This is a genomic window from Roseomonas rosulenta, assembly GCF_016106005.1.
Lineage (GTDB): Bacteria > Pseudomonadota > Alphaproteobacteria > Acetobacterales > Acetobacteraceae > Neoroseomonas > Neoroseomonas rosulenta.
This window is the reverse complement of record NZ_JACADR010000008.1, coordinates 1-45682: the sequence shown is the minus strand read 5'-3', so window position 1 is coordinate 45682 and position 45682 is coordinate 1. Positions and strand designations below refer to the sequence as shown.

The 45682-nt window shown below is 69.4% G+C and carries 52 protein-coding genes and 2 pseudogenes; 36 read left to right on the top strand and 18 right to left on the bottom strand.

The window, feature by feature from the left end:
* From HW578_RS02785 to HW578_RS02765, 5 genes and pseudogenes are all read left to right on the top strand, one after another.
* Positions 1-283 (top strand): annotated as a pseudogene (locus tag HW578_RS02785) (GTP-binding protein); the annotation flags it as partial.
* Positions 284-1051 (top strand): nucleotide-binding protein, encoded by a 768-nt coding sequence (locus tag HW578_RS02780; RefSeq protein WP_198368998.1) that lies wholly within the window; start codon positions 284-286, stop codon positions 1049-1051.
* 93 nt (positions 1052-1144) lie between these two features.
* Positions 1145-2269 carry an OpgC family protein gene (locus HW578_RS02775; RefSeq protein ID WP_198368997.1) on the top strand — a complete coding sequence of 375 codons (1125 nt, stop codon included), beginning with the start codon at positions 1145-1147 and terminating at the stop codon, positions 2267-2269.
* A gap of 2 nt (positions 2270-2271) precedes the next feature.
* Positions 2272-3006 (top strand): SGNH/GDSL hydrolase family protein, encoded by a 735-nt coding sequence (locus tag HW578_RS02770; protein ID WP_198368996.1) that lies wholly within the window; start codon positions 2272-2274, stop codon positions 3004-3006.
* A 90-nt stretch (positions 3007-3096) separates the two neighbouring features.
* Positions 3097-3510 carry a hypothetical protein gene (locus tag HW578_RS02765; protein WP_198368995.1) on the top strand — a complete coding sequence of 138 codons (414 nt, stop codon included), beginning with the start codon at positions 3097-3099 and terminating at the stop codon, positions 3508-3510.
* A 42-nt stretch (positions 3511-3552) separates the two neighbouring features.
* On the opposite strand, the gene HW578_RS02760 is transcribed toward HW578_RS02765, so the two are convergent.
* Positions 3553-5223: a formate--tetrahydrofolate ligase gene (locus tag HW578_RS02760; RefSeq protein ID WP_198368994.1), complete on the bottom strand. Its 1671-nt coding sequence runs from the start codon at positions 5221-5223 to the stop codon at positions 3553-3555.
* A 120-nt stretch (positions 5224-5343) separates the two neighbouring features.
* Between HW578_RS02760 and HW578_RS02755 the strand changes: the two genes are divergently transcribed.
* The gene (locus HW578_RS02755; RefSeq protein ID WP_198368993.1) at positions 5344-6156 is read left to right on the top strand and encodes a MipA/OmpV family protein; all 813 of its coding nucleotides are present in this window, start codon (positions 5344-5346) and stop codon (positions 6154-6156) included.
* A 453-nt stretch (positions 6157-6609) separates the two neighbouring features.
* Here the strand turns inward: HW578_RS02755 and HW578_RS02750 are convergent, their stop codons facing one another.
* Entirely contained in the window at positions 6610-6873 is a 264-nt protein-coding gene (locus HW578_RS02750; RefSeq protein WP_232478520.1) for a hypothetical protein, read from the bottom strand.
* Between the two features lie 463 nt (positions 6874-7336).
* Here HW578_RS02750 and HW578_RS02745 point away from each other — a divergent pair, with 463 nt between their 5' ends.
* Both HW578_RS02745 and HW578_RS02740 read left to right on the top strand, forming a co-directional pair.
* A complete protein-coding gene (locus tag HW578_RS02745; protein ID WP_198369004.1) occupies positions 7337-7741 on the top strand; it encodes a DUF302 domain-containing protein in 405 nt (134 codons plus the stop codon).
* Positions 7742-7985: 244 nt separating this feature from the next.
* Positions 7986-8384 carry a Spy/CpxP family protein refolding chaperone gene (locus HW578_RS02740; RefSeq protein ID WP_198368991.1) on the top strand — a complete coding sequence of 133 codons (399 nt, stop codon included), beginning with the start codon at positions 7986-7988 and terminating at the stop codon, positions 8382-8384.
* A 299-nt stretch (positions 8385-8683) separates the two neighbouring features.
* Here HW578_RS02740 and HW578_RS02735 read toward each other — a convergent pair whose 3' ends face one another.
* Complete coding sequence (locus HW578_RS02735) at positions 8684-9307, bottom strand: glutathione S-transferase family protein (RefSeq protein WP_198368990.1); 624 nt, start codon at positions 9305-9307, stop codon at positions 8684-8686.
* A gap of 130 nt (positions 9308-9437) precedes the next feature.
* Between HW578_RS02735 and HW578_RS02730 the strand changes: the two genes are divergently transcribed.
* Both HW578_RS02730 and HW578_RS02725 read left to right on the top strand, forming a co-directional pair.
* Positions 9438-9878: a VOC family protein gene (locus tag HW578_RS02730; RefSeq protein WP_198368989.1), complete on the top strand. Its 441-nt coding sequence runs from the start codon at positions 9438-9440 to the stop codon at positions 9876-9878.
* Between the two features lie 33 nt (positions 9879-9911).
* Positions 9912-10763 carry a PhzF family phenazine biosynthesis protein gene (locus HW578_RS02725; protein WP_198368988.1) on the top strand — a complete coding sequence of 284 codons (852 nt, stop codon included), beginning with the start codon at positions 9912-9914 and terminating at the stop codon, positions 10761-10763.
* Here HW578_RS02725 and HW578_RS02720 read toward each other — a convergent pair.
* Positions 10760-11500: a TetR/AcrR family transcriptional regulator gene (locus HW578_RS02720; protein ID WP_198368987.1), complete on the bottom strand. Its 741-nt coding sequence runs from the start codon at positions 11498-11500 to the stop codon at positions 10760-10762. The two genes, HW578_RS02725 and HW578_RS02720, sit on opposite strands and share 4 nt — an antisense overlap.
* A 20-nt stretch (positions 11501-11520) precedes the next feature.
* On the opposite strand from HW578_RS02720, the gene HW578_RS02715 reads away from it, so the two are divergent.
* Positions 11521-12789, top strand: coding sequence for an acyltransferase family protein (locus HW578_RS02715; RefSeq protein WP_198368986.1), 1269 nt, complete (start codon positions 11521-11523; stop codon positions 12787-12789).
* Between the two features lie 68 nt (positions 12790-12857).
* Positions 12858-13538: a CPBP family glutamic-type intramembrane protease gene (locus tag HW578_RS02710; RefSeq protein ID WP_198368985.1), complete on the top strand. Its 681-nt coding sequence runs from the start codon at positions 12858-12860 to the stop codon at positions 13536-13538.
* Between the two features lie 28 nt (positions 13539-13566).
* On the opposite strand, the gene HW578_RS02705 is transcribed toward HW578_RS02710, so the two are convergent.
* Complete coding sequence (locus tag HW578_RS02705) at positions 13567-14388, bottom strand: alpha/beta fold hydrolase (protein WP_198368984.1); 822 nt, start codon at positions 14386-14388, stop codon at positions 13567-13569.
* A gap of 101 nt (positions 14389-14489) precedes the next feature.
* Positions 14490-15440, bottom strand: a complete 951-nt coding sequence (locus HW578_RS02700) for a LysR family transcriptional regulator (RefSeq protein ID WP_198368983.1) — start codon at positions 15438-15440, stop codon at positions 14490-14492.
* A 96-nt stretch (positions 15441-15536) separates the two neighbouring features.
* Here HW578_RS02700 and HW578_RS02695 point away from each other — a divergent pair, with 96 nt between their 5' ends.
* Complete coding sequence (locus tag HW578_RS02695) at positions 15537-16400, top strand: class D beta-lactamase (RefSeq protein ID WP_198368982.1); 864 nt, start codon at positions 15537-15539, stop codon at positions 16398-16400.
* Between the two features lie 488 nt (positions 16401-16888).
* On the opposite strand, the gene HW578_RS02690 is transcribed toward HW578_RS02695, so the two are convergent.
* Positions 16889-17914 carry an amino acid ABC transporter substrate-binding protein gene (locus tag HW578_RS02690; RefSeq protein WP_232478519.1) on the bottom strand — a complete coding sequence of 342 codons (1026 nt, stop codon included), beginning with the start codon at positions 17912-17914 and terminating at the stop codon, positions 16889-16891.
* Positions 17915-18013: 99 nt separating this feature from the next.
* Between HW578_RS02690 and HW578_RS02685 the strand changes: the two genes are divergently transcribed.
* Positions 18014-18286: a hypothetical protein gene (locus tag HW578_RS02685; RefSeq protein ID WP_198368981.1), complete on the top strand. Its 273-nt coding sequence runs from the start codon at positions 18014-18016 to the stop codon at positions 18284-18286.
* Between the two features lie 77 nt (positions 18287-18363).
* Positions 18364-18807 (top strand): CBS domain-containing protein, encoded by a 444-nt coding sequence (locus HW578_RS02680; protein ID WP_198368980.1) that lies wholly within the window; start codon positions 18364-18366, stop codon positions 18805-18807.
* A 123-nt stretch (positions 18808-18930) separates the two neighbouring features.
* Here HW578_RS02680 and HW578_RS27675 read toward each other — a convergent pair whose 3' ends face one another.
* Positions 18931-19263, bottom strand: a complete 333-nt coding sequence (locus HW578_RS27675; RefSeq protein WP_232478518.1) for a hypothetical protein — start codon at positions 19261-19263, stop codon at positions 18931-18933.
* A gap of 84 nt (positions 19264-19347) precedes the next feature.
* Here HW578_RS27675 and HW578_RS02675 point away from each other — a divergent pair, with 84 nt between their 5' ends.
* Positions 19348-19941 (top strand): hypothetical protein, encoded by a 594-nt coding sequence (locus tag HW578_RS02675; protein WP_369407801.1) that lies wholly within the window; start codon positions 19348-19350, stop codon positions 19939-19941.
* Between the two features lie 49 nt (positions 19942-19990).
* On the opposite strand, the gene HW578_RS02670 is transcribed toward HW578_RS02675, so the two are convergent.
* The 3 genes from HW578_RS02670 to HW578_RS02660 all read right to left on the bottom strand — a co-directional run bounded on the left by HW578_RS02670 (position 19991) and on the right by HW578_RS02660 (position 21546).
* Positions 19991-20671 carry an RES family NAD+ phosphorylase gene (locus HW578_RS02670; protein ID WP_198368979.1) on the bottom strand — a complete coding sequence of 227 codons (681 nt, stop codon included), beginning with the start codon at positions 20669-20671 and terminating at the stop codon, positions 19991-19993.
* Entirely contained in the window at positions 20668-21087 is a 420-nt protein-coding gene (locus HW578_RS02665; protein ID WP_232478517.1) for an MbcA/ParS/Xre antitoxin family protein, read from the bottom strand. The genes HW578_RS02670 and HW578_RS02665 overlap by 4 nt, the downstream gene beginning before the upstream one ends.
* Before the next feature lie 273 nt (positions 21088-21360).
* Positions 21361-21546, bottom strand: coding sequence for a hypothetical protein (locus tag HW578_RS02660; RefSeq protein ID WP_198369005.1), 186 nt, complete (start codon positions 21544-21546; stop codon positions 21361-21363).
* On the opposite strand from HW578_RS02660, the gene tnpA reads away from it, so the two are divergent.
* The 3 genes and pseudogenes from tnpA to tnpC all read left to right on the top strand — a co-directional run bounded on the left by tnpA (position 21506) and on the right by tnpC (position 23981).
* On the top strand, positions 21506-21967 hold the full coding sequence (tnpA, locus tag HW578_RS02655; protein ID WP_198368977.1) for an IS66-like element accessory protein TnpA: 462 nt from the start codon (positions 21506-21508) through the stop codon (positions 21965-21967). The genes HW578_RS02660 and tnpA overlap by 41 nt on opposite strands.
* 74 nt (positions 21968-22041) lie before the next feature.
* Entirely contained in the window at positions 22042-22269 is a 228-nt protein-coding gene (gene tnpB, locus HW578_RS02650; RefSeq protein WP_369407800.1) for an IS66 family insertion sequence element accessory protein TnpB, read from the top strand.
* 70 nt (positions 22270-22339) lie between these two features.
* A pseudogene (tnpC, locus tag HW578_RS02645) lies at positions 22340-23981 on the top strand (IS66 family transposase).
* A 487-nt stretch (positions 23982-24468) separates the two neighbouring features.
* Here the strand turns inward: tnpC and HW578_RS02640 are convergent.
* Complete coding sequence (locus HW578_RS02640) at positions 24469-26988, bottom strand: cation-translocating P-type ATPase (protein WP_232478516.1); 2520 nt, start codon at positions 26986-26988, stop codon at positions 24469-24471.
* 393 nt (positions 26989-27381) lie between these two features.
* On the opposite strand from HW578_RS02640, the gene HW578_RS02635 reads away from it, so the two are divergent.
* The 9 genes from HW578_RS02635 to HW578_RS02595 all read left to right on the top strand — a co-directional run bounded on the left by HW578_RS02635 (position 27382) and on the right by HW578_RS02595 (position 35159).
* Positions 27382-27675 carry a hypothetical protein gene (locus HW578_RS02635; protein WP_198368976.1) on the top strand — a complete coding sequence of 98 codons (294 nt, stop codon included), beginning with the start codon at positions 27382-27384 and terminating at the stop codon, positions 27673-27675.
* Positions 27676-27727: 52 nt separating this feature from the next.
* A complete protein-coding gene (locus tag HW578_RS02630; protein WP_198368975.1) occupies positions 27728-28282 on the top strand; it encodes a ferredoxin reductase domain-containing protein in 555 nt (184 codons plus the stop codon).
* Between the two features lie 42 nt (positions 28283-28324).
* A complete protein-coding gene (locus HW578_RS28390; RefSeq protein WP_198368974.1) occupies positions 28325-28621 on the top strand; it encodes a 2Fe-2S iron-sulfur cluster-binding protein in 297 nt (98 codons plus the stop codon).
* 82 nt (positions 28622-28703) lie between these two features.
* A complete protein-coding gene (locus tag HW578_RS02620) occupies positions 28704-29183 on the top strand; it encodes a hypothetical protein (protein WP_198368973.1) in 480 nt (159 codons plus the stop codon).
* 14 nt (positions 29184-29197) lie between these two features.
* A complete protein-coding gene (locus tag HW578_RS02615; protein WP_198368972.1) occupies positions 29198-29860 on the top strand; it encodes a hypothetical protein in 663 nt (220 codons plus the stop codon).
* Between the two features lie 82 nt (positions 29861-29942).
* Complete coding sequence (locus HW578_RS02610) at positions 29943-30644, top strand: VIT1/CCC1 transporter family protein (protein WP_198369000.1); 702 nt, start codon at positions 29943-29945, stop codon at positions 30642-30644.
* A gap of 190 nt (positions 30645-30834) precedes the next feature.
* Positions 30835-31605 (top strand): ABC transporter ATP-binding protein, encoded by a 771-nt coding sequence (locus tag HW578_RS02605; protein ID WP_232478515.1) that lies wholly within the window; start codon positions 30835-30837, stop codon positions 31603-31605.
* A complete protein-coding gene (locus HW578_RS02600) occupies positions 31602-33962 on the top strand; it encodes an ABC transporter permease (RefSeq protein WP_198368971.1) in 2361 nt (786 codons plus the stop codon). The genes HW578_RS02605 and HW578_RS02600 overlap by 4 nt, the downstream gene beginning before the upstream one ends.
* Before the next feature lie 114 nt (positions 33963-34076).
* Positions 34077-35159 carry an efflux RND transporter periplasmic adaptor subunit gene (locus HW578_RS02595; RefSeq protein ID WP_198368970.1) on the top strand — a complete coding sequence of 361 codons (1083 nt, stop codon included), beginning with the start codon at positions 34077-34079 and terminating at the stop codon, positions 35157-35159.
* Positions 35160-35304: 145 nt separating this feature from the next.
* On the opposite strand, the gene HW578_RS02590 is transcribed toward HW578_RS02595, so the two are convergent.
* From HW578_RS02590 to HW578_RS02580, 3 genes are read right to left on the bottom strand one after another with little or no spacing between them, the layout of a single operon-like run.
* On the bottom strand, positions 35305-35973 hold the full coding sequence (locus tag HW578_RS02590) for a GntR family transcriptional regulator (RefSeq protein ID WP_198368969.1): 669 nt from the start codon (positions 35971-35973) through the stop codon (positions 35305-35307).
* The gene (locus HW578_RS02585) at positions 35957-37408 is read right to left on the bottom strand and encodes a dihydroorotase (protein WP_232478514.1); all 1452 of its coding nucleotides are present in this window, start codon (positions 37406-37408) and stop codon (positions 35957-35959) included. Before HW578_RS02585 ends, HW578_RS02590 begins: the two co-directional genes overlap by 17 nt.
* Positions 37369-38055: an isochorismatase family protein gene (locus HW578_RS02580; protein ID WP_198368967.1), complete on the bottom strand. Its 687-nt coding sequence runs from the start codon at positions 38053-38055 to the stop codon at positions 37369-37371. The genes HW578_RS02585 and HW578_RS02580 overlap by 40 nt, the downstream gene beginning before the upstream one ends.
* A gap of 311 nt (positions 38056-38366) precedes the next feature.
* On the opposite strand from HW578_RS02580, the gene HW578_RS02575 reads away from it, so the two are divergent.
* On the top strand, positions 38367-39308 hold the full coding sequence (locus tag HW578_RS02575) for a Bug family tripartite tricarboxylate transporter substrate binding protein (RefSeq protein ID WP_198368966.1): 942 nt from the start codon (positions 38367-38369) through the stop codon (positions 39306-39308).
* Between the two features lie 203 nt (positions 39309-39511).
* Here HW578_RS02575 and HW578_RS02570 read toward each other — a convergent pair whose 3' ends face one another.
* The 3 genes from HW578_RS02570 to HW578_RS02560 are packed head-to-tail and all read right to left on the bottom strand — an operon-like array spanning position 39512 to position 41154.
* Positions 39512-40300 carry a sulfite exporter TauE/SafE family protein gene (locus HW578_RS02570; protein ID WP_198368965.1) on the bottom strand — a complete coding sequence of 263 codons (789 nt, stop codon included), beginning with the start codon at positions 40298-40300 and terminating at the stop codon, positions 39512-39514.
* 18 nt (positions 40301-40318) lie between these two features.
* Entirely contained in the window at positions 40319-40861 is a 543-nt protein-coding gene (locus HW578_RS02565) for a rhodanese family protein (protein ID WP_198368964.1), read from the bottom strand.
* Positions 40858-41154, bottom strand: coding sequence for an ArsR/SmtB family transcription factor (locus HW578_RS02560; protein ID WP_369407799.1), 297 nt, complete (start codon positions 41152-41154; stop codon positions 40858-40860). The genes HW578_RS02565 and HW578_RS02560 overlap by 4 nt, the downstream gene beginning before the upstream one ends.
* 151 nt (positions 41155-41305) lie before the next feature.
* On the opposite strand from HW578_RS02560, the gene HW578_RS02555 reads away from it, so the two are divergent.
* The 7 genes from HW578_RS02555 to HW578_RS02535 form a co-directional block, all read left to right on the top strand.
* On the top strand, positions 41306-42202 hold the full coding sequence (locus HW578_RS02555) for an MBL fold metallo-hydrolase (protein ID WP_198368962.1): 897 nt from the start codon (positions 41306-41308) through the stop codon (positions 42200-42202).
* Positions 42203-42405: 203 nt separating this feature from the next.
* Entirely contained in the window at positions 42406-43353 is a 948-nt protein-coding gene (locus tag HW578_RS28385; RefSeq protein ID WP_198368961.1) for a c-type cytochrome, read from the top strand.
* A 15-nt stretch (positions 43354-43368) separates the two neighbouring features.
* Positions 43369-43539 (top strand): hypothetical protein, encoded by a 171-nt coding sequence (locus HW578_RS28380; RefSeq protein ID WP_369407798.1) that lies wholly within the window; start codon positions 43369-43371, stop codon positions 43537-43539.
* Positions 43540-43548: 9 nt separating this feature from the next.
* The gene (locus HW578_RS02545; RefSeq protein ID WP_198368960.1) at positions 43549-43740 is read left to right on the top strand and encodes a YgaP family membrane protein; all 192 of its coding nucleotides are present in this window, start codon (positions 43549-43551) and stop codon (positions 43738-43740) included.
* A gap of 207 nt (positions 43741-43947) precedes the next feature.
* Positions 43948-44187, top strand: coding sequence for a hypothetical protein (locus tag HW578_RS28615; protein WP_456308261.1), 240 nt, complete (start codon positions 43948-43950; stop codon positions 44185-44187).
* 27 nt (positions 44188-44214) lie between these two features.
* Positions 44215-45255: an MFS transporter gene (locus HW578_RS02540; RefSeq protein ID WP_456308260.1), complete on the top strand. Its 1041-nt coding sequence runs from the start codon at positions 44215-44217 to the stop codon at positions 45253-45255.
* 47 nt (positions 45256-45302) lie between these two features.
* Positions 45303-45682, top strand: a 380-nt coding sequence (locus HW578_RS02535; protein ID WP_232478513.1) for a helix-turn-helix domain-containing protein, incomplete at its 3' end; no start/stop codon positions are given.

Genomic DNA, 45682 nt, shown 5'->3' with positions numbered 1-45682 from the left:
GCTCGTGCTGGTGCTGCCGGCCGGCCTCGATGCCGCGGAGGCCGCCGACCTCGCGCGCGCCTTCGCCGCGCTGGGCGCGCGGCACCTGGTCGCGACACGGCTCGATTCCGCGCGGCGCCTCGGCGCCGTGCTCGCCGCGGCGGAGGCCGGACCGCTGCTGCTGACCGAGGCCGGAATCGGCCCGGACGTGGCGGACGGGCTTGAACCGCTCTCGCCATCGCGCCTCGCCGCGCGCCTGGCCGCACCGCGCCGTGCCGCCGCACCACCGCAGGAGGCCGCCTGAATGCGCCACGCCGCCGCCACCCCGCTTGCCGCGCGCGGGCGCGTCATCGCCATCGCGTCCGGCAAGGGGGGCGTGGGCAAGACCTGGTTCGCCATCACGCTGGCGCAGGCCTTCGCGCGCGGCGGCGCGCGGGTGCTGCTGGTCGACGCCGATCTCGGCCTCGCCAACGTCGATGTGCAACTCGGCTTCCAGCCGCAGCACGACCTCTCGGCCGTGGTCGCCGGACGCCTGCCGACGGAGGAGGCCGCGTCACGCCACACCGCCGCGGGCATCGACATCCTGGCCGGTCGGTCCGGCTCGGGCGCGCTGGCGGCACTCGAGGGTGGGGCGCTTGAGGCTGTGCTGGACGCCATCGCGGGGGCCGCCACGCGCTGGGACCGGGTGGTGGTGGATCTCGGCGCCGGGCTCGAGGCGCCGCAGCGGCGCATCGCCGCCGCCGCCGACACGCTGCTGGTGCTGGCCACCGAGGAACCCACCAGCCTGACCGACGCCTATGCCGTGCTGAAGCTCCATGCGCGCGACCGCCCCGGGGGCGATGCCCGCATCGTTGTGAACCTCGCCGCCGACGCCGCCGGCGGGCAGCGCACGCATGCGGCGCTGGCCCGCGCCGCCGCCACCTTCCTGAAGCGGGAGATCCCGCTGGCCGGCGTGGTCCGCCGCGATTCGCGCGTGCGCGACGCCATCCGCCACCAGGCGCCGCTGCTCACGCGCCATCCCGGCTGCGCGGCGGCGCAGGACGTCGAGGCCATCGCCCGCGGCCTCGGCTGACGCGGCGTTACACGCGCGGGCTTGCGGGGCGCGCGCCCGGGGTGTTCATCAGGGGGAATGCTTGCCCTCATTCGCCAGGATCGCGACCTCAGGGTGGACATCGTCCGCGGCTTCGCGCTGTGGGCGATCTTCGTGAACCACACGCCGGGCAACTGGCTCGGCTATGTCACGCCGCGCAACTACACGCTCGCCGACGCGACCGAGGCCTTCGTGCTGCTCGCGGGCTATGCGGCGGGGCTCGCCTACGGGCTCGTGCTCGACCGGCAAGGCTGGTTCTTCGCGGCCTCGCGCGTCATGGGCCGCGTCTTCACGCTGTATGTCGCGCACATCTTCCTGCTGGTGCTGTTCACCGCGCAGGTCGGCCTGTCGGCCGAGCGGCTGGATGCGGCGGCCTACCTGGACGAACTGCATCTCGACCCCTTCGCGGCCGAGCCCTACCGCGCGCTGCTGGAGGCGCTGCTGCTGCGCTACCAGCCCTCCTTCCTCAACATCCTGCCGCTCTACATCGTGGTGCTGGCGATGTTCGCGCTGGCCATGCCGCTGGTGCGCAGGCCGTGGCTCATGCTGGGGCTTTCGGCCGCGCTGTGGGCCTGCGCGCGCGTCTTCGACCTCAGCCTGCCCTCCTGGCGCGGGGAGGACTGGTTCTTCAACCCTCTGGCCTGGCAGCTGCTGTTCTTCATCGGCTGCGCCCTCGGCTACCGGCCGCCGGGCGGGGCGCCGCTGTCGGTGCCCTGGCGGCCCTGGGCGGGCGCGCTGTGCTGGGTCCTGCTGGCGGCAGGTGCTGCCATGACGGTGCTAATCTATTTCACTTGGGACTTCGCCGAGGCGCGCCTGCCCGCCTTCGCACCCTACCTCGCCGCGATCGACAAAGCCTCGCTCCACCCGGCGCGGCTGCTGACCATGCTGGCGCTGACCTACCTGATCGCCCATGGCGTGACGCGCGACGCGCCCTGGCTTCGACGCCGCCCGGCGCTGGTGCTGGCCCTGCTCGGCCAGCAGGCGCTGCCGGTCTTCTGCGCCGGGATCGCGCTGTCCTTCGCCGGGCGCCTGGCGCTCGAGGCCGATGATCGCTGGGCGATGCAGGTGATGGTGAATCTGGCCGGGGCGGCCCTTCTGGTCGGCCTTGCCGTGGTGACCGCCTGGTACGGCGCGGAGAAGCGCAGCCCGCGGCGCGCCACGCCACCCTTGCCTACCCCGGCGGCGGGCGATACTCGTTGAGGATGCGCCACGTCCTGGCCCTGCTGGTCGGGTTGAGCCTTGCCTGGCCGGTCGCGGCCGAGCAGGGCCCGGGCTGCGGCGCGCCTGCCGAATGGCTCGCCTCCCCGCCGTTGCGCGCCACTGCCACCGGCATCTCCACCGGCCGTCTGCGCATCCTCGCGGTCGGGTCGGCCTCGGTCTCGGGGCCGGGCGTCACGTCGCCGGCTGCGGCCTGGCCCGTGCGGCTCGAGGCCCTGCTGCGTGAACGCCGGCCCGATCTCGAACTGAGCGTCGAGGTCCGCGGCGCGCGGGGTACGACCGCGGCCGACCAGTGGCGCCAGATCGAGGAGGCGCTGCGCGCCGGCCCGATCGACCTGGTGATCTGGCAGGCCGGCATGACCGAGGTGGTCCGTGGCCTGCCGATCGACGACATGGCCGCCATCATGGGCCAGGGCCTGCAGCGTCTGCACGCACGCGGCGTCGACGCCATCGTAATGGGCATCCAGTACAGCCGCTTCCTGCGCGCCAATGCCGAGGTGGACCCCTACCGCGATGCGCTGCGGGTGCTGGCAGCCGCGGGGCATGCGGGGTTCTTCTCCCGCTACGATATCATGCGCGCCTGGACCGAGGCGGGCACGGTCGACATGGAACGCGCGCAGCGCGACCGCCGTGCCGCCGAGATCGACAAGCTCAACGACTGCCTGGCGCGCGCGCTCGGCGCCTTCATCCGCGTGGGGGTGCAGGAAGCACGACGCTGACGGCGCATTCGCGGGCGCACCCCGGCCGCTCGTGCGATATGCTTGCAGGATCGCGCGGTCATCGCGCACCCACGCTCAGGGAGAGACTCGGTGGCAGGTTGGATCAATGGCGCGCCGGACTGGTCGCTCGGCATCTACGACTATGGCCTGCTCCACAACGAGAGCACGGGCTGGCTGCTGCCCATGCAGTGCCACATCACCGTCTGCGCACCGCATGCGCGAGACGGCGAGAACGTCCACATCTCCTTCTACGTGACCAACGGCGCCGAGATCAGCGTCTACATCCCCGGCAATGCCTGGGCGAAGCTGTTCTTCAAGCCCGACGGCGCGGGCGAGCTCTACGACAATGGCGGGCCGCGCTGCCGGGCCATCCGCGCCATGCCCGTCTTCGGCCTGATCAAGGCGCAGGCCGAGAGGTGCTTCTACGAGAAGTATCCCGGCATGCGGCGCCAGGTCCTGCCCGACACCGCCGACTCCAACGCCTGGCCGGCGCTCGGCCGCTGAGCCATCGCGCCGCGACGCCCGGCCGGGCGTCGCGGCCGCGGATCAGAACAGCCCCTCGATCCGCCCCAGCCCGTCCAGCATGATGCTCTCTGCCGCCGGATGCCGCGGCAGGCCGGGCATGGTCATGATGTCCCCGCAGACCGCGACGACGAAGCCCGCGCCGGCGGACAGCCGCACCTCGCGCACCGGCAGGACGTGACCTTCCGGCGCGCCAAGCTTGGTGGGGTCCGCGCTGAAGGAATACTGCGTCTTGGCGATGCAGACCGGCAGGTCGCGAAAGCCCTCCCGCTCGAAGCGCTCGAGCTTCTGCGCGACGGCGGAGGGAATGGAGACCGAGGCGGCGCGATAGATCTCGCGCGCGATCGTCTCGATCTTGCCGGCCAGAGAGACGTGGTCGGTATAGAGCGGCGCGAAGGATGCGCGCCTGCTTTCGATCATGCCCTGCACCGCGCGCGCGAGGTCGAGTGCACCTTGCGCCCCGTCGCCCCAATGCGTGCACAGGATCGCCTCGGTCCCCTGCGCGCGCATCGCCTCCTGCACCGCGGCAATCTCGGCCTCGGTGTCGGAGGTGAAGCGGTTGAGCCCGACCACCACCGGCACGCCGAACTTGCCCACGTTCTCGACATGGCGCGCGAGATTCACCACGCCGCGCTTCACCGCCGCCACGTCCTCGCGCCCCAGATCGGCCTTGGCCACGCCGCCATGCATCTTGAGCGCGCGCACCGTCGCCACCACCACGCAGGCGGCGGGAGCGAGGCCCGCCTGGCGGCACTTGATGTCCATGAACTTCTCGGCGCCAAGGTCGGCGCCGAAGCCCGCTTCCGTCACCACCACGTCGGCCAGCTTCAGCCCGAGCCGCGTGGCCATCACCGAATTGCAGCCATGCGCGATATTGGCGAAGGGCCCGCCATGCACCAGCGCGGGCGATCCCGCGATGGTCTGCACCAGGTTGGGCGCGAAGGCGTCGCGCAGCAGCACCGCCATGGCGCCATCGGCCTTGATGTCGGCCGCCGTCACCGACTTTCCGTCGCGCGTCTGCCCCACGATCATGCGGCCGAGCCGCGCCTGTAGATCCGGCAGGTCGCGCGCCAGGCAGAAAACCGCCATCACCTCGGAGGCGACGGTGATGTCGAAGCCGTCCTCGCGCGGGAAGCCGTTCGCGACACCGCCCAGCGAGGACACCACCGAGCGCAGCGCGCGGTCGTTCATGTCGAGCGAGCGGCGCCAGGAGATGCGCCGGGCATCGAGCCCCGTGCCGTTCCCCCAGTACAGGTGGTTGTCCACCATCGCCGCCAGCAGGTTGTTGGCGCTGGTGATGGCGTGGAAGTCGCCGGTGAAATGGAGGTTGATGTCCTCCATCGGCAGCACCTGCGCATGGCCGCCACCCGTCGCGCCCCCCTTCACGCCGAAGCAGGGGCCGAGCGAGGGCTCACGCAGCGCGATCATCGTCTTCACGCCGAGCGCGTTGAGCGCATCGCCGAGCCCGACCGTCGTGGTGGTCTTGCCCTCGCCCGCCGGGGTAGGGCTGATGCCCGTGACGAGCACCAGCGCGCCATCCGGGCGGTCCTGCTGGGCGGCGATGAAGTCGAGCCCGACCTTCGCCTTGTACTTGCCGTAGGGTTCGAGCGCGTCCTCCGGGATGCCGGCCTTGGCCGCGATCTCGCGGATCGGCTTCAGCGTCGCGGCCCGCGCGATCTCGAGATCGACCGACATGACTAGGCGTCCCCCTGCTTGGCGTCTTGCGCCGGGCCGCTTATCTGGCGCCGCATGAATGGTAAAGGGCCGACCGTGCCGGGCATGAACCCGGCGGCGCGCCTCCGGGAGACTTCATCGATGCACCGCTTCCTGCCGATCCTGGCACTCGTGGTCGGCTGCCTTGCGGCCGGCCGCGCCACGGCGCAGACCGGCCTGGCCCCCCAGGCAGCACCCGCGCTCGGCGCGCCGGCCTTCGACCAGTGGCGGATCGGGATCGGCTTCGGCGTGCTGGTGACACCCGACTATCTCGGCTCGAACGACATCACGGCGCGGCCGCTGGCCGCACCGGAGATCCGCGCACCCTTCGACACCGTCTTCCTGTCCTTCCGCGACGGGTTCGGTGCGACCGTGCTGCGCGAAGGCCCCTTCTCCGCCGGCCTGGTGCTGCGCCCGCGCTTCGGCCGTGACCAGGACGACAACAGCGCGCTGCGCGGCATGGGGGATATCCGCCTGTCGGGCGAGGGCGGCGGCTTCGTCTCCTATTCCGATGGCACCTGGCTGCTGCGCGGCGAGGTGCGCTACGGCTTCGGCGGTTATTCTGGCCTGGTCGCCGATGCGCGCGCCGACCGCGTCTGGCGCGTGCATCCGCAGGTGATCCTCTCCGCCGGCCCGCGCCTGTCCTGGGGGGGCAGCGGCTTCGCCGAGACCTTCTTCGGGGTCGACGAGACGCAGTCGCAGCGCAGCGGCTACGCGGTGTTCCGCCCGAACGACTACTGGTACGGCGCGATCGCCGGCGGCGCGACCTGGGTGATCGACCAGCGCTGGAGCATGATCGTCTTCGGCGAGGTCGGGCGCATCCTCGGCCAGTCAGCCGACAGCCCGCTGGTGGACCGCGGCAGCGCGACACAGGGCGTGGTCGGCGTGACCATGGCTTACAGGTTCCTGCCCTGAGAGGTCGGCACGCGCGCGGCGCGGGGGAGGGCCTTGCCCTCCCCCGGCCCTGACCCGCCAAGGGCCTAAGGGCCCCTGGACCCTTCGACTTGAGGGGGGACGCCCAGCCGACGATCCCAATCCCTGACGGTCCCGGTCTGAGCGCCGATCAATCGAGGTCCGCGCTGGCCAGCCTCGGGGTCGAAGGTCGGAATCCTCACCGCTGCAGGGAACGGAACCGGAGAACGAAATTCTCTGGGGTAGGAATGCGGGAGCGTTAGCCGATTGCGTCCCTACCAACCGCATTCCGAAAAGCACATAGTTCTCTCCCTGAGGCATTAAAACAGAGCGATCGCGCCGTCCTTCGCGCAGCCAACATTGAGATCCGGGCGCGGGAGCCAATGGAACCAAGGCGTGCTCGGCGCTTGATTCGACCAGACGATCACGCCGTGCTCGATCTTGCAGCGGCGAGCATCAGGAAGGCGGGACTGCAATGTGCGTGCCGGTGCCTGCGCCAGCATCGATTAGGCGACGCTCGCGTCGGTTCAGCATTCGACGTGCCACGAGCCAGGCAATCGGAACCGATATTGCGATGCTCAGTGCCGCCGATCCGTAGATCAGCCAGGCCCCTTCGGAGAAGTCGGTCGTCGCCGAGGGAAAACTCAGGATCACGATCACCAGAATCCCGAAGATCACGGCGCTGGTGGGCATGAATGCGAGGGCTGTGAGCTTGAACATGGGATGCCTTCTGCGGCCATGCGCCGCAGGCAGATAACGCCTTTCAGGGGGCATGAGTTGCTTGCGGCGCCGGCGATCGAAGGGTCTGCATCTGCCCTCAGTTCCCAATCGACTGGAGCAGTCTCGATGGTGCCGTAGCGGAGCAGTTCAGCAACCTGCCGGATCGCCCCCGTCTCGCCGCCGATCCAGCGCCGTGCAACCTGCCGGACTGCGGCGCGTTGTCACATCGTGATCCAGCCTCGGCGTCGCGGCAGATTCGGGCGCATCTCAGGCCGGTTCAGTGGCAGTGCCATGTACCATTGTGCGGTTCACGATGCTGCATGGCCTGTCAGTTCGGCCGCGGCGCGGATCTCGGGTCCCGCCTTGGCGGTGGTGCGCCGAAGACCGCGCCTGAAGGTGAGCGCCGACGAAGCGTCGTCTGACGCCTTCGCATCCGGCCGGACCCGTGAAAGGACTTGCCTCCATGTCATACCACTTCACGAGCAGCATCGAAGGCCCGATGGAACGGGCTGTCGCGGCGACGACCGAGGCCTTGCAGCGCCATGGATTCGGAGTGCTGACGGATATCGATGTGCAGGCGACGCTGAAGAAGAAGCTCGACGTGGCATTCCGTCCGTACCGCATCCTTGGGGCCTGCAATCCGGAGATGGCCTACCGGGCCCTCCAGGCCGAGGACAAGGTGGGCACGATGCTTCCCTGCAATGTCGTCCTGCAGGCAATGGCGGATGGCCATGTGCAGGTCTCGGCGGTCGACCCGGTCGCGTCGATGCGCGCGATCGACAACCCGGCGCTGGCTGAGACGGCAGCGCAGGTGCGCGAGAAGCTGCGCCAGGTGGTGGCGGAACTCGCCGCTGCGGGGACGGCCTGACCCGCGGCAGCCCGGCCGCCACCAGCCGGCCGTGCACGCTCCAGGGCCAATTGTAAACCATCGGAGGAATGTCATGCAGTTTTCGAGAAAGTCTGCGCTCGGCGCCGCGGCGATACTTGTCGGCCTGGGTGGCGCCGCATGGGCGCAGACCGCACCGCCGGCTGCACCTGCCCCGCCCGCAGCGCAGGGTTCGGCACCCGTCGGCGCGGGTCGCATGATGCCGGGACCAGGCATGGGCCCCGGCATGACGATGCCCATGATGCGCGGCGGCATGCCGATGGGAGCGGGCATGATGGGCCATGGCATGATGGGCGAGCATGTCGAGGGACGCATCGCATTCCTCAAGGCGGAGATCGGCATCACTGAGGCGCAGACGGCGCAGTGGAACGCCTTCGCTGAGGCGCTTCGGGCCAATGGCCGGGCCATGACTGAACTGCGCGCGCAAATGCCGCAGGCAGCGCAGCAGCCGACGGCGACCACGCCAGCCCTCACGCTGCCCCAGCGCCTCGAGCAGCGTGAGCGGATGGCGACCGTGCACATCGAGGCGCTGCATCGGCTCAGGGCAGCCCTTACGCCACTCTACACGGTGCTGACCGAGCAACAGCGGCAGGCGGCTGATAGCCTTGTGATGGGAATGATGTAGCCGAGACGCGCGGACCCGGCGCGGAGAAGAACCTAGGAGGGCCAGCCGACGCCGGGCCCCGCAACCAGCCTCCAGCGCCATGGCTTCTGCCGTTCGTCGTCCCGACTGTGCTTCGGCGTGGTGAAGTGCGGCGTGCAGACCCGCGATGAGCACGCTTCGGCCAATCGACGTAGTGCCGCCCTCGCCGGAGGGCGTGCGCCCGGGTTCCAACCGTCGCCACTGGCGGACTTTGTGAGAGGCGAGTCCGCGGCTTCCGATCAGGAGGGCTGCCCCGATCCATGGCGGTCCGGCCGCAGCCGCTAGGGGATGCCGTTGTCGCCGTGCTCGAGGTAGCCGGGCCGCTCGCGGAGGCGGTTCAGCCACGCCTCGACCGCCGGCAGGTGAGGCCGCTCCATCGGCGTCATCCTCCAGCGATTGGCCGAGAGGCCGAGCACGATGTCGCCGAGGGTGAAGGTCTCGCCCGCCACGAAGGCCCCGGTTGCCGCAAGGCGCGCGTCGAGGATCCCCATCGCCGCGTTCCAGGCCTGCACGCTGGCGGCGATCCGCTGCGGATCTGCATGGGTCGGGTCGCGTCGCACGAGACCCATGAAGGCCCCCCGCCAGGCGCTGTTGAGGTCGGTGGCCTGCCAATCCATCCATTGCTCGACCCGCGCCCGCATGCCCGGGCTTGTGGGCAGAAGGTCGGATCGTCCGGCGACAGCGGCGAGGTAGCGGCAGATCGTGTTGCTCTCCCACAGGACGGTCTCGCCATCCACCAGGACGGGCACCTGCCCATTGGGGTTCAAGGCAAGGAATGCCGGGACGCGGGTATCGGCGAAGCCGCTGCCCCAATCCTCACGGGTGTAGAGACGGCCGATCTCGGCGCAGGTCCAGAGGACCTTGCGAACATTGATGGAGGTGGCCTTGCCGAGGATCCGCAGCATCGTCGCACTCCCGAGCGCAGGGGCGAGACCCTCCGCGGTTGCAGGTCAGATTTACTGACCTAAATCTCCAACACCCGTCCATGCATCCCGTAGCCTTCCCGCCAGCCCCCGCCCCGCCTGGAGGATCGCCGTGAGCCTGCACCCGACCATGGACCCGCCCCGACCGGATCCCATGTGCTTCGGCTGCGGCCTGCCGCCTGGCCTCGGGGTCAACCTGCTCGTGCCATCGGTGGCGGAGGCCGTGCGGTTCCAGACAGTGGTGCTCGGCGCGATCGCGGCCCATGTCGAGGACCAGTTCGCGGTGATGCGGTGCGAGACGGCGCTCTGGCTGCCGCATGGCGACCATGCGTATCGCCACCACCCGTTTTCCGCCGCGGTGCACGGCCTCGAGGCGCGCGGAGGCGGTGTCGAGCTCCGCCGCTACGGCCAGGATCCCGACACCGCCGAGGCGCGGGCGCGCGAGCACGGCGCACCGGTCCTTGCCCCGTCCGAGGACAAGCCGCACGGCCTGCGCCAGGCCTATCTTCTCGAACCCGCTGGCTATGTCTGGGTGCCGTACCGGCCAATCTGAGCTGATCGTCAGTCTTCCCCCGGGAGAACACGCATGGACGTGCAACACATCGCAGCCTTCGCCATGGACGGGACGGGCGGCAACCCTGCCGGCGTCGTGCTGCTCGGCGCGCTGCCCGAGGCCGCGGCGATGCAGGCGGTGGCGGCCGACCTCGGCTATTCCGAGACTGTGTTCGCCGCACCCGTGCCGGGCGGCTGGCGCGTGCGGTACTTCGCCCCGGCGATGGAGGTGCCCTTCTGCGGCCACGCCACCATTGCGCTCGGCGCGGCGCTGGCCCGACAGGCCGGGGAGGGCGTGCATCGCCTTCTGCTGAACGAGGCCGAGATCACGGTCGAGGGGCGGCGCGAAGGCGGGCACCTCATCGCCACGCTGGTCTCGCCGCCGACCTGGCACGAGGCGGCCCCAACCGCGCTGCTGGAGGAGGCGCTGGCCCTGTTCGGCTACGCGCCGGAGGAACTCGACCCGCGCCTGCCGCCGGCCGTGATGGGCGCCGGGGCCCGCCACCTGCTGCTGGCGCTCTCCTCGCGCGAACGCCTGGCCGCCATGGCGTATGACCTCGCGGCGGGCGCGGCGCTGATGCGCGACGCTGGCCTGGTCACCATCATGCTGGTCCAGGCCGAGAGCCCACACCGCTTCCATGCCCGGAACGCCTTCGCGGCCGGAGGTGTCGCCGAGGATCCCGCGACCGGCGCAGCCGCGGCCGCCTTCGCTGGCTATCTGCGCGCGCTCGGCTGGCCGCATGGCGGCGGCATCGAGATCCTGCAGGGCCAGGACATGGGCATGCCGTCGCTGCTGCGCGCCGAGATCCCGCCCGGCGCTGGCACGGGCATCCGCGTCTCCGGCGCGGCGAGGATCTCGGCCGGTCCGCTGCCCCTTCCCGGTTAGCGCCCGATGCGCGATGGCGGCCTGCGATCGGGCGTCAGGGCGGCTTCCGCAAGACGGATCGTCGTCTCGCGCGCCAGTGCCTCGTCGCCCGCCGGTGGCGTGGAATTGCCGGGGCGGCGCATGGCCATCCAGGCGATCATCTCCAGCACGGCCCGCGCCGCCAGTTCCGGTTCCAGATCTGTCCGCACGTCGCCGCGGATCGCCAGCTGCCGGATCGCGCGCGTAAAATCCTTCAACGCACGCGCGCGAAGCCGCGTGCCGTAGGCGGCGCTGATCTCCGGGACCTCCGCACCGAGCCGGTCGAGCAGCAGGATGAGGCGCGCTTCCCGCGCCAGCAGATCGTAGAGTTCCCCGGCGATGTCGCGCAGCGTGGCCGCACAATCGGGGTCACCAGCGGCCACGGCCTGCATGCGCGGCAGCGCGAGGCGCGGCCCGAGCGCTTCGGCGAGGACTGCGTCCAGGTCGGCCCGCACGGGCCCGTCACCAGCCGGCAGGCGAAGGCCGCCCGCCACGCGGATCGCCAGATCGAGCAGCGCCGCCTTGTCGGCGGCGTAGAGATAGACGGTTCCGGCAGCCACGCCCGCCTCGCGCGCCACGTCCGCGACCTGTGACAGCCGGAAGCCCTGGCGGGTGAAGACCCGCGCGGCGGCCTCTGCAATGGCGGCAAGCCTGCCCGGTGCGGGGCGCGGACCTCGGCGGATTGCGGTCGGCTGGTCTTTAGTGAATGATCGGTTCATTCATTCATCCTAGGTGCCGCATGACCCCGCCGTCCAGCCCCCGCCGCCACGACGTGGACAACCTCCGCAGCCTCGCCGTTCTGCTGCTGGTGCCGTTCCATACCGCGCGCCTGTTCGACGCGACGCCGTGGCACATGAAGGACGCGGCCGCGCCGCATGCGGGGGCCTCCGTCCTGCTGCGCGCGATCGAGCTGTGGCAGATGCCTCTGCTGTTCCTGCTGGCGGGCATGGCCGCGGCCTATGCGCTGGAGAGCCGCGGCCCCGCCGCCTTCCTACGGGAGCGTGCGGCGCGGCTGCTGCTGCCCCTGGCCTTCGGCATACTGGTGCTGGTTCCGCCGCAGGTCTGGGTGGAACGGGTCACGCCGGCCGCCCCCCTGCGGCAGAGCGCGCCGGTCTTCGCGGGAGATTTTATGGCCTTCCTGCCGGAGGCCTTCGTCTGCTGCTACCCGGCGGCGAACTTCTCCTGGCACCACCTGTGGTTCCTGCCCTACCTGTTGCTCTACGCTGTCCTGCTGGCGCTGGTGTCGCGCGGCGGAGACGTCCGGCGCCTGGCGGCATGGATCGCTGCATCGCCCTGGCGGTTGCTGCTGCCAGCCGGACTCCTGGTCGCGCTCGAGCTCCTGCTCCGGCCGGCCTTCCCCGGCAGCCACGACCTCGTCGCGGACTGGGCGAACCATGCGCATTATGGCCTGCTCGTCATCCTCGGCTGGTGGTTCGCGCGGAATGCGGCGCTCGAGGCGGCGGTGACGCGGCGCTGGGGGCTGCTGACGGGACTGGCGCTCCTTGCCGCGGCGCTGTGGTTCGCCGGCCTGCCGGCGGCGCGCGGCGGGATGGGCCTGCTCGATCTTTCGCTGCCGGCGCGCCTCGCCCTGCGCACCGCGGCGGAATGGCTCGTGCTGCTCGCCCTGCTGGCCGCCGCCCGACGCTGGCTTGCGCACCGAGTCCCGATCCTCGTCAGCTTCGCGCCGCTGTCCTTCGCGTTCTACATGCTGCACCAGACCGTCATCGTGCTGCTCGGCTGGACGCTGTTCGACTGGACGGGCGCGCCGCTCTCGAAGGGGCTGGTCATCGCGGCGGCGACCTTCGTGATCAGCCTGGGCGGCGCCGCGCTGATTGGGCGGACCGCCTGGCTACGCCCCCTGTTCGGCATGGGCGCGGTCGGGCGGCGTGTGGGAGGAACAGCCCGGTGCGAGGCTCAGGCACAGCCGCCGACGTCGCAGTTCCAGCCGCCTTCCGCGGCGACGCTGTTCACCGCCGCATCCGGCCGTTCCCAAGCTCACCAGCCATGAGCCGCGATCCCGCCTCCTCCTCATCGTCCTCCCCAGGCCGGGCTCGGCCTTGGCGGAACGCATGGATCGTGCTGCTGGCGGGCTGCCCCGGCATCCTTTCCCTGCTGCTCGTGCTGCCAGAGGTGCCCGGCGTTCCCAGTCCGACACTGCTGTTGCAGCCGAGCCTCCTGCTGGTGACGCTTTCCTTCACCGGAAGCTGGGCTGCAGCGCGCTGCGGCTTCTTGCTGACCAGCGGCTGCCGCCCCGCCCAGCGCGTCGGACAGGCCACGACTGGCTTGCTGCTAGGCCTGCTGATCGCGCTGGCCGACCACGCGACCCGTGGCCTTTGGCAGGCAGCGCCCGATCAGCCGCCCTCGGTGATTGAGGGATGGAGCGCCTCTGCTCTATTCGTCGGCCTTCTCTACGGCGGGGTGGTGGAAGAGGTGCTGTTGCGCTGGGGCGCGATGAGCCTGATCGCGCTTGCGCTGTGGCAAGGCTTCGCGCGGAGCGCAGTGCGACTGCCGCCTTGGTGCATAGCGGCCGCCGTAGGGCTCGCGGCCCTGCTGTTCGCCGCCAGCCATCTCCCGGCACTGGCCGCTGGAGGCATCGCACCGGATGCCGGCGCGGTGCTGCGCACGTTGCTGCTGAACGCGATCGCGGGGGCGGTCCTCGGGTTGCTCTTCGCCATGCGCGACCTGCTCGCGGCCATGGTCGCTCATGGTGCGGCACATCTGGGTTTCGCCCTGGCGGCGATGGTCCTGGCCGTTTGATGACGGCCTCGGCGCGCTGGCCGGCAGGTCAGCCGTCCGCGCCTTCGAGATGCGCCGCAACGAGCCGCGCGAAGCGCAACGGGGCCGCTTCCGGCAGGAGATGGCCCGCCGACGGAACCGCGATGGACCGTGCGCCTGGGATCGCCTGCGCCGCTGCCTGCGAGACCAGGCGGTAGGTGGCCGTGGTGTCGGAGCCCCAGGCGACGGTCGTCGGCACCGCAAGCCGCGCCAGTTCCTCGGCCGCGACGGGCACGGGCGGCGTCTGAGTGAACAGCAGCCCGATGGTGTCGGCGTTGTCGAGGTGGATCCGGCGCACCTCCGGCGGCTGGGCATCGAACCAACCGGGCTCGCCCGCGGCGGCGTCGATCAGCCGACGGGCGGCCTCCGCCCAGTCGCCACGCTGCGCGGCCTCGACCACCGGGCCGAAGGCACGGGCGCCATCGGCCGAGATCTCGAACCGCGCCGCAGGATCGGTCACGAAGGTCGGAAAACCTGGCTCGTAGACCAACAGGCTGCGGATCCGCTCCGGTGCAGCCAGCGCTGCGGCGAGTGCGGAATGGGCCGAGAACGACCAGGCGACGACATGCGCCCGGGTCAGGCCGAGCACATCGACCATGGCGATCAGGTCTTCCGCTTGGCTGGCCGTGCCGAAAGGCTTTCTGCCCACGCTGCGCGGCGCGGGGCCAAAATGCCGCTGCGTCGGCACGATGACGCGCCAGCGATCGGCGAGGTGCGCAGCCACGGGCGCGAGCGTCCGCCGATCGCCAAGTGCGCCGTGCAACAGGACAAGGGGAGGACCGTCGCCGACAATGTCGGCGGCGATGGTCACATCGCGAAGGTGAATGGTCATGCGCATGTTCCGGCGCGGCTGATGCCACGGCCAAGCGCCGCGTTCCATGGCAAACGAGGACGAGCCTGGGTCCGCACAGCCCCATCCTACGGCCCGGTCCGCTAGCGGACAGGCTCCGCGGGGATCCCACGCGGCACCGCCGCCGCCGCCTCGGCGATCAGCCGCCGTGCCCAGGCCGCGTCAGGGTCGGCGGCATCGCGGCGGCGCCAGGCGAGGGACAGCGGCGAGCGGAGTGGCGGAACGACCCGCAGGATGCGTAGCTCCGGTGCCTGCCGCAGCATCGCTGCCGCCGTGCGGTCCGGCATTATGGCGATAAGGTCGGTGCGCCGCAGCACCTCCGCCGCGCCGGCGTAGCTCGGCAGGCCAAGCGCGATCCGGCGGTGACGCCCCTGCCGCGCCAGCCAGACATCGAGGTAGTTCTGGGAGGTCGGCCACGGCAGCGGATAGAGCTGCGGCCGATCGAGCAGGTCTGCAAGCGACGTCTCCGACACCTGCGCGGCGATCCCCGCGCCCGCACCGGCGACGGCCACGACCTCGTCCTCCCACAACGTCTCGACGGCGATCGCCTCGCCGGCCGGCGTGTGCCCCCCGACCGACAGGACAGCGTCCACCCGCCCGGTCAGCAGGTCCGCCTCGTAGCTGCGGCGCTGGAACGCCTCGACCGAAAGGGTCCAGCCGGGCACCTCCTGCCGCAGGCGTCCGGCAGCCTCCGGAATCAGCGTCAAATCGAGCGCCGCAGGCGAGGCAATGGTCAGCGTCCGCTGCGAGCTCCGCGTCGCCGGCACCGCCCGAGGATCGCCGAGCGCGAGGCCGAGTTGCGGCAGGAGCCGAAGCAGTAGCCCCTCGATCGCCCGCGCCCGGGCGGTCGGCGCGAGGGCGTTGCCGGTGCGGACCAGCAGCGGATCCCCAAGCAACCGCCGCAACCGCGCCAGCGCATGACTGACGGCGGAGGCGCTGACGTGTAGCCGCTCCGCTGCCCGGGCGACGCTACGTTCCTCCAGCAGGATCGCCAGCATCTTCAGCAGGTTGAGGTCGAGCCGCATCCAGTCCATGCAAATGCTGAACCGTATTCAGTAGATGCTGACAAGCCATCATTTGGCTCAGGCCAGGGTCGGGGCTAGCCGTCAGGCATCGCAGGGAGCCCAACGATGCTCAGCCTTTCACCCCTTGCACGACGCAGCGCGCTGATCGCCGCCACGACACTGCTCAGCCCGCTCCCCCCGGCCGGCGCGACAACGCGCGCGACCATCCGTCGCGCCCCCCTCTTGGAGGCGATCGGCGCGCGGGAGGTAGCGTTCCTGGCGCGCGACCTTGGCAGCGGGACGGAGCAAGCGCTCGAGGACAGCGACCTCGCCTCTCGCCATGCACCCTGGTCGAGCTTCAAGATCCCGAACCTTCTCATCGCGCTCGAAACCGGTGTCGCCGCGGGACTTGACGCGCCGCGGCGCTGGGATCCCGCGCGCCGCCCAGCCTTGCCACACTGGCCAGCCGCCTGGCGGCGCGACCACACGCTGGGGAGCGCCTTCGAGGACTCAGCGGTCTGGTACTTCCAGGACGTCGCGGCGGAGGTCGGCGCGGCCCGATACCGCTCGATCCTCACCCACTGGCGCTACGGCAATGCTGCGGTCTCAGACGGCTCCGACAGCTTCTGGCTAGGTGGCGGCCTCTCGATTTCGGTCTCGGAGCAGGTCGCCTTCCTTGCCGAGCTGCTGGGCGGCCGCCTCGGCGTGTCGCAGCGTGCGCTCCGCGCGCTCGCGCAGGCGAGCCGGTCAGGGCAGGTCGGCACGGCGGTGATACATGGGAAGACCGGCTCGGGACCGGTCACGCCCGGCGCGTTCGGCGGACTATTCGAGGGTTGGTACTGCGGCTTCGTGGTCCGCCCCCCTGCATCGCCGGTCGTGTTCGCGCTGTTCACCCGCGCGCCCGGTTTCGCATCGTTGGCCGCGTTCCGGCGGGAGTTCTCTCTCCGACTACTCGCCCAGATCGGCGTGCTGCCGGAGCCCACCGGTTGATGGTGTCGCCTTGGGCGCGATGGATGAACGCCCTGCCCCGCGTGCACCGCGCGAGCTTCACGTACGGCTTGCCTCGCTGGCCGGCCTCGGCACGCTGCGGAGAACCGCGACATCTGCTGCCACCAGGTATTCGCGGGCTTCGCTGTGTGAGAGGCGTTCGAGCGCCACGTCGGAAGCCGAGCGTCAACGACGGTATCCTCCGCATTGTCACCAGCACCGCCAGCGGCGCCGCGGGGAGATCCACCGCGGAGGCGCTGACGTTCCGCGCCGTCACACGCACCGTATCGTTCGACCACATGTGGCAGTCGAGCACGAAGGCGATGCTGCTGGCGTCGAGCGAGGCGTCGGCGAAGTCCCCCGCCGCGCGCCAGCGCCGGTGACGTCGATGTTTGCCGTCGCGCGGGGCCCGAGGCTCGGCAGGTCCCAGCTGGTCTCCAGCGCCAGCGTCCGCGTCCCCGCCGGCAGCGACCCGCAGTTCTACGTCTGCATCAGCGGATCGGTGGCGCGTACATGAGACCGCCGCGTGTCCACTGGTCGTTAACGCCGCGCGCCAAGCCGATGGGCGATCCAGCGCCGAGGTTCCGCTCGAAGATCTCGCCGTAGTTGCCGACCTGGCGGATGGCATTGAAGGCCCAGCGAGCGTCAAGGCCCATCATCGGACCATGATCACCCATCGCGCCAAGCAGACGGCGGATGGCCGGGTTGTCGCTGGTCAGCATGGCTTCCGCATTGGCCGAAGTGACGCCGAGCTCCTCGGCCTCGATCAAGGCGAAGACGGTCCAGCGGACGACCTCGGTCCATTGCTCGTCGCCGTGACGCACTACGGGAGCTAGCGGCTCCTTGCTGATGCGATCGGGCAGAACCTGGTGCTCGGCCGGGTTACGCAGCGTGGTCAAGATGCCAACCAGCTGCGAGGCGTCGGTGGACATCGCCGCACAGCGGCCTTCCTCGTACGCAGTGCGCATGGCTCCCGGCTCGCTCACCAGGACGGGGGTATAGGTCACGCGATTGGCCCGGGCCCAGTCGGCAAGGTTCGCCTCGCTGGTGGAGCCGGAGAACGTGCAAATGGCGCTGCCCTGCAGGTCCTGAGCGCGGCTGATGTTCGCGCGGCGCGCCAGGAAACCCTGCCCGTCATAGAAGGTGACGGGGGCGAAGTTGAAGCCGAGCTGTGTGTCGCGCGACTGCGTCCATGTCACTGCGCGCGTGAGCACGTCCACTTGGCCCTGCTGCAGGGCGGGGAATCGGGCCTGGCTGCTGAGGGGGGTGAAGCTGGCGCGCTGTGCGTCGCCCAACACGGCCGCGGCAATGGCACGGCAGATGTCGATCTCGAGACCCTGCCAAACACCGTTGGTGGCCTGGGCCCCAAAGCCCGGCACGCCTGGCGGGATCCCGCAGGCGAGCGTGCCGCGCTGGCGCACCTGGCTAAGCGTCGGACCGGGCTCGGCCGGTTGGGCCGAGGCAGTTGTTGCAGAAAGAAGAAGGGCTGCTGCCGCAGCGGCCACCCGCATCATCATCCGATTCCGCCCCTACCTGCTCTCGCCGGCGGAGTGGAAGGGGAAGCACCCACTCGCGTGCGACGGTTCACAGTCTGTTACCCGTTCAGCGCGTGAGGTTTGATCTATCTCAATGAGCAGAGCCGTTCATCCGCCGAGCATCCTGCGCAGTATGGCGACGACGCTGCCCTCGCCCACGGGCAGCAGCAGCACGATGGCCGCCAGCACTATCTCGATCCCACCCAACCGGTTGTTGGCCTGCTTAGAGCGCTCGGTGCCACCTCGACGCCTTCTCAACCCACGCGTCGCTTCACCACCTGCACCGCAAGCGGCGCCGCAGCCAGATCCACCGTCGACGCGCTGACGTTGCGCGCCGCGCGCCGCGTACCGTGACGTCGACGTTGCCGATACACCAACCTTCAACGCAGACTACGCAGGCGTGCCGAGACAAGGCCTGCGAGAGGAAATCGATGAACACCGTCAAAAACGCACTGGCCCAGAAGACTGGCGCCCTGATCCAGGTTCGTTCCGGCGACATGGTCGTCGAGGCCCTGCGCCAGATGCGCGACAACCGGGTCCGGTCGGTGCTGGTTATCGATGACGACGTTCTGGTCGGTATCGTGACCCAGGGTGACTGCGCCATCAAAGTGCTGCTGCCGGGGCTCGATGCGAAGCAGACGCCGGTGAGCCAGGTGATGACGGGCAATCCGGTCACTGTGAAGCCTGACGACCGTCTGGAAGGCTGCATGACAATGATGGCTGCGCGCGGCTTTCGCCATCTGCCGGTGCTGGACGCGGGTAAGGTCGTGGGCGTGATTTCCATCGGAGACGTCGTCAAGGAAATCATCCGGGATTTGGAGCGCAACGTGGGCGACCTGATGGGATACGTCATGAGGGACGGCCCCGGGGGCTAAGAAACGAACCGCGGCGCCGTCGCTGACGTCATCTTTGGGTGACGTGCTATCGTGATTCCGATGGACCGGGGTACCCGCCCTCGAAAGCAGCTGGAGCGCGGGGCTCGGTGAACGCGGCGATATTCAGCAACAAATCGCCCGGTTGAAAGCCCGATCCGCTGCCATCGCGTCCATCATTCGTGCCAGTTCAGGCGCCGCGCCGAAGCCAACCGCGGCCTGCCGCTGCAGCGCGGCAGGGAACTCGGTCACCCGCGGACACGGCCGATCAGAAATCGCCGCGCCGCTTCCGCTCAGCAGCGCCATCGCGCTCAGCCTCACGAGCTGACGCATCCGCCGGCCTCCTCGTCGTCTGTTCTTCGCGCGCAGCTTGCGCGTGCCGGGCATCGCGGCCGTCGCGGCCCCCCCCACCAGATACGCGACACCGAACGCAGCCCGTGCCGCGCCAACGAGCGCCACCCACCCCTGCACGCGCGCCCTCGCCGCCGCGATCACACGCTGCCGCAGTTGCTGGAGGATGGTGTGTCGATCCGCGCGGCGGACATGCCGGGTGCGGACGACCTGATGCCGCGGATCTACGCGGCGATGGCGCAGAAGGAGCGCGAGCTGATCAGCGCGCGGACCAGGGCGGCGCTGGCGGCCGCCAAGGCACGGGCAAGACCCTCGGGGGCGACCGCGGCTACCGGCCAGCCACCGGTCCGGACGCCGCCGCGGCGGCACGGGTGCGGCGGGAAGATGCGGAACGCGCTGCACATCGGCGCGGGCTGGAACTGCACCGCTTGCGCGAAGCCGGCGTGCAGGGGCACGCGGCCCTGGCCCGAGCCCTCAACCACCGCCGCGTGCCGACGCCCGGTCGTGGTGGCGTCTGGGCGCACACTGCGGTTTCGCGCGTCCTCGCGCGCCCAGCGGCTTCCTGAGCGACTAGCAGGCATTCACGCCGGTCTGTCGTGCCGCCAGATTGTCGCCGCCCCAACCATGCGGCACGGGATACCGCTCGATCGGCTGCGGCAGATCGCGCAACCATGGCGGCCGTTCATCCGAAGGCGCCCCGCGCAGCATGGGCACGATGGCGCGCTGAGCCGGGGCCGAGCATGCCGCCGCCAAACAGATCGTGCCAGCAAGGCTAAGGTCTCGTAGGCGCACAGGCCGTACCCGCCTCCCAATCGAATGCATCACCGCGCCTCACCTAGGCGCCCGTCGTCAGCTTGCGCGCGATTATCCGTCCCTCTACCGGCACGAGCAGGTCGTAGTGGTCCGCCGGAGTGACCTCGGTGATCTGTCGAGGACGGAAGGCCACGACATTGGTTCCACCACGATGGCGGAGGCTGTCGTAGACGATCCCCGATCTTCCTGATTTCCGAACCGCCTCCCCGAAAACCTGGGAGGCCGAGTAGCTCGTGCTGTCGTAGAGTTCGGCACGGCTCTGCATCTGCCCGCGGATGTCCAGGTAGTCTCGTCCCGCCAGCTGGCACACATAGCACCGGAAAGTTCGACGCTCCTCACGCCTTCCGCGCGCCACCGCCTCGCGCAGGAGATGATGCGCCACCTCGGCTACCGCAGTCGTCAGGGCCGTAGCAGCGTACCAAGCGCCAAGCTCTGGACCGTTGAAGCGAGACCCCGATGGGGCGGCGTGGAGGAACGATGCCATGACGATGCTGGCGTTGGGCGTTGCGTAAGCCCATTGGTCCTGCGGCAGTCGGGCGATCCGCTCAGCAACCAGACGATCGTTCGTCCAGCCCTCGAGTTCCATCACCGCCGCAAGGTCATCGGCCGTAGCGACTGTGTCGAACGCACCGATCGGAGGGAACCGAGAAGGAATGAGGCGCCACGCGGGTGCCGGCGCCTCGACCAAGGCTTCGTCGTTCACGCGAAAACAATGTCCTCATCTGACAGTGCCGACGCCGCATCATCGGCAGCGTTCGGCGCCATGAAGAGCCCGCCCCGCGCCCCGTCGAGGAAGCGCCGCACCAGCATGAGGCCATCCTGCGTCCCGCCCAGGACAAGCGCGATGGGGGGCTGGCCGCCGAACGGAAGTGCCGCGTGCGGCTCGCGCAGCCAGCGAAGACCCTCGGCGTCCACGGCGAACAGGATGCGCAACGCCTTGTGGATACCGAGCACGGCAGAAATGCGAAGCAGGGTGTCCGTCGGCAGCGTCACCTCGTCGCCGGCCCGGGCTGCTTTGACCCAGCCGTAGTACGTCGAGCGCGATGGGAGCCCCAAAACCAGAAGCCTCTCGTCCTGCGACAGCGCCCACAGATCGGCTATGGCGATAAAGGTGCGCATTGCAGGGCCGCTCAAACGACGCCGATTGCTCGAGGTGAACCGGGAGGCGTCGAGCGAGGGGGGGGCCGTGGTGGCAGTTGGACCAGCGTGGCGAGCATACGGCATGAGCCAACCTCCGGATTGGTATTTAATATCCGGATCTGAACTTGTCAAGATTTCAGCCGTTCGACAGCGCTCATCGGAGCTATCTCTTCACCACCGACCAACGGTCGATGCCCGGTGTTGAGCAGATGCGATGCGGCTGCGGCTACCGCGGGCCCTTCGGCGCGGCCCTCACAGCCGCTCGTCCTGGCCCGCGCTCGTCTCGTCGACGATCTGCACAACCAAGCGCGGCTCATGCCCAAGCTCCCGGTTCAGACGGTTGATCTCGGCTTCGAGCTCAGCATCGCTCAGCTGGCTAATCGGGTCGATCACCGGCTTGACATCGACCTTCTCGCGACAGCCCGCCCGCGCCTTCATTCAGAACGTCGCTGCGGCCACGTTCTTGCCCCGGGCCCGCGGCGCTCGCCACCGCCTACAACGGGGCGAGCGGCGGCGCAGCTTCAGCGCGGAGGACAAGGTCCGGCTGGTGGCGGAGACGTTCCAGCTTGGCGAGACGGTGACGGCGGTGTCGCGTCGGCACGGAGTCTGTACCAGCCTGCTGCATCGCTGGCGACGCGCGACGCGTTGTGATGTGCCGCGGCGACGCCCACCGCCGCCGAGGCTGCTGCCGGTGCGCCTTGTGACGCCCGATGCGGCTGCGTCGTCCATGCCGCCGCCAGTGTCTGACATCGCCCCCGGGCCGATCGAGGTGGTGCTGCGCAACGGGCGGGTGCTGCGGGTCGCGGCGACGACGGATGCCGCCGCGGTCGCGCGGCTGGTGGCGGCGCTGGAGGCGTGATTGGGCCGCCGCCGGGCGTGCGGGTCTGGCTGGCAGCCGGCCCGACGGATATGCGCCGAGGCTTCTAAGGGCTAGTGCGGCTGGCGCAGGAGATGCTGGGCCGCGATCCGTTCAGCGGCCATATCTTTGCGTTCCGCTGCAAGCGCGGCCACCTGGTGAAGCTGCTGTTCTGGGACGGCCAGAGCCTGTGCCTCTACGCCAAGCGGCTCGACCGCGGTCGCTTCGTCGGGCCGGCGACACAGGGCGACGCGGTGTCGCTGACGCCGGCGCAGCCATCGATGCTGCTGGAGGGGATCGACTGACGCATGCCGGCCTGGACGGCACGCCCCGAGGTCGCAGGGTAGCGCCTTCCACTTGGCGCGACACGGCGCGATCGGTGACGATTCTGTTGTTCCCGACGCGCTCGATATCTCCGCACTTCCTGACGATCCCGCGGCTCTGCGCGCGTTGTTGATCGAGGTGCTGGCCGAGCGCGACGATGCGTCCGCTGCGCGCGATGCGCTGGAGGCGCAGAACGACCGGCTCCGCCACATCCTGCTGAAGCTGCAGCGGCAGCAGTTCTGCCGGAAGTCGGAGCGGCTGCCGGAGGAGCAGCTGCAACTCGGCCTGGCCGACCTCGAGACGGCGATCGCGAAGGCCGATGCGGAGGCCGAGAAGCGCGACCCAGAACTGCGGCAGGAACGCGCGACCAAGCGCCGGGCCGCCCGCGGCGCGCTGCCCGCCCACATGCCGCGGATCGAGGTGGTGCTGACGCCGGCGAGCACCGCCTGCCCTTGCTGCGCGGCAACGATGGTGGAGATCGGCGCCGACAGCTCGGAGCGGCTCGACGTGATCCCCGCGCTGTTCCGAGTGATCGTGACGAAGCGGCCGAAGCTGGCCTGCCGGGCCTGCGCCGGCGTGGTGGTGCAGAGGCCGGCACCGGCGCGCCTGATCGAGGGCGGACTGCCGACCGAGGCGACGGTCGCCCATGTCTTGGTCTCCCGCTACGCGGACCATCTCCCGCTCTATTGCCAAGCCGGGATCCTCGCGCGGCAGGGCATCCTCGTGGACCGCGCGACGCTGGCGGCCTGGGTTGGCACAGCGGCGGCGGAGATCTTGCCGGTCGTGCGGCGGATGAAGGCGATCCTGCTGGCCTCGGCGCGGCTGTTCGCCGACGAGACCTCGGTGCCGGTCCTGGACCCGGGCCGCGGCAAGACGAAGACAGGCTGATACTGGTCCATCGCGCGCGACAGCCGGCCCTGGGGCTGGGTCGACGCGCCGGGGGTCGTCTACACTTACGGGCCCGGGCCGCGGCCGCGAGCATGCGAGGGCGCTGCTGGGCGGCTATCGCGGCATCCTGCAGTGCGACGGCTATGCCGGATACAATGGCCTCGCCGACGCGGCCACGGGGCCGGGCCCCGCGGTCGTGGCGTTCTGCTAGGGCCATGCGCAGCGGCAGTTCTACGACCTGGCGCTGAGGGCCAAGGCGCCGATCGTCGAGGAAGCGCTGCACCGCATCGCCGCCCTCTACGCTATCGAGGCCGAGATCCGCGGCACATCGCCCGAGACGCACGTGGCCGAAAGGCGCGCCCGCAATCGCCCGCTGGTCCAGGACCTGTTCGCCTGGTTCGAGGCGACGCTGGCGAGGCTGCCTGCGCGGAGCACCATGGCAGAGGCGATCCGCTATGCGCTGAACCACCGCGAGGGCCTGTTGCGGTTCCTCGAGGACGGCCGCATCGAGCTCGACACCAACAGCGTCGAGCGCGCCGCCAAGCCCGTGGCGCTCAGCCGCAAGAACGCGATTTTCGCCGGCTGCGATGAGGGCGCAGAGGCCTGGGCCGCCATCGCCTCGCTTATCGAGACCTGCAAGCTCAACGGCGTCGATCCCCAGCGATACCTCACCGACCTGCTCACCCGCCTCCTCGAAGGCTGGCCACGAAGCCGCATCGACGATCTCATGCCATGGTGCTGGGCGAAAGCGGCCAGGCATGACGCGCCCTGCGACCGGGGGCCACAGAGCAACGCTGACGCGTAGGGTGCGGTCATGAAATTGCTTACTGCGGCGATCGCGCAAAGCGCGCATCATCGGCTTCGACGGGCAGATCGAGTTCGAGGCGTTGCGGCTCTACGGCTCTCCTTCGCTGCCGGCGGGGACACGGACGCTTGCGCTTGAGACCAACTATGACCTGTCGAGCCTTGGGTCCAGCGCCACGGCCAACGTCGACGTCACGGTTCCAGGCGCGCGGCGGAGGTACCTCGCCGATCCATCGCTCGACACCAGCAGCATCGCCTTCGTGCTGGACTGCCACGTGTGGAGTAACGACAGCGTGCGCGTGACGGCGTGGAACGTCAGCGACTCTACGGTGGACTTCGCCGCGTCACAGCTGGCGGTGCAGGTGGTGAAGCGGCGGGTGCTATGGGTGGATCCGCTTACCCAAGGTCGCGGAACTCTCGGCGCTCTTGCCCCAGGCCATCCCGCAGCCCGATGCCCAGCACGGCCGCGAGATTGTACCAGGGTATCGTCACGTCATCAGACGTTTGCGCCAATGCGGCTTCAGGAATTCGAGGATGAGGATGGTCGCCAGCCCGGCCGTAACCGTCACCGCGAGATCGTCTGGATGCAGGGGCCCGAAGCGGAACATGCGCTGCGCAAAGGGTAGCGCCAACGTAACCCCGAGCATCACCGTCACTGCCAGCATCACCCAGCGCAGCACTGCGTTGCGCCGCCTGAAGGCAGTGATGATAGAGGCGCTGAAGGACCGATTCACAAAGATCAGCCCGACGATACTGATCACCAGGGCGAAGAAGGTCAGCGACCTGACTTCCGGCTCGGGCATGCCCCGATCCAGCGCGACCAGATAGATGCCTGCCGTCGGCGCCAGCACGACGGCCCCCTGCAGCACGCTCCAACCCAGCAGCGAGGCGGAGAACAGCGGGGCCGCCGGATCGCGTGGCGGGCGCTGCATGATCCCCTCTTCCTCAGTCTCGGCTTCGAACACCAGGGTGCAGACCGGGTCGATCATCATCTCCAGGAAGGCGATATGCATCGGCCAGAGCAGGATCGGCAGCCCGAAAATGAGTGGCAGCAGTGCCAAACCTGCGATGGGCAAGTGAATCGCGATAATGAAGCCCATGGATTTGCGCAAATTGTCGAAGACGCGTCGACCCAGGCGCACGGCCGCGACGATGGAGCCAAAATCATCATCCAGGAGCACGAGCGACGACGCCTCGCGCGCGACGTCGGTGCCGCGGCCACCCATGGCGATGCCGATATGCGCGGCCTTGAGCGATGGCGCGTCGTTCACTCCGTCGCCAGTCATCGCGACGACCTCGCCATCCGCTTTCAGCGCGGCCACGATGCGCAGCTTCTGCTCGGGCATGACGCGGGCGAAGACCGTTGTGCTGCGCGCCTGCGCCGCCAGGGTTGCGTCGTCCATGCCGGAAAGCGCCTCGCCGGTCACTATGGTCTCGGCGTCCAGCCCCGCCTGGCGCGCGATGGCGGCGGCGGTGGTCGGATAGTCGCCGGTGATCATCACGACGCGGATGCCGGCCGTGCGGCATTCGGCCACCGCCTCCACCACCCCAGGCCGCAGCGGGTCGGCCAGGCCAACGAGTCCCAACAGGCGGAAGGCGAAGCGGTCCTGCGTCTCCGGCCAGGCCTCGCCGCTGTGCGTGGCACGGGCCACGGCGAGCACGCGCATGCCTTTCGCAGCCAACACCTCGGTCCTCGCGATCAGCGCGGCGCGCGCCTCGGCATCGAGGTGGCATAGCAAGGCGATAGCCTCGGGTGCGCCCTTCGTGGCGACGATGGTCTCGGTGCCGGATCGCCAGATATTCGTCATCGCCAGCAGATCGGGGCGAAGGCCGTAGGTACGGATGAGGTCAAGCGCGGGCTGGGCCATCCCGTCGGCCATCGCGTGGAACGCCTTCTCCATTGGGTCGAAGGGCTGCGGCACGCTGGCTAGCCTCCCCGTCTCTACCAGCAGACGAAACCCCTGCGGTATCGCGCCATCCTGCGGGTGAAACTCACTGCCATCTGGCAGGCACAGCACAGCCACCGTCATACGGTTCTGCGTCAGTGTGCCGGTCTTGTCGGTGCATAGCACCGTGGCGGAACCCAGCGTCTCGATCGACGCCGCGCGCCGCGTCAGAACTCGCGCCTTGGAGATCCGCCAGGCGCCCATCGCCATGAAGACGGTAAGCACCACCGGCAACTCCTCCGGCACCATGGACATGCCGATGGCGATCCCGGCCAGCAGCGCATCCAGCCAGCCGCCGCGCAATGTGCCGTAGAGCAGCACCGCCAGCACGCTGACGACGCCACCGAAGATCGCACAGAACTTCACCAGTCGGCGCATCTGCGCCTGCAGCCGCGGTGGCTCGGGATCGAGCGCACTGAGCGACTGGCCGATCCGGCCGATCTCACTGTGCGGACCGGTCGCCGTCACCTCGGCGATGCCACTGCCTCGCACCACCAGCGATCCCGAGAAGACATGCGGCAGATCATCGCCGCCCGGACGCGCCGGCGGCAATGTCGCGCTTGCCACCTTCCGCACTGGAACCGACTCTCCCGTCAGCAGCGATTCATCGGTCTGGACGTCGCTGGCCTCGATCAGCCGGGCGTCGGCCGGGACGCGATCGCCCTCCGCCAGCACCACCAGGTCGCCGCGAACGACTTCGCGACCGGCAATGCGCTTGCGTTCGCCTCCGCGGATCACCAATGCGCGTGGGCTGGTCAGGTCGCGCAGTGCTTCCAGGACGCGTTCGGTGCGGCTTTCCTGGACGACCGTGATCACGATGGAGAACAGCGCGAAGGCCAGCAGGATGAGGGCCTCTTCCGGACTACCGAGCAGCAGGTAGAGCACGCCACCGCCGAGCAGGAGCGCCAGCATGGGCTCGCGCAGCACCTCAAGCACGATCCGGAATGGCGTTCTGCGCCCGGCGCGTGCCAGTTCATTGGGGCCATCGGCCTTCAGGCGGGCCGCGGCCTCCCGCTCGCTGAGGCCACCGCCGTTCTCCCTGGTCATCGGTGCATCCGGCATGGCCCTCGTCCTCTGGAGCGCCTGGCGCGAGTTTCCCGCAGACCGAGGATGGCGGGGTCGCATCGTGACTACGCCTGGGCAGCATGACTACGCCTGGGCAGCATGGTCGGTCGAGGCGCCGCACGGAAGAAGGGCGTGCCGCGCCGAGCAGCCACAGGGCGAGAAGTGCTTCACCTAGGCTCGTCTGTTGGCCGGTCCCTGGCGTTGATCTGGAGCAAGGACGACGGCCGGTCGTGGCGCGCATGTTTGAGTTGGGAATTGGGTTGACCGACCCTCAGCTCAAACCGAGGAGGCGTGCGTGGACAGGCAAGGCGTGGCCCGACCATCGCTCGTCAGTCCATCGACGTTGCGTCTGGCTGCCTCCGCGTACCTGGCAGTGCGAATTTACGGACGGTGACCGCACTCGAACTGCTCTTCTATATCTCCGTCGCGCTACTGTTTCAGCTCGCGGTAGGAATCGGCGTTGCAATATGGCGCTGGCGCCGGCGGGCCGCACTGCCGGCAATGCCGACGAGCGAGCCGGACACGACAGATCGTTCCCTAGCCTGGCCGGGCCTGCGAGAGTTTCGTGTCCTGCGGCGCCAGTTCGAGGATGCGCTGCGGACGCAATGCTCATTCTATCTCGCGCCGGTGGATGGGGCGCTGCTGCCACAATTCCAGCCAGGCCAATTCCTAACTCGCGCTTGACGTCCCGGAGGCTAGGACCGGCGCCGGGCGGACGATCACATGCTGCTATTCATTGTCCGATGCACCGAGGCCGGACGCCTACCGCATCACCGTCAAGCGGGTTCCATCGCCACTGGATCGGCCGGAGCTGCCACCGGGCGTCGCCTCCAACCAGTTGCATGACCGGGCGCAGGAAGGCGACCTCCTCAGGGTGAGGGCTCCGTCTGGCCGCTTCTTCATCGACACCGACGCACGGCTCCCGGCAGTCTTCATCGCCGGCGGAATCGGCATCACGCCCATGATGAGTATGCTGAGCTGGTGCCTGGAGCAGCAGCCCGGTCGTGTCCTGTACCTCTACTACGGGCTTCGTGACGGCGGTGAGCATGCCTTCAAGGCAAGGCTTGAGGAGTTGGCGGCCGAGCATTCCTCCTTCCACCTAAACGTCACCTACAGCCAGCCGCGCCCCGACGATGTTCCGAGGCGGGATTACCAGCACTCGCCAGACGTCGATGTAGCCTTGCTGCGCCAGACGCTGCCGCGGGGCCGTCACGCATTCTACATCCGCGGCCCGCCGACGATGATGGCGAGCCTCATCCCCGCGCTCCTGACCTGGGGCATTGACCCGTAGGACATCCATCACGAGGCCTTCGGCCCGGCGTCCCTCGCGCCCGTGCACGCGGCTTCGGGCAATGCAGCGGCCGGTATCGCCACCGCCGTCGAGGTTCAGTTTCGTCGCGCGGGGCGCACGCTGGTCTGGGACGGACGGGATTCGAGCCTGCTCGACTTTGCGGAACGTCACGGGGTCGCGGTCCAATCCGGCTGCCGGTCCGGCAGTTGTGGAAGCTGCGAGACGGCTGTCGCGTCCGGCACCGTCAGCCACGCGGTGAAGCCCGACCATCATGTACCACCCGGCCACTGCCTGCTGTGCGTCGGCACGCCCGGATCCGCGCTGGTGCTCGACGCATGACCGGCAGCCTGATCAACCGCGAGGTCCTGCCCTTCCTGCTGAAGCTGGCGGCCTGGCCGCCGCGGCGCTGATCCTCGATGCCGTGCTGCACCTCGACGATACGGTCTGGATCGGCCGCTACCTCGCCATTCCCGGCACGGCGCTGATCCTGGCCTCGCTGCGCAAGCACGAGCGGATCACGACAGGCAATCCGGCGCAGCTTCTGCGGCGACATGAATGGATGGCCTGGGCCGGGTCGCTGCTGGTGCTGGTCCATGCCGGCATCCACTTCAACGCGATCCTCGCCTGGCTGGCGGTCTGGGCGATGCTCGTCAATGTCGCCAGCGGGCTGACGGGCAAGTACCTGCTGCAGCGGTCGCGACGGCGCATCGAGGCCAGTCGCCGGGATTTGCGCGACGAGGGACTGGCTTCGAGCGCCATCGAGGAACGGCTCTACTGGGACAGCCTGACCTTCGACGTCATCAAGCAATGGCGGGTGGTTCACATCCCGATCACCCTGGCATTCGCCGTCCTGGCGACGGCGCATATCCTCACCGTCTTCCTGTTCTGGGGCTGGCGATGAAGCGTCCCTGGATCATGCTGATCGTCGTGGCCAACCTGGCGGTGATCGTGGCGCTCACCTTCATCTACCCGCATCTGATGATCAGCGCGGGCCCGCTGTTGCCGGCGCATGCGCAACCGACGACGGATTGCTTCGCGTGCCACGCGCCACTGCGCGGCGCTGCGGCGGATCGCTGCGTCAGCTGCCACGCTGTCGCGGATATCGGCGCGCGCCCCACCACTGGGGTGGCGCTGGCGCGGACGCCACTCCATCAGCAACTGGTCGCGCAGAATTGCGTCGCCTATCACAGTGAGCATCAGGGCTCGCGGATCAGTCAAAGCACGCACATGACGTTCTTGCACGCGCTGCTGCAACCCGCGACGCAGGCGAATTGCGCCAGCTGCCATACGGCGCCGGCAACCGCGTTTCATCGTGATCTCACCACGGGATGCGCGCAGTGCTACAGCACCGTGCGCTGGACGCCGGCCACCTTCGATCACGCGCGGCTCTTCGTGCTCGACCGTGATCACAATGCGCCCTGCGCAACCTGCCACGTGCACAACGATACCAGTCGCTATACCTGCTATGACTGCCATGAGCATCGGCCTGACCGCATTAGTGCCAAGCAACTGCGGGAGGGAATCCGGGACTTCCAGAACTGCGTGTCCTGCCATCGCAGCGCCCATGGCGAGCCTTAAGGCCGCGGGGGACGTGATCGTCGTGAGGGACGCGGCGGCCAAGAAAATGATTGAGGTAACGTCGACCCGTGAAGGAAGCCCGATGCCGCACCTGCACCTACACCCTGAACGTCATCTCGTCTCGCGGATCGGTTGGCTGCGGGCGGCGGTCCTCGGAGCCAATGACGGCATCGTCTCGACCGCCAGCCTGATCGTCGGCGTCGCTGTGGCAGCGGCCACGCAGACTGACATCCTGATCGCTGGCGCGGCTGGGTTGGTCGCGGGTGCGATATCGATGGCGGCAGGAGAGTACGTCTCTGTCGGTTCCCAATCCGACACGGAACAGGCCTACTTGGCCCGGGAAACCCAAGAGCCTCGGGACAACCCTGCCTTCGAACATGAGGAACTGGCCCAGATCTACGTCCGTCGTGCGGTGGACCGCGCGTTGGCCCGGCAGGTGGCCGAGCAGCTGATGGCCAAGAATGCCCTGGCGGCACATGCACAGGACGAGCTCGGGATGTCCGAGATCACCACCGCGCGGCCCATCCAGGCAGCACTGACATCGGCGGCAACCTTCGCCGTGGGCGCCGCCATGCCCCTGCTGAAGGTGGTCATCGCGCCGCCGCATCTGCTCGTATGGATCGTCTCGTGCGCATCGCTGGCTTCTCTGGCCCTGCTGGGGGCGCTCGGGGCGCAGGCGGGTGGCGCCAAAGTGCTTCGCGCCACGGCGCGGCTGACCTCCTGGGGCCCGCTCGCGATGGCATTGACGGCGGGTATCGGAGCGTTGTTCGGCACAGTGGTGTAGTCGGCGCAGGCACCGCTGAGGCTGGATCGGATGACGAATCCGACCATCCCAAGGTTGAAAACAAAGAAGTGTGCTGCGGCGCGATTTCGTGGCCGGCGACATCGCGCTCTGCGGCTTGCTGCCGCAGCGGAAAGGCTGAGCGTCCCAGCCTGAGGATACGCCCGCCCGGCGGGATCGTGGCCACTCGGTCATGAAGCGTGGCATCCTGCACGCCATGGCGATGACCAAGATGGCCGACGTAGCGCACCCGACCGGCGTGCCCCCGGTCTTCGTCGCACGCGGGTTGTGCAAGAGCTACGGCACCGGCGACGCCACTGTGCATGCGCTGCGCGACCTCGACCTCGACATCATGCAGGGCGAGTTCGTGGTGCTGCTCGGCCCGTCCGGCTCCGGTAAATCCACCCTCTTGAACATCCTTGGCGGCCTCGATGCGCCAACCTCCGGCCGCGCCGCGTGGCGGGACCACGAGCTGGCCGGCGCAGACGAGGCGGCGCTTACAGCCTACCGGCGCGACCACGTCGGCTTCGTCTTCCAGTTCTACAACCTCATCCCGAGCCTCACCGCCCGCGAGAATGTCGAACTCGTCGCCGAGATCGCGCGCGACCCGATGCAGCCAGAGGAGGCGCTCGCGCTCGTCGGCCTCTCGCGCCGCCTCGACCACTTCCCCGGCCAGCTCTCCGGCGGCGAGCAGCAGCGCGTCGCGGTTGCGCGCGCCATCGTCAAGCGGCCCGACGCCCTGCTCTGCGACGAGCCCACCGGGGCGCTCGACGTCGAGACGGGCAAGCTCGTGCTCTCGGCCATCGCGCGGGCCAACCGCGAGGTCGGGGCGACGACGGTGGTCATCACCCATAACGCGGCGATCGCCGGCATGGCCGACCGGGTGCTGCGCATGGGCGGCGGGCGCATCGTGTCGATCGAAGCGAATGGCAACCGTTGCGCGCCGGAGGAGCTCGTCTGGTGAGGGTGCTGGACCGCAAGGTGCTGCGCGATGTCCGGGCGCTGCGCGGCCAGGTCCTCACCATCGCGCTGCTGATCGGCGCCGGGGTCGCGGTGCTGGTGATGTCGGTCAGCAGCTTCCTCTCGCTCCGCGAGGCGCAGCAGACCTTCTATGCGGAGAGCCGCTTCGCGGAGGTCTCTGCCGAGGTGAAGCGCGCGCCCCGCACGCTGCTGAGCCGGATCGGGGAGATCCCGGGCGTGGCGCTCACAGAAGCGCGCGTCAGCGGCGAGGCTCGCGTTGATTGGCCCGGGGGGGAGGTGCCGGTCGCTGGGCGTGTGCTGTCTCTTCCGGCCAACGGGGAGCAACCGGCGCTCAACAGGCTCTGGTTGCTTGCCGGCCGGCTGCCCGAGCCGACACGACACGACGAGGCGGTGATCCATGCCGCCTTTGCGGAGGCCTGGCAGGTGCGCCCGGGCGACGAGATCGCCGTCATACTGAACGGCCGACGCGAGCGCTTCCGCATCAGCGGCATCGCCCATTCGCCGGAGTTCGTCTTCACCTCGCGCCCGGGCAATCCCCTGCCGGACGATCGCGGCTTCCTCGTGCTCTGGGTGAACGAGGAAGGGGCATCGCGCGCCTTCGACATGCAGGGCGCCTTCAATGAGGTGGTGCTGACCCTGGCCCCCGGCGCCTCGGAACCTGAGGTGATCGCGGAGCTCGACCTGCTGCTGCAGCCCTGGGGCGGTCGCGGCGCCTATGGACGGCGCGACCAGCCCTCGCACCGCTTCCTGGAGGACGAACTGGCCGAGCAGCGCACGCTCGCGGTCACCGTTCCGCTGGTCTTCTTCGGCATCGCCGCCTTCCTGCTGAACGTCGTGCTGGGCCGGATGGTGGAGGCTCAGCGCGAGCAGGTCGCGGCGCTCAAGGCGCTCGGCTACCCGTCCTTTCCGATCGCCGCCCACTACGCGAAGTTCGTCGCCGTAGTCTGTGCGCTGGGCTCGGTGTTCGGCATCGCGGCCGGGGCCTGGATGGGCGCGGGCATGCTCGGCAACTACCGTCCCTTCTTTCGCTTCCCGGAGATGCCCTACCTGCTGCCGGCCCGGCTGCCCCTGCTCGCGGCGGCGGCCAGCTTCGCGGTGGCGCTGCTCGGCGTGCTGGCCGCGCTGCGGCGGATCCTCCGCCTGCCCGCCGCTGAGGGATTGCGCCCGCCGCGCCCGGCCGATTTCGGCGGGGTCACGCTCGGCCGCTGGGGCCGCCGGGTCGGGGCCAGGGCCAAGATCCCGCTGCGTGGCTTGCTCGGTCGCCCGCTGCGCACCCTCCTCACTGTCCTCGGCATCGCGATGGCGGTGCCGATGGTGGTGCTCGGCCTGTTCTGGTGGGACGCGATGGACAGCATGGTGGAGCTGCAGTTCGACCGCATCGAGCGCGGCGACGCCTTCGTGGCGCTCACCGACCCGCGCCCCTCCCGCGCCGTGCGCGAGATGGCGCGCCTTCCCGGCGTGCTCGCCGCGGAGGGCCATCGCATCGTGCCGGTGCGGCTTCGGGCTGCGCAGCGCAGCCGCCTCCTCGCCCTAACCGGTCTCCCGGAGGGCGCGGAGCTTCGTGTTCCCCGGGATGCCGATCTCCGCCCGGTGCCGATCCCGCAGCAGGGCCTGGCGCTCAGCCGGCGGCTGGCCGAGCGGCTCGGCGTCCGGGAAGGCGACTCGGTGCAGGTCGAGGTGCTGGAGGGCGCGCGCCGTGTCCATGACCTGCCGGTGGCCGCGCTGGTCGAGGACATCATCGGGTTCAGCGCGCTGATGGAGATCGGCGCGCTCAACCGGCTGATGCGCGAGGACGACCTGGTCTCCCATGTCGCGCTGCGCGTGGACCCTCAGGAGGTGCAGGCGCTGTGGCAGCAGCTGGCGGAGCGGCCGCGCGTCGCGGTCACCAATGTGAAGGCGGTGTGGCTGCGCGTCTTCGATGAGGTGATCGCCGGCCTCGTGCTGACCAGCGCCGTGACGCTGACCGGCTTCGGCGTCATCATCGCGGTCGGCGTGGTCTACAACAGCGCGCGCGTCGCGCTGCAGGAGCGGGGCTGGGAAATGGCGAGCCTCAGGGTCCTCGGCTTCACACGACAGGAGGTGGCGCGGATCCTGCTCGCAGAACTGGCGCTGGCCGTTCTCATCGCGGTACCGCTCGGGCTCGTTCTGGCGCAGTGGATCGTCGAGCTGATCCTGGGCGCGCGGGACAATGAGAGCTTCGACGTCCCGGCTGCGATCAGCCCGGCCACCTTCGTCACGGCCGCGCTCGTCGTGCTGGGCGCGGCACTCGCCAGTGCGGTGGCGGTGCGGCGACGCATCGACCGGCTCGACCTGGTCGCCGCCCTGAAGGCGAGGGATTGAGCGATGGGGCGGCATCTTCGCCGGGCGCTGATCGCCGCTTCCGTCCTTCTGGCGGTGGGCGGCGCGCTCCTTGCCTTCCGCCAGCGGCCAGTGCCTGTCGAGACGGAGCAGGTCATGCGCGGCCGCTTCGAGGCCGTGGTGGAGGAGGACGGCCGCACGCGTGTGCGCGAACGCTATGTCGTCTCCGCCCCTGTCGCCGGGCGCGTGCTGCGCCTGGGCGTGCGCGCCGGCGACACCGTCGGGCGCGGCGACCTGGTCGCGGAGATCCTGGCCGCGCCTTCGGCCCTGCTCAGCCCCCGCGCGCGGCGCGAGGCGGAGGAGCGTGCGGGTGCGGCGGAGGCCATGTTGCAGCAGGCCGGCGTCCTGGTGGAGCGCGCCGCCGCCCAGCAGGCCCAGGCGGAGGCGGATGCCGCCCGGGTGCGCGCCCTACACGCGCGAGGCACGGCGCCGCTTCAGCAGTTGGAGCGTGCGGAGCTGGCCGAGCGCACGGCCGCGCGAGACATGCTCGCTGCAGAACGCCGCAGGCACGCCGCCGAACACGAGTTGGACCAGGCGCGCGCTTTGCTCGCATCGGCCGACGCGCCGGAGGGTGGCCTGGAGCGCCATGAGGTGCGTGCGCCCGTCGCCGCGCACGTGCTGCGCGTGCTGCAGGAGAGTGAGGCGGTCGTCGCCTCCGGCGCGTCGTTGCTCGAACTCGGCGATCCGGCGGACCTGGAAGTGGTGGTGGATGTCCTCACCACCGAAGCGGTCGGCATCCGCCCCGGCGCGCCGGTCGCCATCGAGAGGTGGGGCGGGCCCGTTCCGCTGGAAGGCCGCGTCAGGCGGGTCGAACCTGGCGCCTTTACCCGGGTCTCGGCGCTCGGCGTCGAGGAGCAGCGGGTGTGGGTGTTGGTCGACCTCGTCAGCCCCCGAGAGCGCTGGGCGGCGCTCGGTGACGGGTTCCGCGTGGATGCGCGCATCATGGTCGAGGCGATCGAGGACGCTGTTCTGGTGCCGGTCAGCGCGCTTTTTCGGCGGGGCGCCGGCTGGGCTGCCTATGTCGTGCAGGACGGCGTAGCGCGCGAGCGACAGGTCGCAGTAGCCCGGCGCGCGGCCCGCAGTGCCATGATCTCAGGCGGCTTGTCGGCCGGCGAGACCGTCATTCTGTTCCCGCCGAGCACGCTGCGCGACGGTAGCCGCGTCAGCCGCACAAGGTAAGCCATCGGCGACGGGTCGGATCCGGGCGCACTCCCTCCGCCACGATCCGCCCCTACGTTCGCCGACCAACCACGGATGCACGCTGCGGTTCACGGAGCAGCCTGCCCCAGCCTCTCGGGCGGCGCCTCGTTGCATGCGTACGGCGCTAATCTCTTGAGCCGGTCGGCAGTATCGCCTGCAGCGCGATGTCGCAGTCGGCGCGCAGGTGCTCGCGCATCAGCATCTCGGCTGCCGGGCCGTCCCTGGCCAGGATCGCTCCGATGATCCGCCCGTGTTCTTCGAGCGCGCGGGGCGCGCGGCCCTGCCGCAACGTCATGAGGCCGAAGCGGTGAACCTGATCGCCCAGCTGACGCATGAAGCGGGCCAACCGCGTATTGCGTGTCAGGGCGATGATATGCTCATGCAGACGGACCGATGCAGCGTAGGCATCCGGCAGGCGCCCCGCGGCGAGATGTGCCAGCGCATCTGCATGGTCGGCCGTAAGCGTACCAGCATCGGCCGGCATCAGGTGCTCGGCGGCCAGGCGCGCTGCGAAACATTCAAGCTGCTCGCGCAGCTGATAGACCTCGATGATGTCCTCGACGGATGGTTCGGACACCGCCACGCCGCGTTGCGGAAGGATGCGGACCAGGCCTGTTGCGGCCAGTTCGCGGAGCGCCTCGCGCACCGGCGTCCGGCTGATCCTCAGCTCCTCGGCGAGCTGGTTCTCCGAGAGCAGGCTGCCGGGCGGGTAACTCAGGTTCAGGATGCGCTCCCGGATCGTGCCGAGCGCGTGCTCCCGCAGGCTCTGTGCCGGCTTATGCGGGCGTGGCATGCCTCAACCTGCGGCGCATATATCTGCCGGTCCCAACCGCGGCCGCGCCGAGCAGACCCTCTCGCAGGACGAAGCGGCCACGCACGAGCGTATGCACGACCCGCCCCGTCAGTTCCCAGCCTTCGTAGATCGAATAGCCTGCCGAACTGACCACCGCATCCCGCGTCACCGTCCAGCGCGCTGCGGGATCCACGATCGCGAAATCCGCATCCATACCCGGCGTGATCGCGCCCTTGGCGTGGTCGAGGCCCATGGCGTGCGCCGGGTTGCCCGCCGTCAGCGCCGCGATTCGTGGCAGGCTAAGGCTGCGCTTCGCATATCCCTCGCTGAGCAGCACGGGCAGCATCGTCTCCATGCCCGGGCAGCCGGGCGAGGCAGCCCAGATGCCACCTTCCTTGGACGTGATGTCGCGATGCACGTGGTCGGTCGCCACAGTATCGATGCTGCCGTTGAGCAGCCCGCGCCACAGCGCCTCGCGGTCCGTCGCCTCTCGCAGCGGCGGATTGATCTTGCCGGTCACACCACCCGGCCAGGTGATGTCATGTGTCAGGTAGTGCGGGCATGTCTCGATGAAGACACGGGCACCGGCGGCGCGCTGGCGCAGCGCGGCATCCAGCGCCTCGGCCGAGGACGTGTGCACGACATAGAGCGGCGCGCCGGCGGTCCTCGCGACATAGGTCGCGCGCTGCACCGCGTCGGCCTCGACGAAGGGCGGGCGCGTGGCGTTCCAACTGGCCAGCCCGCCGCGGCCTTCGGGGTCGTCGCGCATGACGCGCTCGCGCAGCACCCAGGCCATCTCAATCGTCTCGGGGTGTGGGCAGACCATGCCGCCATGCGCAGCGGCGGCTTCGCACAGGCGTAGCAGGAAGCCATCGTCGATGTCCGGCAGGCCCAGGCGCTTTCCTTCCCCGCCGCGGTTGTTCATGAAGATTTTGAAGCTCGGCGCGCCCCAGTCGCGGATGCAGGCCTCGACCTCGGCGAGCTGCGCTGCGGTCGCGATGATCGGGTGGTAGCCGAAGTCGATACGCGCCCCGGCCTCGGTCACCGCGATCACGTCGCCGAGGAGCGTGACGAAGGGCTCGGTCGCCATCAGGTAGGGGATGAAGCAGGTGATGCCGCCGGCGGCGGCCGCCGCGGTCTCCTGGTCGGCATCGCCGGGCACCCGCGGGCGAGAGATGTCCTTGCCGTGCCCCAGATGGAGGTGCGCGTCGATCGCGCCCGGCAGCACGACGAGGCCCTTCAGCGACACGCGTTCTCGCGCCGGAACATCCGTGCCCGGCGCGAGCAGCGCGGCGATGCGGCCATCCGCCACGGCGATGTCGCAGGCCACGGGCTCCGCGGCGCGGGGCAGCACTACGGTCGCGCCGGCGAGCAGCAGGTCGAAGGACATTGCCGTCACCGCGCCGCCGGCAGCGCCTGCAACGCAGCGGCGCATTCAGCTGTGCTCATCACGTCCGCGTACTTGGACGCCATGTCGAAGAGGTTCACGGCGTGGGAAACGCGGCTGCGGTCGTAAACCGCATCATGCGGCACGACGACCTTGAAGTTGTAGGCGAATCCATCGACCACGGAACCGCGCACGCAGCCGCTGGTCGTGCAGCCGGTGACGACGAGGGTGTCAGCGCCGAGGTCGATCAGGTAGCTCGCGAGCGGCGTGCCGAAGAAGGCGCTGGGATGCTTCTTAGGCAGCAGGATATCCTTTGGCTGCGGCCGGATCTCCTCGACGAAGTCGTAGCCGTTGCGCGCCACGGTCATCAGCGCCGGCACCTTCTCCGCCAGCCGGCCCTGGTCGAAGCTCTCCTTCGGCGAGACGTGCGGGTAAAGCACCGGCCATCCGCGCGCGCGAAACAGCGCGAGCAGCGTCTGCATCCGCCCCACCGCCTCCCAGCCCCATTCGCCGCAGGAGGTCGGGAACTCCCTGATCGCGTCCCAGAAGGGCATCGGGCGCGTGCCGACGGTGCGGTACTGGACGTCGATGATCAGCAGCGCCGGTCGCCGGCCGAGTCCTGACGCGCGGCCGAAGCCGGCGGCGCCATAGGCCCTCTGCTCCTCGGCCGAAATGATGCCGTCCCAGGGTTTCATCTGCGCGCCTCCGATTCGGTTGCGTGGCGGTCAACGTCGGCGATGATTCTGCCACACAACTGGGATCCCAGTCGATTGACACTTCGCTGCACCGCGGATGATATGGAAACGACAAAGTTAGCGTGGGCGCTGCAGGCTTGTCCGGCCGGCGTCGTGCATGTCGGGGCCGCTGTGACGGGGGGTTATATAACCGTTACCGGCGTCCGCAGGCGCGAGGCCGGGAACCGGGCCACGCTGGATGCTGACGCGCGCCGCGCCGGAACGATTTCGGAGGAGGACATCCCATGAGGACACAGCTCTCGCGCCGCGCAGTGCTCGGCGCTGGCGCCAGCCTTGCCATCGCCGCGCCGGCGCTTGCCTTCCCAGATCAGCCCGTCCGCATCGTCGTGCCCTGGAATGCGGGCGGCGCAACCGACGTCATTTCGCGCGCCCTCGCCACCGCCATGGCGCCGCTGCTGGGCCAGCCGGTGCTGGTCGACAACCGGCCCGGCGCCAATGGCGCCGTCGGCGCGCAGTTCGTCGCCAGCGCGCGCCCAGACGGCCATACGCTCTTCGTCGCCAGCGCCGAAACTCATTCGGTGAACCCGCTGGTCTATTCGCGCCTCGCGTACGATCCGGCCGCCGGGTTCGAGCCGATCACGGTGTTCGCCAGCGGCCCCTTCGCCCTCGTCGTCCGTTCGGGGCTCGGCGCCGATACGCTCGAGGCCTTCATCAGCCTGGCGCGGAGCCGCCCCGGCCAACTCACCTATGCCTCCTGGGGCATCGGCTCGACCTCCCAGCTTGCCGCGGCCAGCGTGATTCAGAACGCAGGGCTCGACCTACTGCACGTGCCCTTCACCGGGGCGGCCCCGGCCTACACCGCGCTCGTGGCCGCGCAGGTGGACGCCATGTTTATGAATGCCGGACCGGCCGAAGGGCTTGCGCGCGATGGCCGCGTGAAGATCCTTGGAATCGGGTCCCCGGAGCGCGTGCCGCTGTTGCCCGCGGTACCGACGCTTCGTGAACTCGGCATGCCGCTCGATGCCGCGAACTGGTTCGCGCTGCTCGGGCCGGCGCGCACGCCGCCGGACGTCGTCGCACGGATCGCGGCGGTCGCAGCCGAGGCCCTTCGGACGCCTGCAGCGCAGGAGGTGTTCCGCGCCCAGGGCATCCTACCTGTCGGCATGCCGCCCGCTGAGACGCGCGCCTTCGTTGCCGCCGACCGTGAACGTCTGGTCCCGATCGTACGCAACCTTAACATTCGCCTCGATTAAGCGGCGTCAGTTCAGCGGTGGGCGGGGACCACTGGCAGGTCCCTTCTGCCCGCGATCGATTGCACGGTGACACGGCCCGGATCGCCTGGCGCGTGATCGTTCCTGGGACCCCGAGACTTTCGTTCCTCGGTTCCAATCCCTGCGGCGGTGGAAACCGGATTCCAACCTTCGCTGGGCGCCGTGAGACGCGTCTCGCCGGATGATCACCTGAGAAGACCGAAACTTCGGGCAAGCATGTATCCCGCAACCACAAAAATCAGTCCGGCGAATACCCGGGTCAGTGCCCCCCGACGCTGCGATAGGACCCGACCAGCGCGCGCACCAACCAGTCCGCCCAGCACCCCGCCGCCAACGAACACTGCCGCGAGCGGCCAGTTCACCAACCCCGCCGCCGCATAGGTGCCGGCCGTCGTCACACCGAAGGCGGTGACGGCGACGAGGGAGGTCCCGATCGCCTGGAGCATCGGCATGCCCGTGGCGAAGACCAGCCCGGGCACGATCAGGAAGCCACCGCCAATTCCGAAGAAGCCGGACAACGCGCCGACGCCGAGCCCGGTGCCAACCAGCGCCGGCGCATTGCCCCGGTTCAGCCGAACAATGCGATCCACGCCGTTATCGCGCCGCACCAGCATCAGCACCGCGACAACCACCATCAGGATGGCGAAGGCCGCCAGCAGCGACTGCCCATCCAACCGCCGACCCAATGCCGACCCAGCGAAGGCGCCCAACACGCCGGCGGTTGCGAAGACCGAGGCGCAGGGCCAGCGGACATTGCCGGCGCGGGCGTGCCCGATGACGCTTGTCGCGGCATTGACTGCCACAGCGACAGCACTGGTGCCGATCGCGATGTGCGCGCTCGGCACACCCACCAGGTAGACCAGCAGCGGCACCGCCAGGATCGACCCTCCACCGCCCACCAGGCCGAGCGTGAAGCCAACCAGCGAGCCAGAGGCGCCGCCGAGCAATGCCTGTGGGAGGGATAGGTCGAACATGATGGCTTGTCCTGTGACCTAACCTGCCGATGTCACGACGGGCAGGTTCGGCACACGGTTCCAGGGCATCATCCGCAGCAGGTTTGCCAGACCGCAGGTGCCGGTCACGCCGGCGAAGACCAACCCGGCGCCGACGAAGCCCGCCAGCGCGTAGAGCCAGGGGGAGACCAGCGCGCCCAGCAGAACGCCCAGCACCACCAGGCTGCCCGCCGCGATCTGCACCTGGCGCATCAGCTCCAGTGGCTGGCGCCGATCGGTCGCCACCGGAAGCCCTGCCTGCTTCCAGGCATCCAGCCCACCTTCGACGATGTAGGCCTCGCACAGGCCGGCCTTGGCGCCGAGCCGATCGGTATTGCCCGCGGTGCGGGCGCCGCTGCGGCAGTGGAACAGGACAGGCTTCCCGTCATGCACGGCCAGCTCCGCTTCTTCCAGTCGTGACAGTGGGAGGCTCCGCGCTCCCGGGATGCGCTCGCGGGCATGCTCATCAGGCTCGCGCACATCGACGAGGGTGGCGCCGTCGCGCAACAGCGCAGCCGCATCCTGTGGGGTGATGGTCTTCATGGGTTTGGTCCTTGTTCGTGTTGTTCAGCGGGGGAGGTCTGGGGCGGGCAGTAGAGATCGCGCAGCACTTCCAGCAGCCGGGCCGCCTTCGGGTCCGCAAGGCGGTAGAAGACCGCCTGCGATGCCCTGCGGGTGGCCACCAACCCGTCCTCACGCAGCATGGCCAGGTGCTGGGAGAGAGCCGGTTGGGAGAGGCCGAGGGCGGAGGCCAGGGCGCTCACCGTCATCTCGCCGGCGCCCACGAGATGGCAGAGCAGCAGCAACCTCCGCTCGTTCGCGAGCAGGCGCAGCAACCGTGCAGCATCTGCGGCGTTCTCCTGTAGCGCCGCCGTGTCCGCTGCTGGCCTCACCTCCATCATCCGACGCGCCCATTCGTAATTGTATGCTTATTAAGCGAACGCTTATATGATGTTCAAGCCCCATCCCGGGGCAGGGAAGGACATCATGGACCAGCCCCTCATTCGCGCGTTCTTCGATGAGGCGACCAACACGGTCAGCTATCTGGTCTGGGATCCCGCGACGAAGGACGGCGCGGTCATCGACCCCGTGCTGGATTGGGACAATCGCTCGGGCGAGGCCGACACGGCCTCCGCCGATGCTCTCATCGCCGCCGCGGCGGAAGCCGGCGTCGCCATCCGCTGGGTACTGGAGACGCATGCCCACGCCGATCACCTGACCGCCGCGCCTTACATCAAGGCCAGAACAGGCGCGCGGATCGGCATCCGCGAGCATATCCGGGATGTGCAGAAGATCTTCCGCCCGGTCTTCGACATGCAGGACCTCAAGCCAGACGGCGGCGATTTCGATCGCCTCTTCGCGGATGGTGAGCGTTTCGCGCTCGGGTCGTTGACCGTGGAAGTGCTGCACGTCCCCGGCCACACGCCGGCCGATGTCGCCTATCGCATCGGCGGCGATGTCTTCGTCGGCGATACGCTGTTCATGCACGACTACGGAACGGCGCGCGCCGACTTTCCGGGCGGTGATGCGCACCAGCTCTGGCATTCCATTCAACGGCTCCTGGCCCTGCCGCCCGAGACGCGGATTTGGATCTGCCACGACTACGAGGCACCGGGACGCGACAGCTTCGCCTGGCAAAGCACCGTGGCCGAGCAGCGCGCGAACAACCCGCATGTGAAGGACGGCACGACGGAGGCCGAATTCGTCGCCTTTCGTCAGGCGCGTGACAGCACGCTGGCCGCGCCGACGCTGCTGCTGCCGTCGATCCAGGTGAACATCCGGGCCGGCCGCTTCCCGGAGGCGGAGGCAAACGGCGTGCGCTACCTGAAGATCCCGGTGAAGGCGAAGGCAGCAGGCCCCACCGTGGCGATCGCAGCCGCGTGACCGGAAAAACCCCACACAGGGAGTGACCGCCGATGTGCGCACCATCCTAGACCGTCGTCATCGCAGGGCTGGCGCTGATCGGCGTCGTCACGCTCTTTGCGAAGCGTCCTCCCCGGACGGCAACCGAGATCGCGACGCCGCAAACGCAGGTCGGCCCCACTGTCGTACAGGCGCCGGTGGCACCTCCCACAGTGGCCGCTCCGGTGCGCACCCAAGCCGCACCGCCACCCACCGCCGTCGTGGCCGCCGCCTGGGACGTACCGGACCCCGATACGCTCCCTGACGACATCTATGGCCGCACCGTCCGCCGTGGCAGGGACCTGATTGCGCGCACCTCCTCATTGATCGGCCCGGACGCGGCCGATCCCGCGATGCGCCACGCCGGCAACGGACTCGATTGCCAGTCCTGCCACATCCAAGCCGGGACGCAGCAATTCGGCATCCCTCTGGCCGGCATCTGGGGCGTGTTCCCGCAATACATCGGCCGGGAGAATGAAGTCCGCACGCTGGAGGAGCGCGTGAATGGCTGCATGGAGCGCAGCATGAACGGCCGCGCGTTGCCGGTGGACGGACCCGAGATGAAGGCGATCCTGACCTATATTCGCCATATCAGCGCACCGGAACGCGTCGGCCAGTCGCTGACAGGCCGCGGCACGCCGGCGTTGCCGCTCCCAGATCGTGCCGCCGACCCGGCGCGCGGCCAGCAGATCTATGCCGAGAACTGCGTGGCTTGCCACGGGGCAGATGGCCTCGGTCAGCGGCTGGATGCCGCCGAAGCTGCCGGGACCGGCCGTCGCTACCGCTTCCCGCCGCTTTGGGGGCCGGACAGCTACAATGACGGCGCCGGCATGGCCCGAATCATCACCGCGGCGCGCTTCGTGCACGGCAACATGCCGCTCGGCACCACCTTCGAGGCACCGGTGATAGCGCCGGCCGATGCCTTCGACGTGATGGCCTTCATCAATACGCAACCGCGGCCGCATCGGGCGGGTCTGGAGGCCGATTTCCCCGACCGGTCCAACAAGCCCGTCGATGCGGCCTATCCGCCCTTCGTCGGGCCCTTCACGCCGGACCAGCACCGCTTCGGTCCCTGGCAGCCGATCCAGGATTGGCTGCGCGCCAACCCCGCCGCTGCCCGTGCAATTCCATAGCGCAGGGACGCCGTCATGAACGCAAACCTCCGGATCGTCTGCCCGCAATGCGACGCCATCAACCGCGTGCCCGAGGCCCGTCTCGGCGATGGACCGCGGCGCGGTGCCTGCCTGATGCGAATCAATGCGGCGCCTCAGCGTGGGGCGCATGTCTGTCGGCAACGGCCTTCGGGCCCGGTGAAATAGGAGAGCTTCATGACGCGCAATGTTGGTTCCATCGACAGAGGGCTGCGTATCGCGGCGGGGTTGGCCTTGCTCGGCCTTGGCGCCTTCGGCCCGCTCGGCTGGTGGGGGCTGGTCGGCCTTGTGCCATTGGTGACAGGATTGATGAGCAGCTGCCCCGCCTACAGCCTGCTGGGCGTCAATACCTGTTCGGCGGCGCGGTAGGCGCGAGGAACAGCGCCCGTGGCCTTCCGCCACCCCGTCCTGTGACCGGCGGGCATTCCGTGCGCAGCGCGCCCGCCGCCGGCATCGATCACTGAATCGCCACCCCGCCTGGCCCTCGATGGATGATTCTGCTTCACGCATGGAATCGATGACCTGACGTTCAGCCCGCTTGCCAACCTGACCTATCGCCATCTGTTCGCGGCGCAGGTGCTGTCGCTGATCGTGACGGGCCTGGCGACCGTGGCACTCGGGCTGCTGGCTTTCGATCTGGCGAGTGCAAATGCCGGTGCGGTGCTCGGCACGGCGCTGGCCATCAAGATGGTGGCCTGTGTCAGTATCGCTCCGGTCGCAGGGGCCTTTGTGCATCTGGTGCCGCGCCGCAGCCTGCTGGTGGTGCTTGATCTGATGCGGGCGGCGGTCGCGTTGGCGCTGCCCTTCGTGACCTAGATCCGGCAGGCCTATCCGCTGATCTTCGTGCTGCAAACCGGCTCGGCCGCCTTCACGCCGACCTTTCAGGCCACCATCCCCGACATTCTTCCGGAGGAGGCCGAGTACACCAAGGCATTGTCCCTTTCGCGTCTGGCCTATGATCTGGAGGCGCTGGCGAGCCCGGCGATCGCCGCCGCCCTGCTCGGGCTGGTCGGCTTCCATTGGCTGTTCGCAGGCAATGCGCTGGGCTTCCTCGCCTCGGCCGCCCTGGTGCTGACCGTGGTGCTGCCTTCGCCAACGCCACCGGCGACGCAGGAAGGTGCCTGGCGCCGCATCACGCGTGGAGCGCGCATCTACCTCGCCACGCCGCGGCTACGCGGCTTGCTGGCGCTGAACGTCACGGTCGCCATGGCCGGTGCGATGGTGATCGTGAACACGGTGGTGCTGGTGCGCGCGGGCTTCGGTCTGGGTGCGGCGGAGCTGGGCTGGACGCTGGCGGCCTATGGCGCGGGATCGATGGTGGCCGCACTCGCCGTGCCGCGCCTGTTCGACGGCGTGCTGACCGATCGCACGGTCATGATGGCGGGGGCCGGTCTGCTCGTCGCAGGCCTGCTGCTCGGGCTGCTGGTGCCGAGTTGGTCGATGCTGCCGCCGCTGTGGATGGTGCTGGGCCTCGGCAACGGGCTGGTGCTGACGCCAAGCGGGCGCCTGCTGTGGCGGTCGGCCCATGCCGGCGATCGGCCTGCGCTGTTTGCCGCGCGTTTCGCGCTCAGCCATGCCTGCTGGCTCGTCGCCTATCCGTTGGCGGGCCGGTTCGGCGCATCGGCAGGGATGGAGGCTACCTTCCTGGTGCTTGCGGCGCTCGCCGCCGCGGCGCTGGTCGCGGCCACCGCTCGGTGGCCGAAGGATGATGCGGAGGAGGTCGAGCACGTGCACGATCGTCTGCCACCCGACCATGCGCATCTGGGTGATGCGCGGCCGGATCCGACAGGGGCGCTCCGCCACAGCCATGCCTGTGTCATTGATGAGCTTCACCGCCGTTGGCCGTGTAGCCGCCGGAGTGAAACTGACCCAGTCGCCGGTTGAAAGCTGACCCAGGCTTAGGGTGCCTCGTCGTTGTGGCGGGGGCCTGGATGGTTGGGGGAGAGCTGGCGTTGGAGATCCGGGTATTGGCCAAGCACGGCAAGGGCGTGCGCGAGATCGCGCGCGAGGTGGGCGTGTCGCGGAACACGGTGCGGCGCTACCTGCGCGACGCGGAGGCGGCGCGATACCGGCCACGGGCGCCGCGGCCGGGCAAGCTGGCGCCGTTCGAGGGCTACATCGCCGATCGGATCGCCGCGGCGGCGCCGGAGCGGCTCGAGGCGACGGTGCTGCTGCGGGAGTTGCGTGAGCGCGGCTACGCCGGCGGCTACAGCATCCTCAAGGAACATCTCGCCTGGCTGCGGCCCGCTGCCGAGCCGGAGCCGGTGGTGCGCTTCGAGACAGCGCCAGGCGAGCAGATGCAGGTGGACTG

What these genes read in the sequence shown, in the direction of transcription:
- HW578_RS02750 (WP_232478520.1), bottom strand. Translation starts at nt 6,873, where the DNA reads ATGTTCAAGCTCACAGCCCTCGCATTCATGCCCACCAGCGCCGTGATC.
- HW578_RS02610 (WP_198369000.1), top strand. Translation starts at nt 29,943, where the DNA reads ATGCCGCACCTGCACCTACACCCTGAACGTCATCTCGTCTCGCGGATC.
- HW578_RS02690 (WP_232478519.1), bottom strand. Translation starts at nt 17,914, where the DNA reads ATGATGATGCGGGTGGCCGCTGCGGCAGCAGCCCTTCTTCTTTCTGCA.
- HW578_RS02705 (WP_198368984.1), bottom strand. Translation starts at nt 14,388, where the DNA reads ATGACCATTCACCTTCGCGATGTGACCATCGCCGCCGACATTGTCGGC.
- HW578_RS02590 (WP_198368969.1), bottom strand. Translation starts at nt 35,973, where the DNA reads ATGCCACGCCCGCATAAGCCGGCACAGAGCCTGCGGGAGCACGCGCTC.
- HW578_RS02615 (WP_198368972.1), top strand. Translation starts at nt 29,198, where the DNA reads ATGCTGATCGTCGTGGCCAACCTGGCGGTGATCGTGGCGCTCACCTTC.
- HW578_RS02780 (WP_198368998.1), top strand. Translation starts at nt 284, where the DNA reads ATGCGCCACGCCGCCGCCACCCCGCTTGCCGCGCGCGGGCGCGTCATC.
- HW578_RS02640 (WP_232478516.1), bottom strand. Translation starts at nt 26,988, where the DNA reads ATGCCGGATGCACCGATGACCAGGGAGAACGGCGGTGGCCTCAGCGAG.
- HW578_RS02595 (WP_198368970.1), top strand. Translation starts at nt 34,077, where the DNA reads ATGCGCGGCCGCTTCGAGGCCGTGGTGGAGGAGGACGGCCGCACGCGT.
- HW578_RS02725 (WP_198368988.1), top strand. Translation starts at nt 9,912, where the DNA reads ATGGACGTGCAACACATCGCAGCCTTCGCCATGGACGGGACGGGCGGC.
- HW578_RS02565 (WP_198368964.1), bottom strand. Translation starts at nt 40,861, where the DNA reads ATGAAGACCATCACCCCACAGGATGCGGCTGCGCTGTTGCGCGACGGC.
- HW578_RS02675 (WP_369407801.1), top strand. Translation starts at nt 19,348, where the DNA reads ATGCCGGGTGCGGACGACCTGATGCCGCGGATCTACGCGGCGATGGCG.
- HW578_RS02760 (WP_198368994.1), bottom strand. Translation starts at nt 5,223, where the DNA reads ATGTCGGTCGATCTCGAGATCGCGCGGGCCGCGACGCTGAAGCCGATC.
- HW578_RS02660 (WP_198369005.1), bottom strand. Translation starts at nt 21,546, where the DNA reads ATGAAGGCGCGGGCGGGCTGTCGCGAGAAGGTCGATGTCAAGCCGGTG.
- HW578_RS02745 (WP_198369004.1), top strand. Translation starts at nt 7,337, where the DNA reads ATGTCATACCACTTCACGAGCAGCATCGAAGGCCCGATGGAACGGGCT.
- HW578_RS02555 (WP_198368962.1), top strand. Translation starts at nt 41,306, where the DNA reads ATGGACCAGCCCCTCATTCGCGCGTTCTTCGATGAGGCGACCAACACG.
- HW578_RS02605 (WP_232478515.1), top strand. Translation starts at nt 30,835, where the DNA reads ATGAAGCGTGGCATCCTGCACGCCATGGCGATGACCAAGATGGCCGAC.
- HW578_RS02715 (WP_198368986.1), top strand. Translation starts at nt 11,521, where the DNA reads ATGACCCCGCCGTCCAGCCCCCGCCGCCACGACGTGGACAACCTCCGC.
- HW578_RS02570 (WP_198368965.1), bottom strand. Translation starts at nt 40,300, where the DNA reads ATGTTCGACCTATCCCTCCCACAGGCATTGCTCGGCGGCGCCTCTGGC.
- HW578_RS02755 (WP_198368993.1), top strand. Translation starts at nt 5,344, where the DNA reads ATGCACCGCTTCCTGCCGATCCTGGCACTCGTGGTCGGCTGCCTTGCG.
- HW578_RS02720 (WP_198368987.1), bottom strand. Translation starts at nt 11,500, where the DNA reads ATGAACCGATCATTCACTAAAGACCAGCCGACCGCAATCCGCCGAGGT.
- HW578_RS02545 (WP_198368960.1), top strand. Translation starts at nt 43,549, where the DNA reads ATGACGCGCAATGTTGGTTCCATCGACAGAGGGCTGCGTATCGCGGCG.
- HW578_RS02695 (WP_198368982.1), top strand. Translation starts at nt 15,537, where the DNA reads ATGCTCAGCCTTTCACCCCTTGCACGACGCAGCGCGCTGATCGCCGCC.
- HW578_RS02680 (WP_198368980.1), top strand. Translation starts at nt 18,364, where the DNA reads ATGAACACCGTCAAAAACGCACTGGCCCAGAAGACTGGCGCCCTGATC.
- HW578_RS02665 (WP_232478517.1), bottom strand. Translation starts at nt 21,087, where the DNA reads ATGCGCACCTTTATCGCCATAGCCGATCTGTGGGCGCTGTCGCAGGAC.
- HW578_RS02770 (WP_198368996.1), top strand. Translation starts at nt 2,272, where the DNA reads ATGCGCCACGTCCTGGCCCTGCTGGTCGGGTTGAGCCTTGCCTGGCCG.
- HW578_RS02580 (WP_198368967.1), bottom strand. Translation starts at nt 38,055, where the DNA reads ATGAAACCCTGGGACGGCATCATTTCGGCCGAGGAGCAGAGGGCCTAT.
- HW578_RS02585 (WP_232478514.1), bottom strand. Translation starts at nt 37,408, where the DNA reads ATGCGCCGCTGCGTTGCAGGCGCTGCCGGCGGCGCGGTGACGGCAATG.
- HW578_RS02740 (WP_198368991.1), top strand. Translation starts at nt 7,986, where the DNA reads ATGACGATGCCCATGATGCGCGGCGGCATGCCGATGGGAGCGGGCATG.
- HW578_RS28380 (WP_369407798.1), top strand. Translation starts at nt 43,369, where the DNA reads ATGAACGCAAACCTCCGGATCGTCTGCCCGCAATGCGACGCCATCAAC.
- HW578_RS02700 (WP_198368983.1), bottom strand. Translation starts at nt 15,440, where the DNA reads ATGGACTGGATGCGGCTCGACCTCAACCTGCTGAAGATGCTGGCGATC.
- HW578_RS02735 (WP_198368990.1), bottom strand. Translation starts at nt 9,307, where the DNA reads ATGCTGCGGATCCTCGGCAAGGCCACCTCCATCAATGTTCGCAAGGTC.